At 63.7% G+C, this 55,936-nt stretch carries 61 protein-coding genes (1 of these 61 cut by a window edge); 42 read left to right on the forward strand and 19 right to left on the reverse strand.

The window, feature by feature from the left end; translation table 11 throughout:
• Positions 1–162: 162 nt before the first annotated feature.
• The 16 genes from AC58EF_RS22650 to AC58EF_RS22725 all read left to right on the forward strand — a co-directional run bounded on the left by AC58EF_RS22650 (position 163) and on the right by AC58EF_RS22725 (position 10,371).
• Positions 163–507, forward strand: a complete 345-nt coding sequence (locus AC58EF_RS22650) for a sunset domain-containing protein (RefSeq protein WP_497278801.1) — start codon at positions 163–165, stop codon at positions 505–507.
• 677 nt (positions 508–1,184) lie between these two features.
• Entirely contained in the window at positions 1,185–1,601 is a 417-nt protein-coding gene (locus AC58EF_RS22655) for a single-stranded DNA-binding protein (protein ID WP_317152332.1), read from the forward strand.
• Between the two features lie 441 nt (positions 1,602–2,042).
• The gene (locus AC58EF_RS22660) at positions 2,043–2,216 is read left to right on the forward strand and encodes a hypothetical protein (protein ID WP_015460458.1); all 174 of its coding nucleotides are present in this window, start codon (positions 2,043–2,045) and stop codon (positions 2,214–2,216) included.
• A 138-nt stretch (positions 2,217–2,354) separates the two neighbouring features.
• A complete protein-coding gene (locus tag AC58EF_RS22665) occupies positions 2,355–2,567 on the forward strand; it encodes a helix-turn-helix domain-containing protein (RefSeq protein WP_015460457.1) in 213 nt (70 codons plus the stop codon).
• A 180-nt stretch (positions 2,568–2,747) separates the two neighbouring features.
• Positions 2,748–3,011 carry a DNA -binding domain-containing protein gene (locus tag AC58EF_RS22670; protein WP_317152331.1) on the forward strand — a complete coding sequence of 88 codons (264 nt, stop codon included), beginning with the start codon at positions 2,748–2,750 and terminating at the stop codon, positions 3,009–3,011.
• A gap of 132 nt (positions 3,012–3,143) precedes the next feature.
• The gene (locus tag AC58EF_RS22675) at positions 3,144–3,398 is read left to right on the forward strand and encodes a transcriptional regulator domain-containing protein (RefSeq protein ID WP_015460455.1); all 255 of its coding nucleotides are present in this window, start codon (positions 3,144–3,146) and stop codon (positions 3,396–3,398) included.
• Positions 3,373–3,927, forward strand: a complete 555-nt coding sequence (locus AC58EF_RS22680) for a DNA -binding domain-containing protein (RefSeq protein ID WP_497278804.1) — start codon at positions 3,373–3,375, stop codon at positions 3,925–3,927. The genes AC58EF_RS22675 and AC58EF_RS22680 overlap by 26 nt, the downstream gene beginning before the upstream one ends.
• Positions 3,928–4,059: 132 nt before the next feature.
• On the forward strand, positions 4,060–4,323 hold the full coding sequence (locus AC58EF_RS22685) for a helix-turn-helix transcriptional regulator (RefSeq protein WP_015460453.1): 264 nt from the start codon (positions 4,060–4,062) through the stop codon (positions 4,321–4,323).
• A 90-nt stretch (positions 4,324–4,413) separates the two neighbouring features.
• Entirely contained in the window at positions 4,414–5,199 is a 786-nt protein-coding gene (locus AC58EF_RS22690) for a replication initiator protein A (protein WP_236626927.1), read from the forward strand.
• 178 nt (positions 5,200–5,377) lie between these two features.
• On the forward strand, positions 5,378–6,016 hold the full coding sequence (parA, locus tag AC58EF_RS22695; protein ID WP_317152329.1) for a ParA family partition ATPase: 639 nt from the start codon (positions 5,378–5,380) through the stop codon (positions 6,014–6,016).
• Positions 6,013–6,273 carry a ribbon-helix-helix protein gene (locus AC58EF_RS22700; protein ID WP_015460450.1) on the forward strand — a complete coding sequence of 87 codons (261 nt, stop codon included), beginning with the start codon at positions 6,013–6,015 and terminating at the stop codon, positions 6,271–6,273. Before parA ends, AC58EF_RS22700 begins: the two co-directional genes overlap by 4 nt.
• A complete protein-coding gene (locus AC58EF_RS22705) occupies positions 6,270–6,746 on the forward strand; it encodes a DUF2840 domain-containing protein (protein WP_317152328.1) in 477 nt (158 codons plus the stop codon). The genes AC58EF_RS22700 and AC58EF_RS22705 overlap by 4 nt, the downstream gene beginning before the upstream one ends.
• Positions 6,743–7,240 (forward strand): S26 family signal peptidase, encoded by a 498-nt coding sequence (locus tag AC58EF_RS22710; protein ID WP_317152327.1) that lies wholly within the window; start codon positions 6,743–6,745, stop codon positions 7,238–7,240. Before AC58EF_RS22705 ends, AC58EF_RS22710 begins: the two co-directional genes overlap by 4 nt.
• A 54-nt stretch (positions 7,241–7,294) precedes the next feature.
• Complete coding sequence (locus AC58EF_RS22715) at positions 7,295–7,630, forward strand: DUF736 domain-containing protein (protein ID WP_317152326.1); 336 nt, start codon at positions 7,295–7,297, stop codon at positions 7,628–7,630.
• Positions 7,631–7,712: 82 nt separating this feature from the next.
• Positions 7,713–8,363 carry a lytic transglycosylase domain-containing protein gene (locus AC58EF_RS22720; protein ID WP_317152325.1) on the forward strand — a complete coding sequence of 217 codons (651 nt, stop codon included), beginning with the start codon at positions 7,713–7,715 and terminating at the stop codon, positions 8,361–8,363.
• A gap of 253 nt (positions 8,364–8,616) precedes the next feature.
• The gene (locus AC58EF_RS22725) at positions 8,617–10,371 is read left to right on the forward strand and encodes a relaxase/mobilization nuclease domain-containing protein (RefSeq protein ID WP_449464994.1); all 1,755 of its coding nucleotides are present in this window, start codon (positions 8,617–8,619) and stop codon (positions 10,369–10,371) included.
• Between the two features lie 181 nt (positions 10,372–10,552).
• Here AC58EF_RS22725 and AC58EF_RS22730 read toward each other — a convergent pair whose 3' ends face one another.
• From AC58EF_RS22730 to AC58EF_RS22755, 6 genes are all read right to left on the reverse strand, one after another.
• The gene (locus AC58EF_RS22730; protein WP_317152322.1) at positions 10,553–12,355 is read right to left on the reverse strand and encodes a hypothetical protein; all 1,803 of its coding nucleotides are present in this window, start codon (positions 12,353–12,355) and stop codon (positions 10,553–10,555) included.
• Positions 12,356–12,511: 156 nt separating this feature from the next.
• A complete protein-coding gene (locus AC58EF_RS22735) occupies positions 12,512–13,681 on the reverse strand; it encodes a T6SS phospholipase effector Tle1-like catalytic domain-containing protein (RefSeq protein ID WP_317152321.1) in 1,170 nt (389 codons plus the stop codon).
• 438 nt (positions 13,682–14,119) lie between these two features.
• Positions 14,120–15,658 (reverse strand): SAVED domain-containing protein, encoded by a 1,539-nt coding sequence (locus AC58EF_RS22740; protein WP_317152320.1) that lies wholly within the window; start codon positions 15,656–15,658, stop codon positions 14,120–14,122.
• Between the two features lie 25 nt (positions 15,659–15,683).
• Entirely contained in the window at positions 15,684–16,622 is a 939-nt protein-coding gene (locus AC58EF_RS22745; protein ID WP_317152319.1) for an AAA family ATPase, read from the reverse strand.
• Positions 16,622–17,140, reverse strand: a complete 519-nt coding sequence (locus tag AC58EF_RS22750) for an HORMA-1 domain-containing protein (RefSeq protein WP_317152318.1) — start codon at positions 17,138–17,140, stop codon at positions 16,622–16,624. Before AC58EF_RS22750 ends, AC58EF_RS22745 begins: the two co-directional genes overlap by 1 nt.
• A gap of 5 nt (positions 17,141–17,145) precedes the next feature.
• Positions 17,146–18,111 carry a CBASS oligonucleotide cyclase gene (locus tag AC58EF_RS22755; protein WP_317152317.1) on the reverse strand — a complete coding sequence of 322 codons (966 nt, stop codon included), beginning with the start codon at positions 18,109–18,111 and terminating at the stop codon, positions 17,146–17,148.
• 141 nt (positions 18,112–18,252) lie between these two features.
• Between AC58EF_RS22755 and AC58EF_RS22760 the strand changes: the two genes are divergently transcribed.
• From AC58EF_RS22760 to AC58EF_RS22785, 6 genes are all read left to right on the forward strand, one after another.
• Positions 18,253–18,477, forward strand: coding sequence for a transcriptional regulator (locus tag AC58EF_RS22760; protein ID WP_497278808.1), 225 nt, complete (start codon positions 18,253–18,255; stop codon positions 18,475–18,477).
• Positions 18,477–19,094, forward strand: a complete 618-nt coding sequence (locus AC58EF_RS22765) for a GNAT family N-acetyltransferase (protein WP_317152316.1) — start codon at positions 18,477–18,479, stop codon at positions 19,092–19,094. Before AC58EF_RS22760 ends, AC58EF_RS22765 begins: the two co-directional genes overlap by 1 nt.
• Positions 19,095–19,099: 5 nt before the next feature.
• Positions 19,100–19,597, forward strand: coding sequence for a helix-turn-helix domain-containing protein (locus tag AC58EF_RS22770; protein ID WP_317153963.1), 498 nt, complete (start codon positions 19,100–19,102; stop codon positions 19,595–19,597).
• Complete coding sequence (locus AC58EF_RS22775) at positions 19,594–20,526, forward strand: ImmA/IrrE family metallo-endopeptidase (RefSeq protein WP_317152315.1); 933 nt, start codon at positions 19,594–19,596, stop codon at positions 20,524–20,526. Before AC58EF_RS22770 ends, AC58EF_RS22775 begins: the two co-directional genes overlap by 4 nt.
• 395 nt (positions 20,527–20,921) lie before the next feature.
• Complete coding sequence (locus AC58EF_RS22780) at positions 20,922–22,919, forward strand: conjugal transfer protein TraG (protein ID WP_317152314.1); 1,998 nt, start codon at positions 20,922–20,924, stop codon at positions 22,917–22,919.
• A gap of 18 nt (positions 22,920–22,937) precedes the next feature.
• Complete coding sequence (locus AC58EF_RS22785; protein WP_317152313.1) at positions 22,938–23,366, forward strand: CopG family transcriptional regulator; 429 nt, start codon at positions 22,938–22,940, stop codon at positions 23,364–23,366.
• Here the strand turns inward: AC58EF_RS22785 and AC58EF_RS22790 are convergent.
• Together AC58EF_RS22790 and AC58EF_RS22795 are read right to left on the reverse strand one after the other, a co-directional pair.
• Positions 23,363–23,761: a type II toxin-antitoxin system VapC family toxin gene (locus AC58EF_RS22790; RefSeq protein WP_317152312.1), complete on the reverse strand. Its 399-nt coding sequence runs from the start codon at positions 23,759–23,761 to the stop codon at positions 23,363–23,365. The genes AC58EF_RS22785 and AC58EF_RS22790 overlap by 4 nt on opposite strands.
• On the reverse strand, positions 23,758–24,024 hold the full coding sequence (locus tag AC58EF_RS22795; protein WP_317152311.1) for an AbrB/MazE/SpoVT family DNA-binding domain-containing protein: 267 nt from the start codon (positions 24,022–24,024) through the stop codon (positions 23,758–23,760). Before AC58EF_RS22795 ends, AC58EF_RS22790 begins: the two co-directional genes overlap by 4 nt.
• Positions 24,025–24,304: 280 nt before the next feature.
• Between AC58EF_RS22795 and trbB the strand changes: the two genes are divergently transcribed.
• From trbB to AC58EF_RS22850, 11 genes are read left to right on the forward strand one after another with little or no spacing between them, the layout of a single operon-like run.
• Positions 24,305–25,327: a P-type conjugative transfer ATPase TrbB gene (gene trbB, locus AC58EF_RS22800; protein WP_317152310.1), complete on the forward strand. Its 1,023-nt coding sequence runs from the start codon at positions 24,305–24,307 to the stop codon at positions 25,325–25,327.
• Positions 25,324–25,656: a TrbC/VirB2 family type IV secretion system protein gene (locus AC58EF_RS22805; RefSeq protein WP_317152309.1), complete on the forward strand. Its 333-nt coding sequence runs from the start codon at positions 25,324–25,326 to the stop codon at positions 25,654–25,656. Before trbB ends, AC58EF_RS22805 begins: the two co-directional genes overlap by 4 nt.
• Positions 25,656–25,928 (forward strand): VirB3 family type IV secretion system protein, encoded by a 273-nt coding sequence (locus AC58EF_RS22810; protein ID WP_317152308.1) that lies wholly within the window; start codon positions 25,656–25,658, stop codon positions 25,926–25,928. Before AC58EF_RS22805 ends, AC58EF_RS22810 begins: the two co-directional genes overlap by 1 nt.
• 15 nt (positions 25,929–25,943) lie before the next feature.
• On the forward strand, positions 25,944–28,394 hold the full coding sequence (gene trbE / locus AC58EF_RS22815; RefSeq protein ID WP_317152307.1) for a conjugal transfer protein TrbE: 2,451 nt from the start codon (positions 25,944–25,946) through the stop codon (positions 28,392–28,394).
• Complete coding sequence (gene trbJ, locus AC58EF_RS22820; RefSeq protein WP_317152306.1) at positions 28,391–29,113, forward strand: P-type conjugative transfer protein TrbJ; 723 nt, start codon at positions 28,391–28,393, stop codon at positions 29,111–29,113. The genes trbE and trbJ overlap by 4 nt, the downstream gene beginning before the upstream one ends.
• Before the next feature lie 30 nt (positions 29,114–29,143).
• Entirely contained in the window at positions 29,144–29,395 is a 252-nt protein-coding gene (trbK-alt, locus tag AC58EF_RS22825) for a putative entry exclusion protein TrbK-alt (protein ID WP_317152305.1), read from the forward strand.
• Complete coding sequence (trbL, locus tag AC58EF_RS22830) at positions 29,392–30,777, forward strand: P-type conjugative transfer protein TrbL (RefSeq protein WP_317152304.1); 1,386 nt, start codon at positions 29,392–29,394, stop codon at positions 30,775–30,777. Before trbK-alt ends, trbL begins: the two co-directional genes overlap by 4 nt.
• A 6-nt stretch (positions 30,778–30,783) precedes the next feature.
• Complete coding sequence (trbF, locus tag AC58EF_RS22835; RefSeq protein WP_317152303.1) at positions 30,784–31,467, forward strand: conjugal transfer protein TrbF; 684 nt, start codon at positions 30,784–30,786, stop codon at positions 31,465–31,467.
• A 2-nt stretch (positions 31,468–31,469) separates the two neighbouring features.
• Positions 31,470–32,504, forward strand: a complete 1,035-nt coding sequence (trbG, locus tag AC58EF_RS22840) for a P-type conjugative transfer protein TrbG (protein ID WP_317153962.1) — start codon at positions 31,470–31,472, stop codon at positions 32,502–32,504.
• Positions 32,501–33,838, forward strand: a complete 1,338-nt coding sequence (locus tag AC58EF_RS22845; RefSeq protein WP_317152302.1) for a TraB/TrbI/VirB10 family type IV secretion system protein — start codon at positions 32,501–32,503, stop codon at positions 33,836–33,838. Before trbG ends, AC58EF_RS22845 begins: the two co-directional genes overlap by 4 nt.
• Positions 33,835–34,068 (forward strand): DUF2274 domain-containing protein, encoded by a 234-nt coding sequence (locus AC58EF_RS22850; RefSeq protein ID WP_317152301.1) that lies wholly within the window; start codon positions 33,835–33,837, stop codon positions 34,066–34,068. The genes AC58EF_RS22845 and AC58EF_RS22850 overlap by 4 nt, the downstream gene beginning before the upstream one ends.
• 23 nt (positions 34,069–34,091) lie before the next feature.
• On the opposite strand, the gene AC58EF_RS22855 is transcribed toward AC58EF_RS22850, so the two are convergent.
• The 11 genes from AC58EF_RS22855 to AC58EF_RS22905 all read right to left on the reverse strand — a co-directional run bounded on the left by AC58EF_RS22855 (position 34,092) and on the right by AC58EF_RS22905 (position 41,410).
• Positions 34,092–34,502 (reverse strand): barstar family protein, encoded by a 411-nt coding sequence (locus tag AC58EF_RS22855; protein ID WP_324740938.1) that lies wholly within the window; start codon positions 34,500–34,502, stop codon positions 34,092–34,094.
• A gap of 78 nt (positions 34,503–34,580) precedes the next feature.
• Positions 34,581–34,967, reverse strand: coding sequence for a type II toxin-antitoxin system VapC family toxin (locus AC58EF_RS22860; protein ID WP_317152300.1), 387 nt, complete (start codon positions 34,965–34,967; stop codon positions 34,581–34,583).
• 17 nt (positions 34,968–34,984) lie between these two features.
• Entirely contained in the window at positions 34,985–35,197 is a 213-nt protein-coding gene (locus AC58EF_RS22865) for a type II toxin-antitoxin system Phd/YefM family antitoxin (protein ID WP_317152299.1), read from the reverse strand.
• Positions 35,198–35,303: 106 nt separating this feature from the next.
• On the reverse strand, positions 35,304–35,606 hold the full coding sequence (locus tag AC58EF_RS22870; RefSeq protein ID WP_317152298.1) for a hypothetical protein: 303 nt from the start codon (positions 35,604–35,606) through the stop codon (positions 35,304–35,306).
• Between the two features lie 43 nt (positions 35,607–35,649).
• The gene (locus tag AC58EF_RS22875; RefSeq protein WP_317152297.1) at positions 35,650–36,549 is read right to left on the reverse strand and encodes a LysR family transcriptional regulator; all 900 of its coding nucleotides are present in this window, start codon (positions 36,547–36,549) and stop codon (positions 35,650–35,652) included.
• A 176-nt stretch (positions 36,550–36,725) separates the two neighbouring features.
• The gene (locus AC58EF_RS22880) at positions 36,726–37,967 is read right to left on the reverse strand and encodes a type II toxin-antitoxin system HipA family toxin (protein WP_324740940.1); all 1,242 of its coding nucleotides are present in this window, start codon (positions 37,965–37,967) and stop codon (positions 36,726–36,728) included.
• On the reverse strand, positions 37,967–38,260 hold the full coding sequence (locus AC58EF_RS22885; protein WP_324740941.1) for a helix-turn-helix domain-containing protein: 294 nt from the start codon (positions 38,258–38,260) through the stop codon (positions 37,967–37,969). Before AC58EF_RS22885 ends, AC58EF_RS22880 begins: the two co-directional genes overlap by 1 nt.
• Positions 38,261–38,419: 159 nt before the next feature.
• Complete coding sequence (locus AC58EF_RS22890) at positions 38,420–39,370, reverse strand: FecR family protein (RefSeq protein WP_497278812.1); 951 nt, start codon at positions 39,368–39,370, stop codon at positions 38,420–38,422.
• 62 nt (positions 39,371–39,432) lie between these two features.
• Positions 39,433–39,975, reverse strand: coding sequence for an RNA polymerase sigma factor (locus AC58EF_RS22895; RefSeq protein ID WP_015460408.1), 543 nt, complete (start codon positions 39,973–39,975; stop codon positions 39,433–39,435).
• Entirely contained in the window at positions 39,972–40,757 is a 786-nt protein-coding gene (locus AC58EF_RS22900; protein WP_317152294.1) for a secretin and TonB N-terminal domain-containing protein, read from the reverse strand. The genes AC58EF_RS22895 and AC58EF_RS22900 overlap by 4 nt, the downstream gene beginning before the upstream one ends.
• Positions 40,754–41,410 carry an energy transducer TonB family protein gene (locus AC58EF_RS22905; RefSeq protein ID WP_070933761.1) on the reverse strand — a complete coding sequence of 219 codons (657 nt, stop codon included), beginning with the start codon at positions 41,408–41,410 and terminating at the stop codon, positions 40,754–40,756. Before AC58EF_RS22905 ends, AC58EF_RS22900 begins: the two co-directional genes overlap by 4 nt.
• 197 nt (positions 41,411–41,607) lie before the next feature.
• On the opposite strand from AC58EF_RS22905, the gene AC58EF_RS22910 reads away from it, so the two are divergent.
• From AC58EF_RS22910 to AC58EF_RS22950, 9 genes are all read left to right on the forward strand, one after another.
• Positions 41,608–42,543, forward strand: a complete 936-nt coding sequence (locus AC58EF_RS22910; protein ID WP_497278813.1) for a helix-turn-helix domain-containing protein — start codon at positions 41,608–41,610, stop codon at positions 42,541–42,543.
• 413 nt (positions 42,544–42,956) lie between these two features.
• The gene (locus tag AC58EF_RS22915) at positions 42,957–44,549 is read left to right on the forward strand and encodes a ShlB/FhaC/HecB family hemolysin secretion/activation protein (RefSeq protein WP_015460404.1); all 1,593 of its coding nucleotides are present in this window, start codon (positions 42,957–42,959) and stop codon (positions 44,547–44,549) included.
• Positions 44,550–44,551: 2 nt separating this feature from the next.
• Positions 44,552–46,303, forward strand: a complete 1,752-nt coding sequence (locus AC58EF_RS22920; RefSeq protein ID WP_015460403.1) for a DUF2341 domain-containing protein — start codon at positions 44,552–44,554, stop codon at positions 46,301–46,303.
• Between the two features lie 23 nt (positions 46,304–46,326).
• Positions 46,327–46,743, forward strand: coding sequence for an ExbD/TolR family protein (locus AC58EF_RS22925; protein ID WP_015460402.1), 417 nt, complete (start codon positions 46,327–46,329; stop codon positions 46,741–46,743).
• 150 nt (positions 46,744–46,893) lie between these two features.
• Positions 46,894–47,595 carry a TonB-dependent receptor gene (locus AC58EF_RS22930; RefSeq protein WP_497278814.1) on the forward strand — a complete coding sequence of 234 codons (702 nt, stop codon included), beginning with the start codon at positions 46,894–46,896 and terminating at the stop codon, positions 47,593–47,595.
• A gap of 52 nt (positions 47,596–47,647) precedes the next feature.
• Positions 47,648–49,426, forward strand: coding sequence for a putative porin (locus tag AC58EF_RS22935; protein WP_497278816.1), 1,779 nt, complete (start codon positions 47,648–47,650; stop codon positions 49,424–49,426).
• Between the two features lie 214 nt (positions 49,427–49,640).
• Positions 49,641–50,225, forward strand: coding sequence for a hypothetical protein (locus tag AC58EF_RS22940; protein WP_144062083.1), 585 nt, complete (start codon positions 49,641–49,643; stop codon positions 50,223–50,225).
• Complete coding sequence (locus tag AC58EF_RS22945; protein ID WP_070933758.1) at positions 50,225–50,404, forward strand: hypothetical protein; 180 nt, start codon at positions 50,225–50,227, stop codon at positions 50,402–50,404. Before AC58EF_RS22940 ends, AC58EF_RS22945 begins: the two co-directional genes overlap by 1 nt.
• Positions 50,405–50,613: 209 nt before the next feature.
• Positions 50,614–55,936: the beginning of a filamentous hemagglutinin family protein gene (locus AC58EF_RS22950; RefSeq protein ID WP_497278817.1), read on the forward strand. 7,139 nt of this gene lie beyond the right edge of the window; 5,323 of the gene's 12,462 nt are visible here — the first part of the coding sequence; the start codon lies at positions 50,614–50,616; its stop codon lies beyond the right edge, outside the window.

Below are 55,936 nucleotides of genomic sequence, written 5' to 3' on the forward strand. Positions count from 1 at the left end.
CACTCCCCCCGGCATGTAACACGATGGCCTGGTTTTACGCCGCCGAATGGCCGACTTTTGCTCCGCCGTTGACACGTTCGCTGCATTCCCGCCTATCGTGACCAGGGCGGTCGTCCTGTCGCTCGCTGCGCTGCTCGCGGGCGCGATATAGGGGGATGGCTGGTGGAGAATGGCTGGGCGCTTGACTATCCGCGCTACAGCAGCGGCGCCTACCACACCGCCGAACAGGGCGCCCATCGCCGCCGGGCCGGCGTCTGGGCCGGGACTGTCACGCCGCCATGGGAGTGGCGCGGCTCGCGCGAGGTTGCGCGGCGCGAGGCCCCATCACCGCCGCCCAATCCCCGTTGCGCGCTCAAGGGCAACATCAGTGCGGACGGGAGCCGGATCGTTCACGCGCCCGGCCAACGCGACTATGCCGCCGTCAGGATCGACACCGCGCGGGGCGAACGCTGGTTCTGTTCGCTTGCGGAGGCCCGTCGTGCCGGTTGGCGTCCAGCAGCGCGCTGATCGATCCACGGGCGCGGCCAGATAAGAAGGCCCGGCGGATCGCTCCGCCGAGCCTGCTGCGTTCCGACCAGAGCCATCACAGTGTCCCGTTACGTTGGACGCGCACCGCAACATCCCCGCCGTTCGTGAACGGGCAGTTCGGTCCCAGTGCTGGGTCTGGCATCCCGCGTCATAGCGTTTTCTCCCTGCTGCCAGGTCCAAGTTCGTGGAAAAGGCGTCCGCACCACCCTCACGCCCGTTGCGTTGTCTGCCCCGTCGCGGCTGCCGCTGCGTGATGGCGTATGGCGGCGATGAAGCAGCGGCCCCAGTTGCGAAGATATGTGCCGAAAGGTCTGGGCGGTCGGGTGCGCGAGGTCGGAGCGGGTTAGTCTCTTCGATTGAGGCGTCCTTTCGGCTTGGCGCCACTGTGCGAGAGCTGCCTTCGTTCGCGGTCATCACCGTCATGCGTCGATCGAGGGTTCGTTCCCTCCGACTGGCGAATCCCTAAGTCCGTTCCATTTCCGCCAGCAACCCCGGCGGCGCCGGACCGAGTTGCCGCTGCGCGGCTGCCCGCACCACTCCGGGCCTATGGGGTCAGGCCGCCGCCTGAGGGCGGCGATGCAGACGGCTCTGGACGGCCTTCACCCGGGCTTCGTCGGAGGGACGGTCCCTCGGACTCGAAGCAACGGAGATACATCATGCAGAACATCGTCATCCTCGCCGGCAACATCGGCGCTGAGCCGGAAAGCCGCAGCACCCAGGGCGGAACTAACATCACCAGCTTTCGCCTCGCGACCTCGCGTCCCCGCTACGCGGACGGCAAGGCGCTTCGCGACGACCAGGGCCGCCGCCTCCAGGACACCGAATGGCACCGCATCACCGCATTCAACGGCCTCGGCAAGACGGTTCAGGCCCATTGCACCACGGGCATGAAGGTTCTGGTTCGCGGCCGCATCCACTACACGGAATGGAACGATCAGCAGGGGGTGAAACGCTACGGCTGCGAGATCATTGCCGAGACGATCGACTTCCTCAGTCGGGGCAGGCCCGCCCAGGACAATGGCGGCGACGCCGGCAGCGGCAGCTATGACACGGACGATGACATCCCGTTCTGATCAGAACGCAGCAGGCCCGGCGGAGCGATCCGCCGGGCCTTTTTTCGTGCCGACGCCCGTGGGGTTTGGGCCGCGACGCTGACACCGCCATCACATGCTTCCAGAGGCTCCGGGGTCAGCGCGAGATCCGAGGTGATCGCGAATGGAGCGCTCTGTTCAACCTCGCGGCCGAGACCGTAGAAATGGACGGAAGATCCGAGGCAGAGCGACGATTATCGGGACGGACATCACGCTCGCTTCGCCGCCGGCGCCATCCCCGCTCTCATTTGGCTCTTTCCTTGGTCCGGCCCAAGGCCTGACGCCATCAACCCGTAAAGGGTCCGCTACGCTTCGCGTGCGGCCTTCAGGCTGCGCCTGCGCGGTGATTGCGGCCATGCGCCCGACACTTCGGGAGCCTGTCGAGCGGGGATGGCCCCCGCGACGAAAGACAGGAGCCCAAAAATGTCCACGTCGCTCAAAACCGTATCAGCCTATGCCTGGAGCCTCGCCCGCAGCCTCATGGTCAATATCATCGTGTTCCGCACCGAAGCCGGTCTTTTCAGCGCGATGCCGGCCAGCGAATGGGACGGCGACTCGGCTAGCATCGTTCGCGAGTTTGATCCCTTCGCCTGGTGAGGCGAATGCGGGGCCGCTGGTCGGCCCCGCTTTCCTGAAACCCTGAAGCGCGCTTTCGCGTAGATACGCAGATACGTATTTACGATTCCCTAGTATATTGGGTGGCCATGGGCTAGGCAGAGCGGCGACGTCCCCCGCATGAGCCTGCGGGAGATCGTCGCCACGAATTTGCGTCAAATGCGTCATGCCAAGAGCCTGTCGCAGGAGGAGCTTGCCGATCGTGCAGGTGTCAACCGCAACTATATCGGAATGCTGGAGCGTGAAGAACACGCCGCGACGGTCGATATGCTCGAACGCATCGCCGCGATACTCGAAGTCGATCCCATCGAATTCTTCCGCAAGGCAGATTGATCTTCCAGCGGTATTGTCGTCGGGCCAGGTGGGACGGGCACCATCTCGTTTCCGAGTTCGCGCCCCCGACGCGATGAGTGCGCTGAGACGCGGCGGCTTTCTCCATTATCCCCTGGACAGGATAATCTCACCCCGACGACCGAAGAACTGGCGCTCTGGGCGCCGAGCGGGCCGCTGAAAATGGCGATCCCCGATTTCGATGACCGCCCGCCGCAATCCTCGCGCGTGACCCGCTACGACGAACGCCATTTCGTCACCTATCTGCGAATGCTCGAAGCGGACGAGGAAGGCGCGCATTGGCTTGAAATCGTCCGCATAATCTTCGATCTCGACCCTGTTCGCGAGCCGCAGCGGGCATGGGGCGTCTATGAAAGCCATCTCGCCAGGGCCAGGTGGATGACCGAGATCGGCTACCTCGATCTCCTGCAGGGAAGGCCTCGATAAACCGAGCTGTTTGAAGGTTCGAAGTTATTCGAATCCCAGGTCAACTCCATCGCGCACCCGGCCCTTCCAGCGGACATCAGCGCGGGCAAGCTCTTCGACTGTCCTGAGATAGGGGCAACAGGGAGAGGTGCGATGCCAACTGCCAGCGATTGGCGGTCGCAAGCGATTGCCGCGGAAACCGCCGATCTCGATTATGCCGATTTCGCGCAGGAATTCCTGCGGCACAACAAGGAATACCGGCGGCAATACGCTCGATATGCCGCGCGCAGGAACGGCGCTTCATCAAAGGAGACCCTCAGCACGGGCTTTGCCCGGCGCTGGGGGTTGGTGTTTTCCGATCGATCCCGATGTTTCCGCCGCAGTGTCTCCTGCGCTCTGGCGGCCTGAGGTCGCCCCCGGGACCGTTGCCCTGGCGCCTCCGCCGCGTGGCCTGGAGATCAGGGGACGGTTTGCACCAGAACGATTGGGCCTGATCCTCGCCGATCATAGTGATGAGCGCGGTCGGCATCTCGTCATCGACGACCCTGGCGGTCGCTTGCGACTGTGGCTCGCTGAACCGAATCTGGAAGTCGAGCCGGCCATAGTTCTCACCCCCGACCGCGACTATACTTTGCGGCGTTCGGTCGCTGATCGTCTGGCCCTCCGACTGCAGGGCGTCGCAGGCGGGCGCGTACCCACAGCTTTCCGGCCGACAGACTTCCAGCGCATGAGACTGACATTTCTTCTGCATCTGCTGGGCCTCCTCGCGACGGGCCTCAGCACCCGCGAACTGGCCGATGCCGCCGTCTATCCTGAGCTTGGCCTACATGGTTCGGACTGGCGCGCGGCCAATGAACGCCGACAGGTTCAGCGCCTTCGCGACGAGGCGCTCCGGCTCAGCGAGAGCGGATATCTGGATCTCCTGCGCGGGCGCTGATCGACCAGGGCCAGTGCGACATTTTCCTTGGCCTGATTTTCCCCTCTCTCCCGGCGCAAGCAGATTACGCCAGCCTTGTCTCCGCCACTACGCGCTCGCCCCACGCGGCCTGCGCTTCGACGGAGACCGACAATGCAGCCCAATCCCCCAGATGATGCGCCACGCTTTCTGAGAACCCCCGATGCCGCGAAGCGTCTAGGCCTCTCGCCGCGCACGCTGGAGAAACATCGCTGCTTCGGCACCGGCCCCATCTACCACAAGCTCGGTGGCCGCATCGTCTACACGGTCGCCGACATCGACGACTGGGCAGCGGCCGGGATGCGCCGGTCAACGTCCGATCCGGGACCGGGCATCGCCACCACGAGACGGCCTGCGAATGCCGGGCGTGGACGGTAATCCGTGACAGCCAAAGGCTTCACTTCCCGGCAGCTTGACCTGTTCCGTCCGATCGCCGGAGATATCGCCCCGCGTGACGCCCAGGATCTGATGAGCTGGCCCTTCTTCTCGCTCGCCAAGAGCAAGCGGGTCGCACCGATCCTGTTCCGCATGGGCGATGTCTCGATCCATGTCGAAGCGACACCCGAACATGGGATGGCGACCATCTGGGACGCCGATATCCTGATCTGGGCGGCAAGCCAGATTGTCGAGGCGCATGATGCGGGGCTGCCGACCTCCCGCCTCATCGCCGCGACGCCCTATGACATCCTGACCTTCACCCGGCGCGGCACCGGCAAGGCGAGCTATGAGCGGCTGCGCGCCGGGCTCGACCGGCTTCAGTCGACCACGATCGCTACCAGCATCCGTCAAACCACCCAGCGCAGGCGCCATCGCTTCTCCTGGATCAATGAGTGGCGTGAGCGTCTCGATGGCCAGGGTCGCGCGCTCGGCATCGAGATGATCGTCCCCGACTGGTTCTATGCCGGGGTGCTGGATCACGCGCTCGTCCTCACCATCGACCGAGCCTATTTCAACCTGACCGGCGGCCTGGAACGCTGGCTCTATCGTATCTGCCGCAAGCATGGCGGGCGTCAGGAACATGGGTGGAGCTTCGACGTCGCCCACCTTCACCTGAAGTCGGGCGTCCTCTCGCCGCTCAAGCGCTTCAGCTTCGAGCTGCGAGATATCGTCCGCCGCCAGCCGCTGCCCGGATACCGGCTGACACTCACCTTCGAACTCGGCCGTCAGCGGCTGAACTTCGCTCCGCTCCCCATCGATCCGCTCGACGCCGCCATGCGGCGAATGGGCTACCCGCCTGTGGATAAGTTGCCATGAGACACGGACTATCAGGAACCGCGACTATCGGACGATCGGGAACCCGATCCTCGGACTATCAGGAACCGAAACCGGGCTTAACACCTTGGAATCGTTTTCCGATTCTGCCCCTTAACATTGCTAACTCTGAATCCTACGGATTCATACTAACGAACTGCGCGCCAGTGGACGAAACGCGATGATCGTCGCGCTGCTCAATCAGAAGGGCGGCGTCGGCAAGACGACGCTGGCGCTCCATCTGGCTGGCCAGTGGGCTGTGACAGGCAAGCGTGTCCTGCTGATCGATGCCGATCCGCAGGGCTCTGCGCTCGACTGGGCGCAGGAGCGTGCATCGCAAGGCTTGCCACGGCTGTTCAGCGTGGTCGGTCTCGCACGCGACACGCTGCATCACGAGGCGCCGGAACTGGCCCGTGGTGTCGACCATGTGGTGATCGACGGACCGCCGCGCGTCGCAGGGCTGCTTCGCTCGGCTCTGCTGGCCGCCGATCTCGTTCTCATGCCGGTACAGCCATCCCCCCTCGATGGCTGGGCGTCAGCCGAGATGCTGGCCTTGCTCGATCAGGCACGCATCTTCAAACCCGCGATCGCGGCGCGGTTCATTCTGAACCGCTATCCCGCGCGCACGCTGATCGGGCGGGCCACTGCCGACAGTCTCGAAGCCCATGATCCGCCTCTGCTGTCGGCCCATGTCGGCCAGCGGGTGATCTTCGCCGATGCGCTGCGAGCCGGGCGCCTCGCGTCCGAAATGGACGCGGACAGCATCGCTACGCGCGAAATCTCCGCATTGGCGCAGCAGGTCGAGAACCTGCTGTCATGAGCGGTCCGGTCAAACCGCCCAGGCGTTTCGTCGCCCGGCCACGCGGCGTCGAAGCCTGGGTGTCCGCCGGCGAAGGGGAACGGACAACGTCGCCGTCACGCAGCGCGAACACCGCGCGCCTCACCATCGACGTGACGCCGGAACTGCGGAAACGGCTCAAGCTTGCCGCGCTCCAGCGCGGGCTGACGCTGGCCGATCTGGTGCGGGCCATGCTGGCCGAAGCCTTCCCGGCGGAAGACCAGGAGCGCGCGCCATGATCGCTGTCCGCGATGATCGCACCCGCGTCGAGCTGCTGTGGATCGAAAAGAAGATCGAGCACTGGATACGCTTCGGCCGCCCTGTCGAGGATCAGATACTCGACCGGCGCCGGCGCCGCCTGGGCTTCGCTCCCGACAGCATATTCGCTTTCGTGCGCTGGGCGTCGAACGACTACGGCACCGTCGTTTCTCGCATCGACATCCTGCGCGCGGTCCTGCCGGGCGAGCCCTATCAGACCGTGCCTGGTGTCGATCCGGGCGGTGACATTCTGCTGCGGGCTTCCGGCTGGCCCAAGGTTCAGCGTGTGTTCGAAGCGATCGACGCGGTGGACGCCCTCGAAATCGATCCCGCCGACGTCGCCCCGGACCATTGGCGCCACGTCCACAATCGCCTCGCCGCCCGCGAAACGCCGCGTCCCTACACGCTGGAGCGCCATCGCGCCTGGCTCGCCCGCAAAGGCTCCTTGCAATGACCTATCCCTGGAAAACGCTCGCGGCGGCCGTCGCCGCGGTCAATCTCATCGCGATCTCCATGTGGATCGATCCGCCGCCGCGACTGATCTGGAACGCCAGTCCGAGCGTTCCGATCGGCTTCTACCGCGTGCGCGTCGGCGACCCCGTATCGCGCGGCGATCTTGCTGTCGTCGCGCCGCCACCGGCCATTGCCTTGTTCCTCGACAAGGGCGGATATCTGCCGCTCGGTCTGCCGCTCATCAAGCGCGTCGCGGCTCTTCCCAGACAGACGGTTTGCCGAACCGGCGACACGATCAGCATCGACGGTGATGCAGTTGCCGTGGCGCAAAGAACGGATCGATTGGGGCGTGAATTGCCGGTCTGGACGGGATGCCGGACGCTCGCAGCCGACCAGCTTTTTTTCCTCAATGCCGATCGCGAGGACAGCCTCGACGGCCGCTATTTCGGACCACTTCCCGCAGCAACCGTGATCGGGCGGGCGACGCCCATGTGAGCGTTCGCCGTGCCGCGAAATTCATTCCACCCCGCCAAGCAAAGGAGACTGGCAATGCAACCCAATATCTTCAAACCCACCGATGAGGGCTATAAGGGCCGCATCCGGTTGTTCGGCATCGACGAGATTGTCACGCTTGTTCCCGCCGAACCGAGCGATGCAGACAAGGCGCCGGATTTCCGCGTGCTGCTCGACGACGGACATGGCCCGAGAGTTGGCGCCGCGTGGAAGGATGTCGGCGAACGCGCTGGCGACTATGTCTCGCTGGAGATCGAAAGCCCGCTGTTCGCGGGCCAGACTCTGCGCGCGCATCTCTTCCGCACCGACGACGAGGGCTCGGCGTTCCGCCTGTCGGTAAGCCGTCACCGTGTCCGCGAAGACCGGAGCTGATCCGGTGCGCCCGAGCTGCTGCAAATCGCGCCGCCGGGCGCTGTCGCTGGCGCTGCTCGCATGTCTTGCGAGCGCGCCGGCGATGGCCATAGCGGGCGGCGAAACCACCGCGGCGCGGTCGCCATCCGCGGTAACGCCGATCGCCACCCATGTGGCCGAGGCAGCCCGCCGCTTCGGCATCCCGGAGCGCTGGATACGGGCGGTCATGCGCGTCGAAAGCGCCGGCGATGTGACCGCGATCTCGCACGCTGGAGCCATGGGTCTGATGCAAATCATGCCCGGGACCTGGGCGGAGCTTCGCACGCGCTATCGCCTCGGCCGCGATCCCTACGAGCCCCGCGACAACATCATCGCGGGCACGGCTTATCTTCGTGAGTTGTATGATCGTTACGGCAATTCGACGGCAATGCTGGCAGCCTATAACGCCGGCCCAGGACGCTATGATGAGCATCTGGCGACGGGCCGGGCGCTACCGCGGGAGACGCGCGCCTATCTCGCCATGCTCGCGCCGATGGTCGGCGGACCGCCCGCTCGCGCGCTCGCGAGCGCGCCCGCCGATGCGCTGGCCTGGACCCACGCGCCGCTCTTTTCGCGTCCGGTCCGCGTCCAGTCCACTACCGTGTCGACGTCATCCGGTTCGCCACCGGACGATGGTGAAGACGCACCAGATCCCGCGCCTCGCCAGCTCGAGGACAGCCTCTTCGTCCCTCTTTCCGGTCTGCACCCGTCATGACGGGCCCGCTCGCAGGCAGGCGTACTCAGGGGAGCAATGACGTCCTCTATCGAATAAGCGGCTGGGAACGCAGGAAGAACAGGGAGGCACGGCAAGATAAAAGGACCGCCAGCAGGCTCGGTCCATGTGGTTGGTTGGGCGGGCTTTTCTCGTATGGCTCCCGTTTCGGCCTGCCAGCTCGCTTTCCCGAAATCATCGACATTTCAGTAATTCCGCGTCTGGCACGCTATCGCGGCACCGGATTCCTCGCCCGATGAGCGGAGGCGACGATGAGTTTGAGGTCAGGCCGGGAAGTCCACGCGACGGCGGGGTAAAGGGGCGGCAGGCAAAGTCCTTTGTCGGACAGGTCATTCGCGCCGCCAACAAGGGCGGGCGTGGTGTTCGCACTCATGGCAATAACCGCAGAGGCGCCGTCGCGTCGCGCTTTGGGCGAGGCAGGGTAACGGTCGCACGACGTACCCGTCAGGCGACCGATCGGCGCGTCGTCGTCAAGATGCGCATCGTCCGGCACCAGGGCGTCAAATATCGGGCAGCGCCCATTGCCCGGCACGCCAGCTATCTCGAACGGGAAGGTGTTACCCGTGACGGGACAGCTGGTCGGCTTTTCGACGCTGTTGGGGATCAGGCAGATGGGAACGCCTTCGCAGAACGCTGCGAGGACGATCGCCACCATTTTCGTATCATAATCTCGCCGGAGGATGCGAGAGAGATGGAGGACCTGCGCGCCTTTACCCGCGAGATGATGGCGGACGCGCAACGCGATCTCGGCACCTCGCTCGATTGGGTGGGGGTCGATCATTGGAACACCGATGATCCCCATATTCATGTGCTGGTTCGCGGCCGCGTAGATGATGGGCGCGACCTTGTGCTGAGCCGAGATTATATCCGCGAGGGCTTCCGAAGTCGCGCCGAGGATCGCGTGACCCTCGAATTGGGACCGCGCACCCAGCGTGAGATTCAGGCCGGACTCGCCCGCGAGGTACAGGCTGATCGCTGGACCAGCCTTGATCGCACGTTGAGGGATATCGCCGATCGCCATGGCGGCATTGTCGATCTGCGCCCGGACCCCACCGGGCATTCATCTGAGAATCGACATCTCCTTGTTGGCCGCGCGCAGAAGCTGGAGGCCATGGGTCTGGTCGATCCGCTCGGTCCCGCAGCCTGGACCATAAAGCCCGGATTGGAAGATACGCTCCGCTATCTCGGCGTTCGCGGCGATATCATCAAGACGATGCACAAGGCGATGGCCAGAGAAACGCCGAATCCGGACGTGTCGCGCTTTGCAATTCATCATGGCCCGCCGGTCGATGCCGTCGTGGGGCGTCTCGTCGATCGCGGGTTGTACGACGAACTCAAAGGCAGCGCCTATGCCGTTGTCGATGGCGTTGACGGTCGCACCCATCATCTTCGGTTCGAAGATATTGATATGACTGGAGACGGGAAGTCCGGCGCCATTGTCGAGCTACGCTCGTGGGAAGATGGCAGGGGGCAGCAACGCCACTCGCTCGCGACCCGATCGGACCTTTCGCTTGGCGAACAGATCACGTCCGATGGCGCGACCTGGCTCGATCGCAATCTCATCGCAAGCGAGCAGCCTGTTTTGGGTGGCGGGTTCGGCGCGGAAGTCGCCGCTGCCATGGAGTCGCGCACCGACCATCTGGTCAATGAGGGGTTGGCGCAGCGGCGGGGTAGCCGCGTCATATTCGCTCGCGCGCTAATCCAGACGCTCAAGGACCGGGAGATGTTGCACGTCAAAACCGACCTCGTGGACCGCACCGGGCTCGCGCCGCTGCCATCGAAACCCGGAGACCATGTCGCGGGCGTCTATCGGCAGCGAGTGACGCTTGCCTCAGGCCGGTTCGCGATGATCGACAATGGGCTGGGATTCCAACTCGTCCCTTGGCGGCCGGCACTCGAACAGCATCTTGGGCAGCATGTCTCTGGCACGATGACCCCAGGTGGCGGAGTGGACTGGTCGTTTGGGCGGCAGCGCGGATTGGGCTTGTGACCACACGACCAGTTTCGCCGACATAGCCGCCATTCCGAGGTTAAAACCCGATCCTTGAAGACGGCCGTACTTTCACCTCTCGTGGGCGACCTAAATGGCCGTTTGCGGACAGACCTCCTTCGTATGCGCACTTCACCAACGGTGCGAGCAAAGTCCGCTTCGAGGACGATGGCGCGAGCCGCTACTGGGCCCAAATTACCTTGAACTCGGCGCCAAGCCCATTGCAGCTACGCCAGGCGCTGGCGAGCAGCGTGTTCAGCTGATCGAGGCGCAGCCGGTTTACGCCAGTCTTGGCGGTATCGGCATTCGCCCGTGCGGCTTCCGTAACATGCGGCTGCACCACGACGACGCGCCGGACATAGTCGTCGCCGAGATTTTCGATCGCTTCCACGAGCGCATCTTTCGCGATAGGTTCGCCGTCCTTCCACCAATAGTTCGTTGCGCGCACCGCTTGCGAGAGGCCTTTGGCAAGCGCCTGTTTGTCGAGCCACTGGAGGTTCTTTATCGCCTGACCAGTAACGACCTCGTAGGCCGCGACAGAGAGTTTACGGCCGGTCGTGTCGCTCTTTGCCCCCTTCACATGGATGAGCGACAGAATTGGTTTTGCGCCGCTGACATCGAGATGGATGAAATCCGCCTTTTCATTCGCGCCATCGTCGCAGGCGAGCCATCCCTTGTGCGTATTCTGGACCCAGCAGAATAGGCTCTTTCCCTCGCCGATCTTGGTGAGATCATGCGGTTTTTCTTGTTTTACGGCATAGCCGCTGAAGTCCACTGCTTCGAAATGCGAGAAGGTAATCCGGGGCATTCTTAGGGCATAGACCTGCCGGTCGGACACACTGTGCCCGCTGTCATAGCGGATGTTTACGCCGACGCCGCGCCCGAGCAGCGTTTTGATGCGGTTGAAGGCGTCATCGTCGACACCGGCCGGCTTCGGATCGGAAACCTTGAACTTCACCTTGCCGTCGCGCGTGACGCTGACCTCGAGGCTCAGCGTCCCAATGACGCTGCCGTTGATCTCGACGCTTACGGACAGATTCGAACCATCAGCGGCTTCGACGACAAGGCTGGAGGCGATCACCAGCGCGGCATCGGCATTGACCGTATCCGCATCCTCGTCGCCATCGTCGAGCATGTCGGGCGGCAGGATCGACAGATCATATCCGCCTTTGACCTGTGCAGGGTCGAGCGCCTGCACCGGGGTTGCGAGAAAGCGGAATGGCTCGGCGGTTCCTTGCTTCGCGGCCGCGACAGCATTGATGAGCAGCGCCGCCGAAGCGGCAAACCCTTCGATCGAATTTGCCTTGCCGAGCCAGACCCGCGAGGCCTTGGGCGACACGCCCACGGTGACCTCCAGCGCGGCATTGCGCGAACGCGCGGCCGACCAGTAGAAGCTCTGGTCATCAAAGGGGTCGAGCGAATAGTCCAGATCCTGTCCGGCAAGGATCTTGGCATCGGCCTTCGTGGCACTTCTCCGGTGAACGCCCGACAGCCACAGGGTCCGCGCCTGGCCATTCTCCAGAAATGCCGCGGCCATGGTTGAACGGGATATCGGCGAGAGCCAGGTCAGGGGTGCGTCCGCATCGACGTCCCCGATCAGTGCTGCGCGCAGCGGCCCTTTGATCTTGGAGTCGCTGATATGGAGCGCCAGATGGCCCTTGCGCACAAGTGCGATGACGAGATGGTGCTGGACATCGACGAACTCCGCGGAGCCAGTCCAGGCAGGCTTGAGCGTGCGCTTGTACCACATCGCCTGCAAGCGGACACTCGCGTGCTGAAGCTCGGGCAATCGCGTGAAATCCGACGTGGCCGGTTGCTCCTCGGCCGCGCAGATCGCCTCGATATCGGCGAGACAGCGTTCGAGCTGGTCGGCGACAGGAACTCCCGCTGCCTTGGCGAGCGTAAGGGAAATGAATGGAGTGAGGGCAGCGTGAAAGCCGGCGGCACCGCCGTCTCCCTGCCCTCCATCGATTGCGTCAGCCATTTCCTACTCTCCTGCCAGGCGTGAATGCGTATCCAACCAAGACTGCTTCCACCGCGCGAGCGGAGATGATCTGCTGCACGCCCTCGGACCCCGTCATGCCTGGCGGCGAAACCCTGACGCCGTGCAGACCCCGGCCGATCGAGGCGTAGGCGCGGATCATGGTTCCACCTCATAGTCGGCCGGAATATTGGGTGCCCATTGGCCGAGCTGCTCCTTTCGCTCGGCAACCGAGCCATGGAGTCGAGCACCGTTCGGAAGACGCCGTCGCTCGAAGAGGGGGAGACTGATGCCGAACAGCGACGGGCGCGACGAGCCTGCGGGCTTTCGGCGCGGCACGAATTCGAGGATCGACCAGGCAAAGGTCATGGTCTCGTGAGCGCTGCCGAGCGCGTTCGGTGCGACATATTTGGCTCCCTCTTTGTTGCCCATCACGATCGCGTTGACGCTCTGCTGGCGGATGCGCAGGTCGCAGAGTTTCGCGCGTCCGATCATCCACAGAAGCGGCACCTTGCACAGGGCGCTGTCGGCCTCCGGATAACCGCCGCCGACGTCGCCATGGCCGCCGGCGAACCAGACCTCGCTCACGTCCTGAGGCTGGGCCGCGGCATTGTTGAAGGGGTTGCCCCAATATTCCTGATCGCCTGGCCAGAGCTGTGGGCGGAACATCGTTCGCTTTTCATCGATCGCGACAGCATGGGATACCGATTGAACGCTGGTATTGCGGCTAGAGAACGCGTGCGACTTGAGGCGCAGGCCCTTTCGTCCGCTCTCGATCACCGATCCGACGGTGTCGAACAAGCCGAGCATTCGGATCGGCGGCCGGTCGGGATCGAGAATGCGTTCGTAGAGGCGGACCTCGGCAAAAGCCTCCTGCTTCTCATCCTCCCCGATCGACTTGTAAGCTCGATACACATAGTCAAGCAGATTGAGATTGCGCGGCTCGATCAAGCCGACAGCATGGATGAACCCGGCCAGCACGCGCGCGGAATACGCGCCGCGGCTGAACCCGAAGATGAAGATCTGATCGCGTTCGACCGGATCTTCGCCCTTGCGCTTGCCGTTGTCGTAATTCTCGACGAGGAAGCGATAGGCCTCTTTCACGTTCTGATCGAGCCCCCAGCCCGTCGCGAGACCCCAGACCTCATGCGCCTTGCGCCAGAAGCGCGACCAGGCCCCTTCCGCGCCGAACGTTCCAACGCCCGGATCATAATAGACAAGCTGCTCGGCGTCCTTCGCCAGAACGCCATACAGGCGCAGAATGTTGGTACGGTCGCGCTTGATCTCGTTCGATGTGCCGTCCAGCAGGATGACGATGTTCTTCGGCATGCCCGTGCCCCCCTATTGCCGCACTAGTCAGGGACGACTGCGCTGGCGAGCGCACACCGCGTTCCCTGGATCCCAAAATCTGGTCTGGACCGGCCACACGTCCGTTGCGCGCGCCTCGATCAGACGCGGCCCTCCGTCCCCTCGCCAGTTGTCCACCGCATTGCAGGCGCGACCGAAATCCCGACCCCGCGATACTAATGTAAAGACGGTACGCGACATAGGCCACTTGGCGGAAGCATTGCAGGGCCGGGTATCATCCGTCTGGTTCGACCGCCCGCGCCTCACCTCGTCGTCGTTGTCCCATCCGTTGATCCAGACCACGAAATCCGTTCGCAGGCTGGGTACGGGATCGCCTGTCGCAGGCGGTTCCTCGCCACTTGCGAATTCGGCAGTCCGGATTCGCCACCGTCGATCATCATCTACATTCCTCGGTAGGACTCATGCTACGTCGGCGGCAGCGCGGATGGGAGGCAGCGAGATCGACGGGCGATAGGAACCGCTGCGCTGGCCCTCGAAATCAAACTCGTAGAGCCGGACGACACCCATCGCTGGCTGGCGCTGGCCGAGAAAGAAGGTGAAGGCATTGGGAGCCGCCACGAACAGATGGATCACACGCGGTCCATTGCCGCGCGCTCGGCGAATCTCGGCGGCCGCAGCTTCGGCGAGCATGAACGCATGGCGCCCGCAGGTGACAGAACGCGCGCCGGGGCCGCCGCGGGGCCGACAGACGAGGATGCGGCCGACTTCGGGCAGCGCATCCTTCGTATAGGTTTCAACTGCCCCGGCGATATCATGCGTCAGCCCGACCGCAACCGCCAGGTCGGGTTTGTCCGGATCGACCTCGACAAGCTGCATCTCAAGCGTCGGCCACGCGTCGTCGGCGTCGGTGTCGTCGGGCGACCAAATGCGCCGATCGGTCGTTCGCTGCTCCAGCTCGATAGCGCGACCTGACTTGATGTTGAGCACCGACCCAGCGGCAAAGGCGAGCGTAACATGCGCGTCGAGCGCAAGGCGTAGCCGGTCGGACTTAGCGGCGGCGGCCAGGAGGAAGGCCGACAACGCCGGATAGAGCTTGTCCGCCCAATCCTCATCATTGCGGATATGCCGTTCGTCGAATTCGGGTGTGAGGTCGAGCACCTCTACACATCGATCCTCGAGCCGGTCGATCGGATGCTCGAACGATTTGACCCCATGAACCGCCACGACCGGCTTAGCCGCGTCCAGCAGGCCTTCCCGGTCGCAGGCTGCGCGGAAGGAGCTTCGGTCGAATTCCAATCTTCCTTGGCCCATCCATTGGAAGACCAGATCGTCATAGGGAAAGGCGCTCTGATGGACAGGAATGCGGCGCAACCCGACATAGGAGAAGAGGAGGTCGAGGGTTTCGCGCAGATCATCGAGCGAATCGGTGGCTTCGCCGAACGCAAGCGTGCCGGCCAACAGGCGGAGCCCGTTTTCGTCCAGCCCGAGATGCTCGCGCCAGGCCTTGCGAATCGCGCCGGTCTTGCTGTTGTCCGTTGCTGTTCCGAACAGCCGCTCGAGGCGGAGGGCACCGGACCGGGTGCCGATAATTTCGCGCAGCGGATCGGCGCGATCGATGCGCCAGTTGGTAAGCAGCTTGAAGCGGATACCGACGCCGGCCGGCGCATGGGCACACTGCGCGACATGGGCGCGCTGGAGCAGCGATTTGGCGTTCGCGTTGATAAACTCGGGATCGATCAGTTGGCCGTAACCATAACTGTCGGGCGTCACATGCCATTTGCACTGGATATGTTCGCGCAGCAGCGGCGCGCCATTCTGATCGACGGGGCTGCGACGTGGATCGTAGTCGACCCATATATCGTCGAAGCTCTTGGGGCCGAGTTCGAACCCGACCTTGACCACGGGACTCTCGGCGTCGAGCAGGCGCGCGGCGCGAAGCCAGAACAGGCGCGCCTGAAATGTGTCGCCATCGCGCCGGACAGTCACCGCCTGCGTCACCGGATATCTCCCGCAGGGGTTCCCATCACGACGCGGAGTCCCGAAACGGCGGCGTCGGCAGTATCGACCGCGCTACCGCCAGGGCACTCGCCCCGTCGACCGCCCGCGACGGATAGGCATCGAGCACGATCGAAGGCAGGAGGCGCTGGGTAAGGTCGGAAAAGGTGAAACCAAAATCGCGTCCGCGTTGTGGTCCGGTAGCCGTCACGAGCGCGTCGATATGCCCGTTCTGCAGCCCGAGCGGCGCAAGCCGCGAAGAGAGGACATAACGACGCTGTTCCTCGTTCGGCCGCGTGAATTCGAGCACGTCTGCGGCGCGGCGCCGAACTGCCGGATCGAGCGCACTCAGCCGATTGGTGCACATGATGACGGCGGCGGGAAGCTTTTCGTTGGCGAGACGGTCGATGCCGCGGATGAAGGCGTTGACGCCCGCGCGGTCCTCGTGATGCATTTGTGCGGCCTCGCGCGACTGGGCAAGCGCATCGGCTTCGTCGACGAGCAGGATGACACCGCCCCTTGCGCGTCCAGAGCTTGACTTGAGCTTCCTTGCTTCGGCGACCGCATGGTCGAACGCCGCCGAGAGCAGTTGGGTCATTTCGCCGACACGCCCCTGGCCCCGTGTCGAAAGGCTGAGGGGCAGCAGCGTGATGTCGATATCTTCCTGACGGGCTACGGCGTCGCCGATCGTCTCGGCGAGTTCGGTCTTGCCCGAGCCGACGTCGCCAGCGAGAATTACGAGCGGCGGCCGCCGCAGCACTGTGTCGAGCAGGAGCTGCGCGCCGGGGTGATGCTTGTTTGCCCAGCGCTCGAGTCCGGCCGGGTTGACCAGCAGGCCGAGGATCTTGGTCAGCCGCAGCTTCTGGTCGTCGAGCCCGACGAGCCGTGCAAGCCGCGTCTGCGGATCGACATCGGGATAGGTGATGCGGCGTTCGAACAGCTCGTCGAGACCTGGCTTGGTCTGCATCAATAGCTCCTTACGCTTGCGCGGCCCAGCGCCTGGCCGCCGGCTGAATAAGTTCGATCCTGTTCGAGATAGCCGGTGATGCCGGGCTCGCTGCCACCGGAGCGGTAGAAGGGTAGCGTCTTCTTGAACGCATCCCGCTGTGCGCTGTCGAGCCGGTTCCAGGCCGCGGAATAGGTCAGATAGCTGTGGAACGAGGCGCCCGAGATATCAGCCCAAGGGCGAACCTTCCCGGGATCGTCGTCGTCATCGGCCGTACCCCCAGCGAGATCACGCGCGGTGTAGCGCAGCGTCGGTTCGATCCAGTTCTCATTGCGGCGGAAGCCATAGCTGACGGTGCCGAGATAGCCGGCCTTGAGCAGGGCGACGACTTCCGCCTCATAGTCGGCGATGTCGCTGTCGCTGGGCTTGCCATAGTGGCGCTGCATGCGTTTAAGATCGGCCGCGACCTTGGCGGCAATATGGCGGGCGTGGGTGATGGTGAACGCGGTGGATTCGGTGATCGCGTAGCTGCTTGCCATGATCGTTACACCTGAAAGGAGGGGCCAAAGACCATCTGCCAATAGCGGACGGTCTCCTGCTTGGTGGGGGCGTAGAGTGCGGCGTCGATCGCATCGCCCGCATCGAGCGCTGCCTCGACGATCGCGTCGGCGTTGGCGGAGGTATACAGCCGGCTGACGTTGTTCAGCTCGTTCACCGGGTCGATGATCTGGACCGTCTCGCTGAAGCTGCCGACCCGCGACGCCGGGTAATAGTCGGTGAACAGGATTTTCTCGCGCAAGCGGCTCCTGGCGACATAGCCGAAGAAATGCTGGAGCGCGTCGGGGTAGTCCGAGAGGTCCAGCCCCTGATCGCAGAGCTTGGCCATGATCATCTCGATCATGAAGGACTTGAAGCGGAACCCGTCCTGCTCGTTCTTCATGCGCCGTGCCCAGAATTTGACCAGGCGAACCACCTGCGCGAAGTGCTTCTCCTGCGCCTTCTTGCGCTTCGAGCAGAAATCGAGGTGGAGCGGGATGCTGGTCTTGAGGAATGACCCGTCATCCTGGCTGACGAGATTGCCATACCAGTTCGGATCGCCATCATAGAGGATCGGCACCACGTCCACATCGAGACCTGAGCCGCGAAACGAGACCGTGACGCTATAGGTTTGCGGCTGGACCTGATCCGCGCTGAAATTGGGGAATGCCTTGCGGAGCCGTTCTGCGAGATATTCGAGCAACTCGGAAATCTGATGCGGCGCCTCGGCGCCGCTCACATAGCAGGCGACGTCGATATCGTTCAGCGAGCGCAGCGCCGTGCCCTTTGCGAGGCTGCCCGACAGCTGCATCCGCTTCAATGTGAAACTGGGGTGCTCATCAAGGTAGGTTTCGAGCCGTTCGCGCAACCGCCGTGCCTGCGCGCGATATTCGTCGGCCTTGTCCTTGGGCAGGTTGACCTTGTCTTGGGCGAACGCCGCGATCTCGCGGTGATCGACATGCTGGCGTGACACACTCGCCTCCTTTCGCCGCGGGAATCGCGGACTTCAACGTCCAGCACATATATAGTAGCTAGAAAATAGCTATTCAAGGGGTGGTAATTGGCTATTTCCAATTGACATCCTATGGAAGATTCCCTATCTGAACCAAGGACGATGGAGGTGAAGATGATGGCGAAGCGAACCATGACGCTGAACCTCACCGACGCCGAGATGCGCGCGCTGGACGACTTGTCCGCACGCAAGGATCTGACAAAGACGGCGGTGCTTCGGCAGGCTCTACGCCTGTACCAAGCGGTGGAGGCGCGCGTCGAAAAGGGCGAGAAGCTCGTTTTCGAGAATGAAAGCACGCGCGAGAAGGCCGAGCTGATGTTGCTCTGATGGTTGAGATTTCGACCATCTACCTTCTGGATTCGGCAAGCGGCGATGCTGTCGAGGCCGAGTTGCGGGATGCCATCGAAGAAGCTCAGTTGATCGACTGGCAGACGCGATGGCAGCCCGCGCTCATCGACATATTGCGCGATCTCGCCAAACGCGGCGTGCCCATGAGCGATTGGCCGCAGAACTGGCACTGGGATTGGCGCAGGAAGACCGCGGGCGTTCAGGGATTGCTCGCCTTCAAGGGCTTCAGCGTCATTGCCGGCGGGGAAACCCAAGGCCTTGCTCAGGTCAATCTGACCGGCACCGGACGTGAGCCCTCGCATGCGGGTAAGCCACTCGTCTACGTAGACTATCTCGAGGTCGCCCCGTGGAATCGGCCGGATCTCGGGTTCGCGCCGAGGCTGCGCGGCGTTGGATCGACACTGCTGACCGCGGCCGTAGCGCTCAGCGAGGACGAGGGCTTCAAGGGCCGGATCGGCTTGCATTCGCTTCCGCAGGCGGATGACTTTTATCGCAAGTGCGGGATGACCGAGATCGGACCCGATCCCGCCTATCAGGATTTGATATACTTCGAGATGACCGCTGAGCGGGCCAGGGCGTTCCTCGAAGAGGAGTGACGACGATGAGGATAGAACGGAGCAAGGAATGGTGGCTGGGACGGGCGCGGCGCGAAGGCGACGCGTTCATTGGCGCCGGCTTGCTGGCGGCAGACCCGATGCCGGATGATCGCGCCGCGCCAGCCGTTGCCGCGCCCGAGGAAAGTCGCATCGCGTTCGGCAAGTTCGTCAACATGATGCGCCGTCGGCGGGGCTATTCGATCGAGCAGCTCGCCGATGCAGCCAGAGTGGATGCAAGCGAGCTTCTCATCATCGAAGATGACGTTCATTATGTGCCTGGACCACGAACGGTCTTTCAGTTGGCGCAGCTGTTCGAAGTGCCGCAACCGCGCCTGATGCAGCTTGCCGGCCTGGCTGCGGCCAACGATGACAGCTTGCGCGAGGAAGCCGTTCGGTTTGCCGCGCGGTCAGAGGCGGTGCATAAGCTGACGCGCGAGGAGAGTGCGGCGCTCGAAGCTTTCGTAGCGGTGCTGAGCAAAAAGGGGCCATTGCATCCGACGTGAAGAACATACGGCTCGATCACCGCACGGTTCAGGATATCGACGATCAGGTCGCCAAGGTGCTCAGGGGCCTTGGCAATCCCCAACCACCCATAGACCTTCGTTTGGTGCGCGAGCTGCTCAAGCTCGATCGCGGCTACTATAGCACGACCGACGACAGCCTTCTTCGCGAGACATTCTCGCGCATGATGGTTGCCGGAATCCAGGTGCTCAAGCGCCCCACGATCCTGAAGGATGCCGTGCGCACACTGAGTCTCAAGGCGCTGTATCTGCCGGACCAGAAGCGCATCCTGATCGATCAGGATTTGCCCAAGCTCAAGCATCGCTGGAACGAGGCGCACGAGATCGGCCACGACATCATTCCCTGGCACGTCGGCATGATGCTTGGCGACACTGAACAGACGCTCACCCCAAGTTGCCACGAGATCATGGAAGCCGAAGCCAATTATGCGGCCGGCCAAATGCTTTTCCTCGCGTCACGCTTCGAGGCAGAAGCGCGATCGGAATCGCCGACGCTGGACCTCGTGCGTCGGCTAAGCGGAAATTTTGGAAACACCATGACCTCCACATTGTGGAGGCTTGCCGAGCAGGCGCACGGCAATATTCCCATGGTGGCGCTGGTCACAGGTCATCCACATCCGGCCAGACGCAAGGCCACCTTCGATCCGGCTAACCCCTGCCGCTACTGCATCCAATCTCCACCTTTCAGCGACCGCTTCGGGGCCATCACCGAGGCTCAGCTATTCGCTGCCACGGTCGGCTACGCCGGCGCGCAAAAGGGCGGGCCGCTGGGCGATGACGAAGTCGTGCTGATCGACCGAAATGGCGATCGCCATGCCTTTCGCTTCGAGACCTTCTTCAACGGGCATGAGGCATTGACCCTCGGTATTTGGCTTCGAGCCATTCCGAGCGCGGTTTCTGTCACAAGATAACTTGCCTGCTAGAGGCAGGCATCACCCCCGTTTGCAGAACCTTGATTGGAGTGAACCGTTGGCTGCTTTCCGGCTTGTGACTCAAAGCCCGGTCGGTCGCCAACGTACATTGCCGACATGATGCCATTGCAGCAACAATGCCCGGTTTCAGGTGAATTGATTGCTAAGCCTAACGACCAAGATTGGGGTGCGTGCTGACCCGCCGGATCGCTGGCGATAATGTCCGCTATCCCGAATTGCGATCCTGAAAGGAGCCTTTCCGGAGTGTCCGACATTTACGCCATCGCTTCTATTCCTACGCCGCCATTTCTATTACGTCGACATTCTTCCCCACCCCCTTTTAATCGTGAGATTATAATCCCGACTTTCTGACTTTTGGCCGGAAAGGAGAGGATGTGTCTGCGACCAAGATCCTGTGGGGACAGATATTCGCTGTCTTTACAATCGTGTTGGTGTCCGTCTGGTCTGCGACGCAGTGGACCGCCGCAGCCCTTGCTCATCAGCCCCAACTCGGGCCGCCCTGGTTCAGCCTTGGCAACTGGCCTGTCTATCCGCCGCCCGCCTTCTTCTGGTGGTGGTTTTCCTTCGACGCTTATGCGCCCGACATCTTCCAGACTGGTGCGTACATCGCGGTATCAGGCGGATTCATCTCGATCGTAGTGGCCATCGGCATGTCGGTGTGGCGCGCCCGTGAGCTGAAGAATGCCGAGACCTACGGGTCAGCGCGCTGGGCGACCGAGAAGGAGGCGCGCGCTGCCGGACTGCTCGGCGATGATGGTGTTATCCTCGGCAAACTGGACAATGACTATCTGCGCCACGATGGGCCGGAGCATATTCTCTGCTTCGCACCGACCCGTTCGGGCAAAGGCGTCGGGTTGGTCGTGCCGAGCCTGCTGACCTGGCCGGGTAGCTGCATCGTTCATGACATCAAGGGCGAGAATTGGGGGCTGACAGCAGGCTTCCGCAGCCGGTTCGGCAAGGTGCTGCTGTTCGACCCGACCAATGCGGCGAGTGCAGCCTACAACCCCTTACTCGAAGTGCGCCGGGGCGAATGGGAAGTCCGCGACGTTCAGAACATCGCCGACATATTGGTCGACCCGGAAGGCTCGCTGGAAAAACGCAACCACTGGGAAAAGACCAGCCACGCGCTTCTGGTAGGCGCCATCCTCCATGTCCTCTATGCCGAGCCGGACAAAACTCTGGCCGGCGTGGCTAACTTCCTTAGCGATCCGGGCCGCCCGATCGAGACCACGCTGCGCGCGATGATGCTAACCCCGCATCTGGGTGAAGCGGGCGTGCATCCTGTCGTCGCCTCGGCGGCACGCGAACTGCTCAACAAGAGCGAGAATGAGCGGTCGGGGGTGCTCTCGACCGCGATGTCGTTCCTGGGTTTGTATCGAGATCCGGTCGTGGCGGCCGTCACGCGGCAATGCGACTGGAGGATAGCCGACCTGGTGATCGGACCGCATCCTGTCTCGCTCTATCTCGTGGTCCCGCCGTCCGATATCAACCGAACGAAGCCTTTGGTGCGGCTGATTCTCAATCAGATCGGCCGCAGACTGACCGAGGACCTGGCTTCGACCGCCAAACGCCAGCGATTGCTGCTGATGCTCGATGAATTTCCAGCACTCGGGAGGCTGGATTTCTTCGAGTCCGCTCTCGCCTTCATGGCGGGCTACGGCATGAAATCCTTCTTGATCGCACAGTCGCTCAACCAGATCGAGAAGGCCTATGGCGTCAATCACTCGATCCTCGACAATTGCCATGTCCGCGTGTCGTTCGCCACGAATGATGAGCGGACCGCCAAACGTGTCTCCGATGCACTTGGCACGGCGACTGAGATGCGGGCGATGAAGAACTATGCCGGCCATCGGCTTTCGCCCTGGCTCGGCCATTTGATGGTCTCGCGATCCGAGACCGCGCGCCAGCTTCTCACGCCGGGCGAGATCATGCAGCTTCCCCCTGACGATGAGATCGTCATGGTGGCAGGCACGCCGCCGGTGCGGGCGAAGAAAGCGCGATATTTCACCGATCCTCGCCTCACACGCCGCCTGCTGCCAGCGCCAAAGCCCCGGCGCAGCCCACGGCCGCCACGTCCAGACGACTGGACCGGTATCGAACCGCCGCCGCAGCCGGACAATCCGCCGCCCGGTCAATCCGGCGGTACGGCGGTCAAACCTGAGACGCCTGAAAGCGATGACGCCAATGCCAATATCCGCCGTGAGCCAGGCCTTCCCGACCATGAGGAAGTGGTGCGTGAGGCGCCGCCGCCAGCAAATGAATTCGACTTCGATGAGCCGGATACCGCCAGCGAGGAGGCAACCACCCAGCGCCGGATGCACCGCGTTGCCCGCATCGCAAGTCTCGATCCCGGCGATGGCATCGAACTTTGACAGGGAGATAATCAGACCATGCGCGTCAAGCGAACCTATCGTCTGCCGCCTGATCTCGTCGATCAAATCGAGGATTATGCCGCTCGCAAGCGTGTGCCCCAGACCCAGATACTCGAAGCGGCGCTTCTCTCATTTCTGTCTCCAGACGGGCCTGAGCGCCTGGAGGCCGCACTGGCAAGGCGCCTCGATCGCCTGTCGCGGCAACTGGAGCGGGCTGAGCAGAATATCACCATCTCCAATGAGGCGATCGCCCTGTTCGTTCGCTTCTGGCTCACCACGACTCCGCCCCTGCCCGACACCGGACAGGCTGCTGCCAAGGCCAGCGGCAGTGAACGCTATAAGGGTTTCATTGAGGCTCTGGGCCGCCGCGTCGAAATGGGATCGAGCCTGGCGCGTGAGCTGAGTGAGGACCGGCCAGCGACAGAGGACCGAACCTTTGCCGATTAACGTAGCAGGCGGCTGGAATGCCCCTGATCCGTCAGCAGTTTGACGGCTTTCTTGTCGAACGAGACGAAGGTTTCTCCGCCAAGCCAGTTGCCTTCATAGGCGATCACGCCGTCCGCAAAGTCTCCGCCGGCGTCGAGGAGCGTGAGGCCAGCTTCCACCGCAGGACGATTCACGACGACATTCCGTGTGTCGAGTAGGCGGCGTATGGCCGATGCGATATCCTCTCGCGAAACATCATAGGCGCGGGCCAGCACCCAGGAGAATTCGCAGAGCGATTGCAGGCTTATCGCAACGATGTCGGCCCGATCCATAACATCGACAGCGCGGCTGGCCTGCTCGGCATCATCCCCGACGAAGGCACGCAGCAGTACATTGGTATCAGCCGTGATCTTCACGGTTGACCAAGTCCGGCATCAGCTCCGCCGGCAGCGATCGCGTCTTCAATCTCTTTGATCGAAAGCTTCCGCCCATTGGTTTTGGATTTCAGAAAGCCGTGCAGATCCCGGAACGAGCCAGCGGGCTTATCCGCCTTGAGTTCCGCTCGTCCGTCGGGGAGCAGATCGAGATGAATCCGCTCGCCGGGTCGAATGCCCAGATGCTGAAGAATTTCCTTTCGGAATGTCACCTGGCCCCGAGCCGTCACAGTGAGCGTGATCACCACCTGTCTCCTTCTAGATAAGAAAATAATGCAAAATTGCATTATTTTCAAGACGCGGTGTGGTCAGGCTCCGCGATTCGGGTGGCGCAGTGGTCTTGGAATATGATCCGAGACGGGAGCTCGCCACTTGGATGATCCTCCCGGCATACGCCCGGCTTTCTATTGCTTCGACGCTCTACGCTAAACGCAAATTGTTGTTGCGATAGCCTTTTTTCTGTCTCTTCTAACTGTCCCCATGGCCTCGTGCGGCGTGTGCGCACAGGCAATCAGGGGACAGGCATTGGCGATCTACAGCCTAAAATCGGAGAGTTCGCTGCGCGGCGCGCGGATGCTACGGACCGCGCTCGGCCCCGCGATCGCAGGCTGGCTCGCCGATCCCAAAACGGTCGAAGTGATGCTGAACCCGGATGGCCGCCTCTGGCTGGACCGGCTGGGAGAAGGACTTTCCGACACCGGCGAAACACTCGCACCGACGGACGGAGAACGGATTATCCGTCTCGTCGCCCATCATGTCGGCGCCGAGGTCCATGCCGGCGCCCCGCGCGTTTCGGCCGAGCTGCCGGAAAGCGGGGAACGGTTTGAAGGCTTGCTGCCGCCAGTTGTCGCCGGACCAGCCTTCGCGATCCGCAAGCCCGCCGTCGCTGTTTTCACCCTTGATGATTATGTCGCTGACGGCATCCTGACCCGCTTGCAGGCCTCCGCGCTTCGCATCGCAATCGCCGACAAGGCGAACATCCTGGTGGCCGGAGGCACCGGCACAGGCAAGACCACACTCACCAATGCGCTCCTTGCCGAAATCGCCGGGACCGGCGACCGGGTGGTGCTGATCGAGGATACGCGCGAACTCCAGTGCAGCGCGCCCAATCTGGTGGCGATGCGGACGAAGGATGGCGTCGCCAGCCTGTCGGATCTCGTACGCTCCTCCTTGCGTCTGCGCCCCGATCGGATTCCGATCGGCGAAGTGCGCGGCGCCGAGGCGCTCGATCTTCTGAAAGCCTGGGGCACGGGTCATCCGGGCGGCGTCGGCACGATCCACGCCGGCAGCGCGATCGGCGCGTTGCGCCGGATGGAACAGCTCATCCAAGAAGCGGTGGTGACGGTGCCGCGCGCCCTGATCGCCGAGACCATCGATTTTGTCGCGGTGCTGGTGCGCGATGGCCATGGACGCCGCCTCTCCGAACTGGCCCGCGTCGATGGTCTCAATGCCGCCGGCGAATATGCGCTGCGCCAGCTTCCGGGGCCCCTCGACCCCATCCGCACGACGGAAAAATCCCCAATTCCCACAACAGGAGACCGCACATGAAGCGCTCGCTTTCCCAAATTCGCAGTACCGCAAACACGGCCATCATCGGCGTGTTCGTCGCGCTCGCCATGTCGAGCGCCGCCAAGGCTTCCGGTTCTTCCATGCCATGGGAAGCGCCGCTGCAATCGATCCTCCAGTCGATCGAAGGGCCGGTGGCGAAGATCGTCGCAGTGATCATAATTATCGTGACCGGCCTGACGCTGGCGTTCGGCGATACCAATGGCGGGTTCCGCCGTCTGATCCAGATCGTCTTCGGTCTCTCGATCGCTTTTGCCGCCAGCTCCTTCTTCCTCTCCTTCTTCAGCTTCGGTGGCGGGGCCGTCATCTGATGCAGGGCGGCGGCTATGAGGTCGCGGGCTTCTATGCCCCCGTCCACCGGGCGCTGACCGAGCCGATCCTGCTCGGCAGCGCTCCGCGTACGCTCGCCATCGCGAATGGCACGCTCGCGGCCGCGATCGGCCTCGGCCTCCAGCTCTGGACCGCCGGCGGCGTCTTCTGGCTCGTCGGTCATCTCGCCGCCGTCTGGGCTGCCCGGCGCGACGCGCAGTTCGCCGACGTTGCCCGCCGCCACCTTCGATATCCCGCCTTTTTGCGCGTCTGACGAGGAGCCGCGACCATGATGAACCTCGCCGAATATCGCCATCGCGCCGCCTGGCTCAGCGACTTCCTGCCCTGGGCGGCGCTGGTCGCGAACGGGGTCGTGCTGAACAAGGATGGCTCGTTTCAGCGCACCGCACGCTTCCGTGGCCCCGATCTCGATTCCGCCACACCCTCCGAGCTGGTCGGCGTCACCTATCGGCTCAACAATGCGCTTCGCCGTCTGGGATCGGGGTGGTCGATCTTCGTTGAAGCCCAGCGCGTGCCATCCGATGACTATCCCGTATCTGAGTTCCCAGACCCGGTCTCGGCGCTGGTGGATGAGGAACGCCGGGCGCAATTCGTTGATGCGGGCGCGCATTTCGAGAGCCGTTATTATCTGACGCTGGTCTGGTTGCCGCCAGCGGAAGACGCCGCGCGCGCCGAAAGCTGGCTCTATGAGGGCAAAGCCAAAGACGGCGTCGATCCGTGGGAGATGGTAAAAAGCTTCACCGACCGCGCCGCCCAGCTTCTCAATCTCATCGAAGGCTTCGTGCCGGAATCGGCCTGGCTCGATGACGCCGCGACCCTGACCTATCTTCATTCGACGATTTCAACGCGGCGCCAGCGTGTCCGCGTTCCCGATACGCCGATGCATCTTGATGCGTTGCTGGCCGATGAACCCCTGACCGGCGGTCTCGAACCGCGTCTCGGCCAGCATCATCTGCGCGTCCTCACCGTCGTCGGCTTTCCGACCACGACCTGGCCGGGGATTCTCGATGAACTGAACCGGCTCGCCTTTCCCTATCGCTGGTCGACCCGCGCGATCATGCTCGACAAGAGCGACGCTACCAAACTCCTCAGTAAGATTCGGCGCCAATGGTTCGCCAAGCGCAAGTCGATCGCCGCCATCGTCAAGGAGGTGATGACCAACGAGGCGTCCGTCCTGATGGACAGCGATGCGTCAAACAAGGCGGCCGACGCCGATGCCGCGCTTCAGGAACTTGGCTCTGATGATGTCGGCCAGGCCTATGTGACCGCGACCGTCACCGTGTGGGACGAAGATCCCGGTGTTGCGGCCGAGAAGCTGCGCCTGGTCGAGAAGATCATCCAAAGCCGGGATTTCACCTGCATCCCCGAGGGTATGAACGCAATCGAGGCCTGGCTCGGATCGCTGCCCGGCCATGTCTATGCCAATGTCCGGCAGCCGCCGCTCTCGACGATGAATCTTGCCCATATGATCCCGCTCTCGGCGATCTGGGCGGGTCAGCCGCGCGATGAGCATTTCAAGGCGCCGCCGCTGCTCTTCGCCAAAACCGAGGGCAGCACACCGTTCCGCCTGTCGCTCCATGTTGGCGATGTCGGACACACCCTTATCGTTGGTCCCACCGGCGCGGGTAAATCCGTGCTGCTCGCCACCATGGCGCTTCAGTTCCGGCGCTATTCCGGCAGTCAGATCTTCGCGTTCGACTTCGGTGGCAGTATCCGCGCCGCCGCGCTCGGCATGGGCGGCGACTGGCAGGATCTTGGTGGGAGCCTGTTTGCAAGCGATGCCGATAGGCAAGAGGACAGCAGTGTCCTGTTGCAGCCGCTGGCCCGGATCGATGATGCGGCCGAGCGCGCCTGGGCCGCCGAATGGCTCGCCGGGATTTTCGAATCCGAAGGCGCCGCTGTCGATCCGCAGGCCAAAGATCATATCTGGTCGGCGCTGACCTCACTCGCCAGCGCGCCGGTCGGTGAACGCACCCTCACAGGTCTTGCCGTGCTACTCCAGTCGCAGGAACTCAAACAAGCTCTCGCGCCCTGGTGCGTCGGCGGCGCCTGGGGGCGGCTCCTCGATGCCGAACTGGAACGGCTCGGCACAGCCTCGGTGCAGGCGTTTGAAACCGAAGGGCTGATGGACAGCGGCGCGGCGCCCGCCGTCTTGTCCTATCTCTTCCATCGCATCGCCGGACGGCTCGACGGGTCGCCCACGCTCATCATCATCGACGAAGGCTGGCTGGCGTTGAACTCGCCGGCCTTCGCGCGCCAGCTCTCCACCTGGCTGGTAACGCTGCGCAAGAAGAACGCCAGCGTCATCTTCGCGACCCAGTCGCTCGCTCAGATCGAGAACAGCAGCGTCGCCCCCGCGATCATCGAGAGCTGCAAGACCCGCATCCTGCTCCCCAACGAGCGCGCGCTGGAACCGCAGATTGCCCGCATCTATCGCGCCTTCGGCCTCAATGATCGTCAGATCGAGATCCTGGCCCGTTCGACGCCCAAGCGCGATTACTACTGCCAGAGCCCACGCGGCAACCGGCTGTTCGAGCTGGGCCTGGGCGATGTCGCGCTCGCCTTCGCGGCCGCCTCTTCCAAGACCGACCAGATCACCATCGGCGAACTGATGGACGCCCATGGGCAGCAGGGCTTCGCCGACGCCTGGCTACGCCACCGCGGGCTGGTCTGGGCCGCCGACCTCTTGCCAACCTTTACCGAGGAGAACCCGCTATGACCCGTCCTGTCCTTCGTCGCAGCCTGATCGCCGGCATCGCCGTGCTCAGCCTCACCGCCGTCTCAGCCCCCGCCAGCGCTCAGTTCGGCTTCGGCGGCATCGTCTATGATCCCACAAATTACGCCCAGAATGTGCTGACGGCGGCGCGTACGCTCCAGCAGATCAACAATCAGATTCAGCAGATCCAGCAGCAGGCGACCTCGCTGGTCAACGAAGCCCGCAATCTCGCCTCGCTGCCGTTCAGCAGCCTGAATGAGCTTCAGGCGCAGATTCAACAGACCCGCCAGTTGCTGAGCGAAGCCCAGCGCATCGCCTATGATGTGAAGACGATCGAGGATGCGTTCACGGCCCGCTATCGCGGCGTCGACATGAATGCCTCCGATGCGACGCTGATCGCCAACGCCCGCGACCGCTGGAAGGATAGCGTCAGCAGCTTCGAGGATGCGCTGCGCGTCCAGGCCGGCGTCGTCGGCAATATCGAAGGCTCGCAGACGGCGATGGCCAACATTGTCGGCGCCAGCCAGTCGGCGACGGGCGCGCTTCAGGCGGCCCAGGCCGGTAATCAGCTTCTCGCCCTGCAATCGCGCCAGATCGCGGACCTGACGGCGCTGATCGCCGCGCAAGGTCGCGCCCAGGCGCTCGAATCCGCTCGCGACGCCGCGACCGAAGAACAGGGCCGCGAGCATTTCCGGCGCTTCATGAAACGCAGCGGTCAGTGACCCGGCGATAATAAACAGGGGGAAACGCAGATGAGCCGCAGCGCCAAAATCGCCGGGGTCGCACTTGCCGGAGGCCTGTTGATGGCGACTGCGATCGCCATAGCGGTGGACGAGCGCGACTCTGCCGCGCCGTTGCCGTCGCCCGCGGACCTCACGCCATACGATCCCTTGCGCGAGGAACTGGCGCGTTGTCGGACCCTCACCATGCCCGACAGTGGCTGCGATGCGGCCTGGGATGAACATCGGCGGCGGTTCATCGGCGGCAAGGGCGACCGGCCATGAACGACACCGGCGTCATCAACACCTTCCTCAACACGTTCAACAGCTACATCGATAGCGGCTTCGGCCTGCTCGGCGGCGAGGTGGCGTTTCTCACCACGACGCTGATCGTCATCGACATTACCCTTGCCGGTCTCTTCTGGGCCTGGGGAGCCGATGAGGATGTGATGCACCGGCTCGTGAAGAAGGTGCTTTATGTCGGCTTCTTCGCCTTCGTCATCGGTAATTTCTCCGCGCTTGCCGGCATCGTCTTCGACAGTTTCGCCGGGCTTGGCCTCAAAGCCAGCGGCTCTGCGATCAGCCTTGCCGATTTCATGAAGCCGGGAAGCGTCGCGGCCGCTGGGTTCAACGCCGGCGAGCCATTGCTCGAAGCGGCGGGAGAACTGACTGGCCCGGTCGGGCTCTTCACCAATTTCGTCCAGATCGCGATCCTGCTGATCGCCTGGGTTATCATCCTCATCGCGTTTTTCATCATCAGCGTGCAGCTCTTCGTCACGCTGATCGAGTTCAAGCTGACCACTCTGGCGGGCTTCGTGCTGCTGCCGTTCGCCCTGTTCAACAAGACGGCGTTCCTCGCTGAAAAGGTGCTCGGCAATGTCGTTGCCTCCGGCATCAAGGTGCTGGTCCTCGCCGTCATCGTCGGAATCGGGACGGGCCTTTTCGCCCAGTTCGAGAGCGCCTTCGGGGAGATGCCGACCGCCGAACAGGCCATGTCGGTCGCGCTTGCGGCGCTGGCGCTGCTCGGTCTTTCCATCTTCGGTCCGGGCATCGCGACCGGCCTTGTCTCAGGCGCACCCCAGCTGGGCGCTGGCGCTGCCGTCGGAACGGCGCTGGCCGCAGGCGGCATGGCGGTGGGCGGCGCCATGGGCGCCCGAATGGCGGCCTCCGGCGCGGCGTCCGCGATCGGCGGCGGGATGAAGGCGGGAGCAGCCGCCGCGCGCGGCGGTTCCTTCGCGGCTGGCGCGGCCGCCAGCAGCTATAGCGTCGGCTCGATTGGCAAAACCGGGGCAAGCGCGGTTGCAGGCGGTCTCTCCGCCGTAGGGCAAGCTGCCGCAAGCGGAGCGGCGAAGGCGGCGATGGCCCCGATCAAGAGCGCGGCTTCCAAAGCCGGGGACAGCGTCAAATCCAGCTTCCGTTCCGGCGCGCGTGCCGGCTTCGGCGCAACAGGCGGCACGATCTCGGGCGGCGCTGGAGCTTCGAGCGGCGCGTCCGCCACTGCGGCGCCCGCCGCTTCTTCCTCTGGCGGAGGATCACCGCCCGCCTGGGCGCAGTCAATGAAGCGCCAGCAGGCGCTGCAACGCGGCGTCACCTCCGTCACCCATGCGGTGCGCTCCGGGGATCGCGGCGGCGGCGGCATGTCGCCCGACATCAAGCAAAAGGATTGACCGCTCATGTTCAAGCGACCCTCCATTCGATACGGCAAAGCTGCGGAGCCGGAAACGCCGTACCAGCGCGCGGCGCAGGTCTGGGATGAGCGGATCGGCTCCGCCCGTGTCCAGGCCCGCAACTGGCGGCTCGCCGCCTTCGGCTGCCTGGCGTTGTCCGCCGGTCTCGCCGGCGGCCTTGTCTGGCAGGGCGCACGCGGCACGATCACGCCCTGGATCGTCGAGGTCGACAAGCTGGGGCAAGCCCAGACCGTCGCGCCCGCCAACGCCGACTATCGGCCGAGCGATCCCCAGATCGCCTTCCATCTGGCGCGTTTCATCGAGCAGGTTCGCGGCGTGCCCGCCGATCCGGTGATCGTGCGCGAGAACTGGCTGCGCGCCTATGACTTCACGACCGATCGCGGCGCCATGGCGCTCAATGATTATGCGCGCACGAATGATCCGTTCGCCAATATCGGCCGGGTTCAGGTCGCTACCGAAATCTCCAGCGTCATCCGGGCATCGCCCGACAGCTTCCGGGTCGCCTGGATCGAGCGCCGCTATTCTGACGGCAGCCTCGCCGCGACCGAGCGGTGGTCCGCCATTCTCACCATCACCGTGCAGCCGCCGCGCGATCCCGAGCGCCTGCGGAAGAATCCGCTCGGTGTCTACGTCAACGCCATCAACTGGTCGAAGGAGCTAGGCCAATGACCATGTCCGCATTCCCTCCGCGTCAGCGGTCATCGCGTATCACCGTGCTTTCGGCCTTGCTGATTTCCGTATCCACGCTGTCCGCCTGCGCCAGCACGTCGGCAAAGATCCCCGCGATACGCTATGACGACGCGCCCGCCATTGCCGCCGTTGAAATGGCCGCACCGCTCATGCCGGTTGAGATCGTCACCGTCCCCGAACCGCTCCCCTTACCGGGTCAGTTGAAGCCTGCGGAAGAGGGCGTAGTTCGGCCGGAGCCGTCCGACCCTTCGGCGCGCGTCAATCAGGCCAATGCCGCCGCACGGATGCAACCGGTGCGCGATGGTTTCATCAACGCCATTCAGGTCTACCCCTGGTCCGACGGCGCGCTTTATCAGGTCTATGCCGCGCCCGGACAGGTGACCGACATCGCCTTGCAGGAAGGCGAGCAGCTCGTCGGGCCCGGTCCCGTCGCAGCGGGCGACACGGTCCGATGGATCATCGGCGACACAGTGAGCGGGTCCGGCGCGTCGGCACGCGTCCACATTCTCGTAAAACCGACACGGTCCGATCTTTCCACCAATCTCGTCATCAATACGAACCGGCGGACCTATCATCTTGAACTGCGCGCCACGCCATCGACCTATATGGCGTCGGTCTCCTGGACCTATCCGCAGGACCGTCTGATCGCGCTGCGCACACAGAATAGCGTCGCGGCGGCATCGGCGCCGATTGCATCGGGTGTCGATATTGCCCGGCTGAACTTCCGTTACCGGATCGACGGCGACAACGCGCCCTGGCGCCCCGTTCGCGCCTTCGATGACGGACGACAGGTCTTTATCGAATTCCCCGCCGGCGTCGCCCAGGGGGAAATGCCGCCTCTGTTCGTCATCGGTCCCGAAGGCGGCGGCGAACTGGTCAACTATCGGGTCGCGGATCGCCATATCGTCGTCGATCGTCTGTTCGCCGCGGCCGAACTGCGGCTGGGCGGCGAGCGCCAGCAGGTCGTCCGCATTATGCGCGATGACGTTCCTCGCCAGCGCAGGAGCCGGCGATGACCGGCGAGCATGATCCCCGCGCCAAGGGTGAAGGGCCGGAAAGCGAAGATGAGGCTGGCGTCGCGGCGCCGGTCGATGGCGCATCGGATGACGCACCGCAGCAGGCGACCGAGGAGGACCGCCCCCTGCAAGGGCCGCCTCTGGCTGATCCCGCGGGGTTCAGGCTGCGCGGTGAACCGCCTCGCGTCATGCGCCTTTCGCGCAAGGCCATGGCGATCTTGGGCGGCGCCGGGGCGCTTGCCGTCGGCGGCGCGCTCACCTTCGCGTTGCAGAGCCGTGATCGCAGCGGCCCGGAAGAGCTTTACAATACCGATAGCCGCGCCGTGACCGAGCAGGTCGCGACCGGACCGCGCGATTACAGCCAATTGCCGCCTGGCGTGCCGCAGCTTGGTGATCCGCTTCCGGGCGATCTCGGCGGCCCCATACTCGCCGCCCAGCAGGGCGATCCGACTGGCATTCCGGGCGATCCCTCCGCCGCCGGCCCGCAGGGACTGACGCCAGAGGAACTGGCGGCCCAGCGCGCCGCGCAGGAGCAGGAAGCCGCCATCGCAAGCCGGCTGTTTCTGGGTGGCCAGGCCGGCGCCTCAGCTCAGGCGGCCGGAGCGCCTGCATCGATGCCTGGCCTCGATCTGGCCGACCTCGGAGCGGCGACGCCTACCGTTCCCGAACCCGCAGACGGCCCGAATATGCAGCGCGCGAAACGTGACTTCGTAGAGCGCGGCCCGGAAGGCAGAACGCTCAATAGCGGCCGTCTTGTCGACCCGGTCTCTCCCCATATCGTCCAGGCTGGCAGCGTCATCGCCGCGGCGCTTATCACCGGCATCCGTTCCGATCTTCCGGGGCAAGTCACCGCCCAGGTGACGCAAAGTGTCTATGACAGTCCGACAGGTCGTACCTTACTCATTCCGCAGGGATCACGGTTGATCGGCGATTATGATGCCGAGGTCGCCTTCGGCCAGCGCCGTGTCCTGCTAGTCTGGAATCGTCTCATCCTGCCCGATGGGCGCTCGATCATCCTTGATCGCCAGCCCACCGGCGATCCTTCCGGCTATGCCGGCCTTGAGGATAAGGTCAACGAGCATTGGGGCGGCATATTGCGTGCGGCAGGCCTCTCCACACTTCTCAGCATCGGCGCTGAACTGGGAACGGACTCCGATGATGATATCGCCCGCGCCATCCGTGACGGCGGGCAGAACACGATCAATCAGGCGGGTCAGGACATTGTCCGCCGTCAGCTCAACATCCAGCCCACACTCACAGTGCGGCCCGGCTATCCGGTCCGGGTCCTTGTGAGCCGTGACCTCGTGCTGGCGCCGTGGAGACAGACACGATGACCAAACTCAAGCTCGGAGATCTGGCGGAGGACAAGCCGGTCCGGCTCACCATTGAGTTGCCGGCCTCCGTCCACCGTGATCTTGTGGATTACGGGCGGGTGCTGGCGAAATCGACGGGTGCAGCGCAGCCGGTCAGCCCGGTGCGGCTGGTCGCACCCATGCTCGAACGGTTCATGGCGACGGATCGCGGGTTTTCGAAAGCGCGTCGTGAGATAACTAGGCCATCGTGACCGCTGACCCGATCTGATCGCGTCTAACTTTCTGCTCGAACCTCGATGCGGGGATGACCGGCCAGGATCTCGCAGATGATCTCGAAATATGTTGCGCCTTCGCCCCGTTCCAAGGCAGCGAGATCGTCATTGATGCGGGCGACGTTGTACCGATCAGGGGCGTCCATTTTTGCGCGGTAATAAGCGCGCGTCGCTTCCACCCCAAGATCGGTCCGGTTTCTCTCCATGCCCCGCCAGATCAGGACGACCGGGCCGCTCCCCTGCAAGGCGCCGTAACCGCCATAGAGCATGTCATCGAGCGCATCGAGGCTCGGCCCCAGCTTCCAATCCTCACCGCCCATGAACACGCGGTTGATCTCGTCATAGAAGGACGGGATGTCGTGGATATTGCTTCCGTCGATGACGAAGGTTCGAGGCGTGGACCTACCGCTCAAGAACACCCCCCATATAGTCACCCGCGACAGCGCCAGTGAGCACAGACAAGGCGCTCCGGCGCCGCACTACGCGCAATTCTACCAGAGTCGCTTTGCAGCGAAGCTGTCGAACAACGCTTCGTTCGACGCGAGGATCATGTCCTCCGATTGAGCCTGGGCGATCAGAAACCGATCAAAAAGATCTTTGTGGGCAATCTTCATCTCACCCGCAAGCCTGGCATGGTGAACGGAAATCGGCAGTTCGGTAAATCCCTGCGATGCGATGATCGTCTCGAACTCTTGCGCCAGAAGCGCCGCGTCGGGCAACTTCCCGATCCGAAACTTCGTTGCGACTTCCATTGCCGAAGCCGCGCTCACGGCAACGCTGTTCACATCATCGGCAATGGCCTCCCGCGCCGCCGGGCTGAGAGCTTCGTCCCCCGCAAGCCACCAGATTAGAGCATGGGTATAGAGGAGACGTTTCACCCCAGACCCCACCCCTTCTACTCGTCGTCAGGCAAAGGGTCGTTGAAACGGTGATCCAATGCGATCTTGCCCTTTAGCGCTCCAAATCGACGTTTGCCTATTGGAGCAACGGGAACGAGGCGCACGACAGGCCGGCCCCCGCGTGCGATCACGACGTCACGGCCATCGAGCGCGGCGGCGATGAGTTTGGATAGGTTGGTCTTTGCATCGTGGACAGAGAACGGAGCCATCAGAATCTCCCTTAGCCAAGAATATAGCTAATTTGGTTACTCTCGACAGGAGGATCTCTGCATTGGCCGAGGCGCTTCGGTGGATGCGGCGGATCACCGCTTCGCGTTATCGCCCCATGAAGGCGTCGAAATTGGCCTTGCCGTCCGCCTGAGCCACCGCGATGTCGGCATTCGCACATTCTGTCCCGCGCACCATGCCGTCGCGGCATTGCGCGATGATCTGGCGGGCCTCGTCCAGATTGACCTCGAAATATTGCGTTCCCCTCGGTTCTGATGAACTGACCGCGAAGGGTGCGGTTGCTGCCGGTGGCGTGTCGGCGCCCGGCACCAGCACCGGGCGCAGGACGAACCCCGAACCGAAACCGATCACGAGCGCGACGAGCGCGATCACCCATGGCTTTGCGTGCATCTGGTAACTCCTTTGCATGGTCTGTGGGACGAAGGGCGCCGGATCAGGCATCCGGGTAGCGCTCACGGATGAGTCCGAGAAACCGACGCAGCGCAGGGCTCGTGTCGTCGGTGCGCCAATAACAGCCATAGTCGATCCGGGCCTGGCCAGTCGGCTCATGAACCTCGCGGAAGATGATGCCCGGATGATTGACGCCCAGCGCCGATTCCGAAACCAATGTCAGAAACCAGCCTGCGGACACCATCGCCAGAACATTCTCACGGCTGACATCCTGGATCTCCACGTCGGGCTGATAGCCCGGTTCCGCGAGACGGGCCTGAAGCAACCGCATCAGGTCAGGGCCAGGATCCTGCGTGCCGAGGACGAAGGTCTGGCGACGCAGATCATGCCAGTAGATTCTCTCGGCATCGATTAGCGGATGTTCGTCAGGCAGGGCGACGAGCACCCGCTCGGACCAGAGTGGACGGCGTTTGACGCCAGGATCGCCAAGGTCGCCGGTGACGACGGCAAGATCGATCATCCCGGCGTGAAGCGCATGGTGCAGAAAACCGCGATCCCGTTCGACGCCATTTAGCCGCACATCGGGAAACCGGCGTTGAAACTCGACGATTGCGAAACGCAGATCGCCTGCGGTCAGTGAACTGCAAAAGCCGATGGTCAGTTCACCCGCATCGCCATTCCGCATGGCGCGCGCTCGCGTTTGGAGACACTCGACGTCGGTCAATATACGCCTAGCGGTGGCGATGATCGGCAAGCCCTCTGGTGTCACGATCGCGCCGCGCGTCCGGCGCTCGAACAATTTTACGCCCAGGCGGTGTTCGAGAAGCAGGACGTTGCGGCTGAGCGTCGCCTGTTTGATCCGCAGCAGCGCCGCCGCCCGTGAAAAGCTCCTGGTTTCCGCAGCGAGCACTGCGTAGCGCAATTGTTTCGTTTCCAGTGGCACGACCGACCTCCCCGACGGAGGAAGGGAGGGATGTCCGGCGCGGTCTGTCAGTCCGGCCCTGAAATCCGTTGCTCACATCACTTCCTCCTGACTGAAAGACCAGCGGAGGCGGCTGCAAACGAAACGGATTCTGTCATCGAAACGAAATAATTAACCTTGTCAGCTCGCAAGGGCGCTCAATCCGTGAGGATCGGCAGCATGGTTTTTACATGCGCATCAATCCGCTCCAGCACCGCTGCGGGAACGGCGTCGCGTTCTGGCAAGGTCCACCAATGCGCGTCGATGCGCTGTACTGTCTCTGCAACGGCTTTGAGCACGGCAGGCTCTGGAAGCCTCGCCCGATTGGCGAAGGCCTTCCATCGGGCCGGTCCCAGTGCCTTGAACGATCGTTCACTGCCAAGCGACAGCGCCAGACTATCTGAGGGAATATAGGGAACCGTTGAAAGCATGTCGTAGATCGGCGCCAGTGCCGGGGTGTCCCCCGCACCTGGATAGATTAACGACCAGTTCTTGAGATGCATGTCGCCGTTGCCCATCACAACCGAGAGAGTCAGTCTCCGGACGAATTCCAGCGCGGGGAAGGGTGAGATCGCGACGTTCAGCACCGATGCGATGTCGTGGAAGGCTGCACCGTCATATTTACGTGCAGGATAGAGACCGAAAACCTGCGCAAAATCCTCGATATGGACACGCTGCCCACCGGCTTCGCGATCGAAACGCCGAACGAGGAGAACTTGTCCCTCGGCCAGCGTATCAAACTCTTCGGGTATCCCCTCGAACTGGTCGCGGCTAAGGAGGTCTCGCTCCGGTACGTCCATCCCGATTGCTTCGGCAAGCGCGAGATTGGCAAATTCGTTTTCCGATACGCCAGGAAAGGCGGTGGACGGGAACTTGGCGATATATTGTCCTTCGCCATCACCAAGCGGCAGCGTCAGACCGCCGCCCTTGCCGGCGTTTTTCATCACCGAGAGCTTCATTTGCACGCCCGCCAATGAGAAACGAGCCTTGCGTGGTCCATGTGAGGCTGTTGTGGTGACGCTGGCTTGTCCGTCAGAGGGCAATACACGCACAGCGCCGGGCAAGTCAGCGCCGAGCGCCGCCAGGAGATCAAAATCATTGCCCGCCCGCACAGTGCCGGCGTGGTGCTTCTCCATCGCTGCGCGCAAACGGTCTTCGGGCAGGAGATTGGCGAAAAAGGCCGGCAAGGCGCCAGAGACAGGACGCGGGTCTTTACGCAAATCCCCTGATGCCGAGCGAAGGGACAGGCTCAGAACCGGAACGCCGCCCGTCGCGCGATAGGCCGGATCAAGGCTGAAGGCGCTGAAATCACCGGGCGTTCTGACGATCGTGCCGACCTTCACGTCCTTCAGCAACACATCCAGGGAGGTTATCGCCTCAGCGGTTGGCAAGGCTGTCATCACCGCTCTTCCGGTTGCGGGCTGAAGGCTGGGCGATCATCGTCTGTCTCCGGATGCAAGAGCGCCGCCACGGCCGGCGCCACCGCCTGGGGCACCAGCATCATCTCAAGGCCGACCGCCCGGGCGATGTTGATCAATGTCGTGGCGCGCGCCGCCGCTGCCCCTGTCTCAATGTCGCGATAGCGCGGGCGTGATATGCCGGCGAGATCAGCGACTTGTTCCTGGGTCAGCCGCGCGGCCTGCCGCGCCCGCCGAAGCTGATCGCCGATCTCTTTTAACAGGTCGTCTTCCATTTGATGCCTTTGCGGATCGATCGACTCATAATTGATCCGAATAGGTATCATATAGACGAATGACAATCAACCAAAGATACTAAAACATATCATTGCTGTGTCGAATGGTTCGTTTTCAGATCATCATGTCCAGTCGAGGCGTGGATGGCCGGTAATGTGTCAGCTCATCACCACCACGCCGCCGGCAAGGTGGCGTGCGCGCAAGTTCAGCAGTTGCTCGATCTGCGGGACGGCTTCCTCGATCCGGTTGGTGTGGAAGATCGCATTGACCTCAAGCCTGCCCAGCGCCGTATTGGCGAGCACGATCTTGCCCGAGCGGTAGAGATTGATCTGGTCGACCACTTCGGCCAGCGAAGCGCCTTCGAAGATCAGCAGGCCGCGCCGCCAGGCCGTCGCCTTGGCGCCGTCGATCTCGCTGCGACGTGTTCCGCCATCGGCTGCGACGAACACCTGTTGATTGGCGCGCAGCATGATGGGCTGATCGCCTCCACGGCATGTTACCTCTCCATCGACACAGGCGATGCGAACGCCGCCATCGAGGCGCTGGACGTTGAAGCTGGCGCGCCGTGTCGAGGCCTCCACTGCGCCTGCCTTCACCCGGAACGGCGCACTGCGTTCCCCGGCGGTGATGAAGGCCTCGCCCACCACGAGACTGATGCCGTTTGCACCGTCGCGGGTCGTGTCGAGCAGGGATATGGCGGTGCGGGAATTCATCTCCACCTTGACGCCGTTTACGGGCGCAAAGGCGTATCGCTGCCCGATTGCGGTCCGGTGGTCCGCGGTGAGCTCGGCAAAGGAAGGCCAGAGGCCGAGCGGCGGTCGGGCGACGCCCAGCGTCAGTGCGGCGAGCGCTGCCGTGCCGCCGCCGGCCAGAACAGCGCGGCGGCTCACCATGGCGGGCTTCTTGTTGTGCTTCGCCGCGACGGCGTAATTGCGCACGCCGGCAATCTCACGAAAGGCGGCCTCGTGCGCCGGGCTGGTGGCGCGCCATGCCGCAAGCCGGGCGGCATCGTCGTCCGTCGCTGCGCCGGAGGTCAGGCAGACGAGCCAATCGGCCGCTTCGACGAGCAGGTCGTCGGCGTCATCTTCACGGATCTCCCGATCCGTCATCGGCAATCCGAATCCAACGGGCGCGGCCATTGCGCGGTCTGCATCCTCAATTCTTTCTCCTCCTATCGGGTAGACACGCGAGCGGCCCGCTCAGCGAAAGGGTTTTTTCGCCGGGTACGACGCGCGCAGTGCAAAATGGCGCCGCGCAGGTCCATCTGGATCAGCCGCACCGTCACGCCATAGTGCTCGGCGAGTTGCTCATGGCTCATCGTGCCGGTGAAACTCTCAATGAAGACGTGGCGCTGGCGGGGCGTCAGTTCACCCAGCACTTTCCAGACATGGGCGAGTTCGCTGCGCGCCAGGGCGATCCGTTCCGGGCCGGGCGCGTCATCGGGGATCGACAATATGTCTTCGATATCCTGGCTGCCCAATACGCGGCGCTGTTTCGCCGACAGGGTCGCGGCCATGTTGATCGCCGCGCGATAGATATAGGCGTCGGGGTCGTTGACGGGCGCGTCATCTTTGAGATCGCTGAACTTGATCCAGGTCTCGTGCAGCGCTTCGCCGGCCAGGTCCTGCGAGCCAAGACGCGCGGCCAGGCGATCGCGAATTTGGGTGTAGCGGAGCGCCAGCGTTGTTTTGAGACTGGCCCGCGTCGCGCTCATTGACGCCGCCTCCCGCCAGGCCGCGCTTCACGTCCCGCAAAACGGTCGGTTTCCACTTCGAAGCGCATCGACCGGCTTAGCCCCTCGGGCGGCGGGCTGCTGATAAGCGTGCCGAACAGGATCTGGCGGACGCGGGCGTCCCAATCAGGTTCGGAACTGCCGCGCATCAGGCGCACCTCATCGATGCGGCCGGTCGGATCGACGGAGACGGCGATCTCGATGCGAAAACTACGCCCCTCATAGGCGCCGTCGCGCTTCAGGCGCTCGAAGATTTCCGTCTGAACGCGCTGGGCATAATGGTTGTAGGCGCTCGGATCGCGGCGACCGACCAGGCGCGGCGCGCGAACTTCCGCCATGTCGAGATGGAGCGCGGACGGGCTGGCCGTCACCGCATTTCCGGCCCGGTCGGTCGGTGGCGGCTGGCCCTCGACGAAAATCACCGCGGAGTTGGGGCCGGTGAAGCGCGCCGAGAGGCCGGTGCCTTGCAGCAGATGCCGGAGCGCGGCAGGCGCGGCATAGACGCCGCTGAGCGGTGTGGACTGCCGCGCACCGGCGAGGCTTTGGCGATAGATGATGTTGACGCCGCTCACGGTCGCAAACTCGGCAATCGCCTGCGCCACGGGTTGGGCGGGAATATCGTAGCGCCGCTCTTGCATCGCCGGCGCTGTCTGGGCTGCCGCCGCCCCGGCCATGCAGATCGTGAAGACGATGGCGGCAACGAGCAGAAGCCCTCGTCCGCTTCGCCTGACTGCAATGAAAGGGATGCGCGCAACCCTTGTCATCCGAGCCTGAAGGTCACCGGGAGGACGACGCTGAGCTGGCCGGGCCAGCCTTCCGGGAAAGCCGGGAGGGGCTGCGCGCGCATGACCGCGGCCACCGCTTCCCGGTCGATGTCGGTGGCGCCGGAGCTTTCTCCAACCCAGGCCTCGATCACTCGCCCCTCACGCGACATGGTGAAGTGCAGCATGACCACGCCCTCGCGGCCTGCATCGCGCGCACCGGCGGGATAGAGGCGGTAACGCGCCAGATGAGCCTCTAGTCGCCGGCGATAAGCGAGGACATCGGCGGTCGGGAGATTGGCCAGATCCTGTGCGTCGCCCTGCGCCTCGGCACTGGCGCGCATCCCATCTGACTCAGGCCCGGCAGCGCGCGGCAACGGGTCAGGATCTCCGGTCAGGCCGGACGCCTCCGGGGGGCGTGGTTGCGACAGAGCCTCCGCCATCTCGCCGCGCTGGGGCCTGTCGTCGCGAGCGCGTCCGTCCGCGGGATCAAGGGGGATGAGTTCGACGATCAGTACCGAACCGCGATCGCCGCCGGCGACGTCGCGAACAGGCGTGCCCTTATCCCAGGCCCATAAGAGAGCAGCCCCCATGGCAGCGTGCATGGAGAGCGAGGCGAGCCAGCCTATCAGTCGTGTCGAGACCTCCCGACTCATCGTGCGTCTGTCATCCCACTGTCATTCAAATGCTCAGCCCGTAGGCAGAAATTATCGCGTCTTCGTGACAGCTGGCCGGGCGGCAGAATTCTTTCGCGATGCCGGGCTGAAGAAAAATGCCTCGAAGCGAAAAAAGTCTTTCGTTCGATGTCGCGAGATTGGTCTTCCAGTCGAGGACCATGACCATGAACCCGAATATGGCCATCAGATTGGAGACGCATGACGCGGATAACAGGGCGATCGCCTTGCCATCCGTGCGTGCAGTCGCGCCCCATCGTCACGCGGTTGCCGTCCGTGAAGCGGCACGCCCGGCGGTCTTGCGGCAACGCTTCAAGCTCGGTCCGCTCGACTTCGATTATCGGGCTTTTCCGCGCCAGCGCGTTGTTGCGCTCTCCTCCACCGACGCGACCGTCCACATCGTCATGCCGATCACCGGGACGGCCGTGGTGGTGACGGAGGGGAAAGCGCAGACGCTCAGCGCTGGTTCGGCGCTGCTCCTTGGCGCCATTACACGGACGGCCGTTGTCTGCGCCGCCGGTTCGAGCGCGCTCTTCCTGCATATTCCGCGCGCCGCCATCCAGTCGGCCGCCTCGCGCGTGCTTGGCAGTCCGCGCCGTCTCGCGGCGATCGATCATCTGTTCGGCTGGTCTCTCGACGATCTGGGCGCCCAACTGCCGCGCGCTTCGGTTGCGGCGGAGCCCGGCCAGGACGATCGCGTGCTCGAGCAGCGCACGCTTGATGGACTGGTGAAGCGGTTGCGCGAGGATGCGGTTGCTGACACGCTCTTTCCCGTCGCGCGCTCGGTGCAGCGGGCCGTCGAGCATATCCGCGCCAACCCGCAGCACAGTTGGACGATCAACGATTTGGCGCCGATGGTGGGCGTGACGCCTGGCACCTTGCGCCGGAACTTCCGAACCTGCCTTGGAAACACCGTTACCCAGCTCGTTCAGCAAATCCGCATCGAGTGGGTGAGAGCCCGCCTCGAAAGCGTGACCGAAAGCCGATCTATCAGCGACATCGCGCTCGCCGCCGGCTTCGGCGCGCCAGGCGTGATGAGCCGGACCTATCAACGTCACTTTGGAGAAACGCCGAGCAAGACCCGCGCGCGGGCCTTTCGCGCCATGCGCGACTGAACCTTCCTCCCGCCCCTGGGAGACAATATTCTCTTCAGCGTCCCGACGAATAGTCAGGGCGCAATTTCTGCTGCAATGAAGTAAAAATACAATATTATTCGACATAAATTACTATTAAGTGATTCGCCTGTGGCATTACGATAATACGTATACCAGCGATCCCTGTAACACAACTTACATACTAAACGACCTAGGCGAGACGAAACGCATTTGTTCATGCGTTATGTCTTGAGACTCTCCCGCATCCCTTCTTAAGAGCGCATCGACAACTGGCGCTGCAATGCAGCACGAATCTTTGCGTGCGCCAGCCATGGGACGACAGCGACCGATCGCCGTCCGGCTCCAAGCCGTGGCGGCGCTTCCGGCAGGGGGTACAGGTTTTGAGGTTTGAAAAAGATCACCGGCGTCGCGCTGTGAGCCATGTCGCGCTTGCCGTCGCCATAGGCCTGATCGCAGCCCCGGCATTCGCCCAGGACGGTGTGGCCGGCGACGCCACGGGCGCGCCCGCCGATGCAGGCGCTCAGTTCGACATCATGGCGTTTCAGGTGAAGGGCAACACCGTCCTTGCGCCTGACGATGTCGAGCGGGCGATCCTGCCCTTCATGGGGCCGGGACGAAGTGAGGCCGATGTGGAGGCCGCACGGGCGGCTTTGCAGAAAGCCTATGAGGATGCCGGCTATGTGGCGGTCTCTGTCTATGTGCCTGAACAATCCGTCGACGGCGGGGTTCTGCAACTGGCTGTTCAGCAACAGGCCATCGGCCAGCTGCTCGTCGAAGGCGACACGGGACGCGCCGATGCTCTGCGCGCGATGGCGCCCTCGGTCGCGCCGGGCCAGACGCCCAACCTGACCGCCTTCCAGCGCGATGTCGTCGCGCTCAACAGCAATCCCAATCGCCGCGTCACGCCGGAACTACGTGCCGGCGAAGCGCCCGGAACGCTCGATGTCGTCCTCAAGGTCGAGGAAAGCTCGCCGTTCCATGCCTCTGCGGAGCTCAACAATTTCAGTTCATCGGCCACGACCGATCTGCGGGCGTCCGCGACAATCCGCTACGACAATATGTGGGGACGCGGGGATTCCCTAAGTCTGTCCGCTCAGACCGCCCCCGAGCGCACCGACGACGGCACCGTCTTGTCCGGCAATTATCTGATGCGGTTGGGGCAAGGCACGCAGCTCCTGCTCTATGGGGTCCATTCCGACAGCGACATCGCGGTGGTCGGCGGGACCAATGTCGTCGGCAAGGGCAACATGATCGGCGCCCGGCTGATCCAGTCGCTCGGGTCCAGCGAGGGCTTTTATCATTCGCTGACGCTCGGTTTCGACTGGAAGGACTTTAAGGAGGATGTGATCCTCGGTTCCGACCGTGCGTCCGCCCCGATCGAATATTTCCCGGTCATGGCGAGCTGGCGCGGCGACTGGGCGGGCGATCGCTCGAACAGCAATATCACCGTTTCGGGCACCTTCGGCATCCGCGGTCTCGGCGATCCCTGGGAGCGCTTCGACGCCAAGCGTTACATGGCCCGCCAGAGCTTCATCGCCTTGAAGCTCGACGCGGAGACCACGCGGACGTTCGGACCCGATCTTCAGCTCAACGCGCGGTTCTCCGGCCAATGGTCGCCCGATCCGCTGATCTCGAACGAAGGCTTCTCGCTCGGCGGCATGTCGAGCGTGCGCGGCTATTATGAGTCCGAGGCGATCGGTGATTATGGCTTTGCCTATCAGACCGAACTGCGCTCGCCGGATTTAGGCCGGATGCTCGGCAGCGAGCTCATCAATGAGCTGCGGTTCCACGCCTTTATCGACAGTGGCTATGTCGGCATCCACCAGCCGCTCGAAAGCCAGCTTGCGACCCGCAACACCTGGCTTTCCAGCGCCGGCCTCGGCGCACGGCTCAAGCTCTTCAACCATCTGACCGGCGCGATCAACGCCGGTGTTCCGCTCAGGTCGGGTTCGGAATCCGAGTCCGGCGACATCTTCGTTCGCTTCCGCATCCAGGGGGAATTCTAATCATGTCCGTTATTGCACGTCTCAAAAAGGGTGCGGTTGCCGGTGGCGTCGCGCTGGCCGCGACTGTCGCATTCGCCGCTCCGGCTCATGCCTGGTGGGAGGCCGATTACAGCTATCGCACCAGGATCAATCTCAACGTCGACGCCGCCGGCATCACCGGCGAAGTCACGCGCGCGCCGGTGCTGGTTCGCCTGCACTCGGGCAATTTCAGCTTCAAGGATGTGAAGGCGGACGGTTCCGACCTGCGCTTTGTCGCTGGCGACGATCGCACGCCGCTCAAGTTCCACATCGAGCGCTGGTCGCCGCAGGACGAGCAGGCGCTGGTCTGGGTTGATGTCCAGGGACTTCAGCCGGGTCAGGCGTCCGCGATCTATGCCTATTATGGCAATGAAAGCGCGGCGGCTGCGCAGGATGCAGCCGGCACCTTCAGCGCCGACTATCGCCTTGTCTATCACTTCGACAACGAGGGAGCTCCTCGGGACGCCACCGCCAATGGCGCCCACGCCACTGGCGGAGAAGCGCGGAACGCGGGCGGCCTGATCGGATCGAGCCTCATTCTCGATGGCGCGAACCCGGTGACGCTGCCCGCGTCCGCCTTCGCTTCCGGCCCGCTTTCCATCAGCTTCTGGGTAAAACCCTCGGGCGATGGCGCGATCTTCAGCCTGCCGGGTGCGGTGAGCCTCGTCGCGGAAGGCGGCCAGCTGTTCATCGACGCCAATGGGACGCGCAGCAATGGCGGCGCTCTGGCGGCCGATAGCTGGGCCAATGTCGCGCTGGTGAACGACGGCGCCAAATCGACCCTCTACATCAATGGCCAGCCTGCGGGCGAAGTGGCGGGCGCGCTCGCGGCTGCGACCGGCGCCGCCGTCATCGGTCAGGGCTTCACCGGCGAGATCGACGAATTCCGCGTGGCCGGCGCGGCTCTGCCGCAGAGCCTGTTCCAGCTCGCCGCCGCCAGTGAAGGCCAGGCCTCGCGTCTGGTGACGACCGATACGCCCCAGCAGGTCGAGACCGGCGGCGGCCACAACCATTTCGGCATTCTCTTCTCGGCGCTGACGCTCGACGCCTGGATCGTCATCATCATCTGCGCCTTCATGCTCGCGATCGCCATTGCGATCATGATCACCAAGGGCTTGCTGATCAGCCGCGTCCGCAGCGCGAACGAGGCCTTTATCGACGCCTATAGCCAGCTTTCGCGGCGCGCAGGCGATCATGATGGCCTCCCGGCGTTCGATCCGGGCAATGCCGCCGCGGAGTCCACGCTCGGTCGTCTCTACAATATCGGGCGCCGCGAGCTCACCGAGCGCCTGCGTGAAGGCAAGGCCACCGGCTCTCGCTTTGCGATCCGCGCCCAGTCGATCGCGGCGATCCGCTCGGCCCTCGACGCCGGACGCGTCCGCGAAAGCCAAAAGCTCAACTCGAAGCTGGTGCTGCTGACCATCGCCATCTCGGGCGGCCCCTTCATCGGCCTGCTCGGCACGGTGCTGGGCGTCATGATCACCTTCGCGAGCGTTGCCGCTGCCGGTGAGGTCAACATCAACGCCATCGCGCCGGGTATCGCCGCCGCGCTGCTCGCCACCGTGGCGGGCCTTGCCGTCGCGATCCCGGCGCTGTTCGGCTACAACTATCTGCTCAGCCGGATCGAAGAACTCACCGCCGACCACGACATCTTCGTGGACGAGCTGGAGAAGCGCATCGCCGAGACCTGGCAGGACACGCCGGCTCCCGCACCCGTCCCCGCCAAAGCGGCCTGACCCCAACTTAAGGAGATCAGGCCATGGGTATGCAGGTCGGTGGCGGCAAGAAGCCGTATAATGAAATCAACATCACCCCGTTCGTCGACGTGGTGCTGGTGCTGCTGATCATCTTCATCCTGATGACGACGGCGGCAGTCCAGGGGATCAAGGTGGACCTCCCATCCGCCTCCTCGGCCAAGACGCTCGAGGCGCAGAAGAGCCGGGTCATCGCGGTATCGAACGACGGGACCGTGTCGATCGACGCCATCCCCGTCTCGATGGCCGAACTGGAGAGCCAGTTGCGCTCCTCGATCGCCACGACGCCGGACTTGGCGGTGATCCTGCGCGGTGACCGCGCCGTCCAGTACGACAAGGTCATGCAGGTCCTCGACCTTTGCTCGAAGGTCGGCGTCCCCAGCCTTGGCATGGCGTCCACGCGCCCGCCGAGCGCGAACTGAGGCGGAGGGAATGATGGACCATGCGTGTCAAACGCTCCCGAAGCCACTTTCGTCGTCGCAATCGGCGGCCCTGGTTTCTGCTGGCGCTGGCGATCCTCTTGACGCTTGCGGCGATCTCGATCGTCCGGCTGACGACCTAGGGAGGCGATCATGGCCGCAGGCGCATTGATCGCCCCCGGAAGCCCCAATGGGCCCCGGGGCCGCCGCAAGACATCGCCCATCACCTTCGGACGCGTGCTGGTGGTGGTCGGCGTCGGTCTGGCGCTTGTGATCGGCTATAATTTCCTGGGCAAGCAGACCGTCTCCGATCGTCCCAATGAAATGCGGACGACGCAGGTGATCCTGCCGCCGCCACCGCCCCCTCCGCCGCCGCCCGAACCGCAGCAGGTCGAGCAGCCGCCGGAGCCGACCATCGCGCCGCCGATCGAGCAGCCGCTCGATACGCCGCCGCCGCCCGACGCCAGCAATGATCCAGCGCCCGGCGACAATGCGCTGACGGCGCGCGAAGGCGCGGGCCCGAGCAATTACGGGCTGGCGCGCGGAGACGGATCAGGCACCCGCATCGGTGGCCGCCCCGGCGGCGGCAATCCGTTCGGGGCCTATGCCTCGCAGGCGCAGAGCTGCATCCAGCGGGCCGCCCAGGCTGACCGTGAACTGACACGCGGCCGCTATAGGGCCGAGCTTGCCGTCACCATGGCCGCCAATGGGCGGATCGCCGACGCCCGCGTCAGCGGGGTTGATGACCGCCGCGCCGCGCGCATCCGTGAGGTGCTTTCGGGAACGACCTGCCCGCCGCCGCCGGCAGGGCTCCCGGTCATGCGCCTCGAAATCAACAGCCGCTCGGGAGGCTGATCGCATGTCCGCGCAGCACCCAGTGACCACTCTCTCGAAGGGGATAGACATAATGACGAAGGTTCCCGGCCAGACAGGCCGCCTTAAATCTCTGCTTTTGGCGGCGTCCGCTGGCGCTGCGCTTCTCGGCTCGCCGGCGTTCGCGCAGGACGATGCGGGCATCGATCCGCGTCAGCTCATCGAGCAGATGGTGGCCGAGAATATCATCACCCGCGAACAGGCCGATCGGATGATCAGCAATGCGCGGGCCGCAACCGTCCAGGCGCGGGCCCAGGCGCCGGCGCCGCTCCCGCAGCCCGGTGTCGCCGCTGACGGCACCCAGACCGTGACCTATGTCTCGCCGGTGGTGCGCGAGCAGATCGCCCAGCAGGTCCGCGCCGAGCTTGGCACCCAGGCGCAGGCCGAAGGCTGGGCACGTCCCGGTGAGACGCCGGAATGGACGCGCCGCATCCAGCTTTATGGCGATGTGCGGGTGCGCGGCGAAGCGCGCCGCTATGACGACGCCAATGGCGACATCTTCTGGGACTATGGCGCGATCAACGGCGGACAGCCGCAGAACGTCAACGCCAGCTCGACCGGCTATATCGATGCGCCGTTCCTGAACACGCTGGAGGATCGCCAGCGCTTCCGCCTGCGCGCGCGTCTCGGCGTCAAGGCCCAGATCACCGACTGGATCACCGCCGATATCCGCCTCGCGACGGGGGCGAGCAGCTCGCCAGTCTCGACCAACCAGACGATGGGCGCCGACGGCAGCGGCAAATATCATCTCTGGCTCGACCGTGCCTCGATCCGCCTCGCGCCGACCGAGAATGTCGCGCTCGAGTTCGGCCGCTTCGCCAATCCGCTGTGGACGTCGGATCTCGTCTTCGACAACGACATGAACTTCGACGGCGTCGCGATCTCCGGCCAGGGCGCTGTTGCGAATGGCGTGCGTCTGTTCGGCACGCTCGGCGCCTTCCCCGTGTTCAACACCGATCTTAACTTCGGGACCCGCAATGCGCCCACGATCATCGATCCGGAAACGGGCGGCGAGATCGGCACCGGGCGGCCGTTCAAGAGCGAGGATCGCTATCTGTTCGCGGCGCAGGCCGGGGTCGAGTTCAACCCGACCGAACAGCTCAATGTGAAGCTCGCCGGCGGCTATTATCATTTCGACAATATCGCCGGGCGTCTGTCCGAGCCCTGCTACTGGACCGAGCTGGTCTGTTCGACCGACGCCCTGCGTCCGGCCTTCCAGCAGCATGGCAATACGATGATGGCGCTGCGCGATCCGCTTTATACCGGCTCGCCCAATCCCGAACTGGAACCGGATAATCAGTATTTCGGGCTCGCGTCCAAGTTCGAGCTGCTCCACATCCGCGCCCAGGCCGAATACCGCGCCAATGAACGCTTCGGCGTCCGGCTCGAAGGCGATTTCGTCAAGAATCTCGGCTGGGACCGTGATGTGATCTCCGCCGTCGCCTGGAACAATCTCGGCCCCAATGGTGACACCTATAACGGTGGCTACGACGGCGGCGATACCGGCTGGCAGGCCCGCCTGACCGTGGGTTCGGTGATGAACCTCAATCTCGCCGGCGACTGGCAGGCGAAGCGCGGCGACTGGAACGCCTGGGTCGCCTATCGCCGCCTCGAAAGCGACGCGGTGGTCGACGCGTTTGCCGACAGCGACTTCCACATCGGCGGCACCAACAATCGCGGCTGGCAGATCGGCGGCAATTACGCGATCGCCAGGAACACCATCCTCGGCTTCCGCTGGCTGTCGGCTGAAGAAATCGCGTCTGCGCCGTTCAGCGTCGATCGCGGCTTCATCGACCTCATGACGCGGTTCTGAGGCCGACATGTCCACGTCAACGCTCCTGATTGTCTCGACTGCGCTCCGCTCCCACGGCGCCGGCCATCGCAATCGTCCGGTTCCGTCCGGCCCCCTCAACGGGCGGGACCGGGCGTTGACGCACCTTTTCCAGATCTCCGGCGCCGCTACTCGCCTGATCCGGTCCGGTTCCCCCAAAGACGGACAGGACCAGGTTGCGGTGCAGGAGGCCGTCATGGACCGGCTATGCCAACGGCCGGCCCGTGCGGCGGGAGCGGCGCTGGCCATCGGTCAGCGCCCGCTCACCCTTTTCCCGAACCCGCGCACTGGTTCACGCCAGTTCCTGCGCCGCGCAGTGACGGCGGGCTCGCCCGACACGCTCTTCATCGGGCGAGCCTCGCTTGCGCTGGCGTCTTTCGCCACCCTGTTTCTCGCCGGCAGCGCGCTTGCCCAGACGGCCGAGACGAGCGCCGAGGCGCCCCCGCTGGCGATCGAACTCGATCCGGCCGAAGTGCGCGCGCCCGCGCCGCAGCGTATCAGCGGCTCCGGCCCGCAGCCCTGTGTGATCGTCGATATCGCCGGCACACGCGCCGGGCATCTCGATTGCGCGACGGGCCGTCTTCAGGAGGCGGCGCGCGCCGCCCAGGCTGAAAGCCGCGCCGGGCTTGAAGCGCCGACGCCGGGCGCCGGCTCGCCCGATGTTCAGGTCGGCGTCGCCCATCAGGCCGCAACCCGGCTGCGCATGGGTGATGCGCTGGGCCGGTCGGTCCATCCGGAGCGGCCGAACAGCCGTCCGCCCACGACACGGGGACCGCGCTGATGACCCGCGCAATTCTTGCTGAGGAGCTTGGCCGCACCGTCCCATGGGTGCTGGCCTTCTTTCTCGCCGCCTTCCTGCTCGGTGACGGCCCGCCCGGCGCGGCCATCCCGACCTCTCGCGACATTCAAGAACATGCGGCCGCCACGCCTGCCGCAACGATGCTGGAGCCAAAACAATGACGAACACCAACCACTCGCTTCGCACGCGTCTGCTCATCGGCGCTTCGATCGGCTCCCTTCTGCTCGCCGGCGCCGCCGAGGCGCAATCGAACCGCATCGGCCAGGGCCGTGGCGGCGGCAATCCGGCGGCAGCGGCCGCCCGCGTCGCGCAGGCCGAAGCGCAGCGCGTGACCGAGCGCAACAGCGCCACCCAGCGGGCAGTCGAGGCGATGCGCCGCGCGGCGCAGACCCGCGCCCAGATGAACGACGCGCAGGTGCAGGCACGTATCGCCGCGCAGAACGCCATCAACACTATCCCCAACGGCATCGGCCAGGGCGGGCTTCGGCAGGCGCCCGGCATCGAGATCGATCCCAATCTGTGGCAAGGCGCCAATGATCCGGTTGAGAGCGCTGGCCAGGACGGGCGCACCACGGTCACGGTCGATCAGGACCAGCAGCGCGCCATCCTCACCTGGGACAGCTTCAATATCGGCCGTGAAACCGATCTGGTGTTCAACCAGGCCTATGGCGCCGACGCCGTCGTGCTCAACCGCGTGCGCGACGCCAGCCCCTCGCAGATCCACGGCACGCTCACCGCGCCCGGCACGGTGCTGATCCTCAACCAGAACGGCGTGCTGTTCGGCGGCACGTCCGTGGTCAATGTTCGCAATCTGATCGCCTCATCGGCCAATATTCTCGACAGCGATTTCCTCGACACCAATCGCGGCATCTATTCGCAGCTCTCCGGCGCCAACTATCTGCCCTCCTTCCGCGATGCGGGCGGCGCGATCACGATCGAGGCCGGAGCGCAGATCACCACCCATGCGCCTGCCAGCGCCACCCAGGGCGGCGGCTATGTCATGCTCATGGGAACCGAGGTCACCAACGAAGGCAGCATCGTCACGGCAAAGGGCCAGACCCTGCTGTCGGCCGGCGATGATTTCATCATCCGTCGGGGCTACGGCACCGAGGAGAACCAATATTCGACGACACGCGGCAATGAGGTGCGCGGGCTGATCGATGCCGAGTCCACCAGCGGGACAGTCATCAACCGCGGCCTGATCGAAGCTGCCCAGGGCGACATCACGCTGGCTGGCCGCACGATCCGGCAGGAAGGCGTTCTCGTTGCGACCACCGGCGTCAACCAGCGCGGCACGATCCATCTGCTGAACAGCGTGAGCGACGCCGAGGGCTCGGTGACGCTCGCCAGCGGCTGGGAACTGAGCGATGTCGACGGCAAGGTGGTGGGGTCCGGCGAAGGTCTCACGATCATCCTGCCGGAGCTGGATAGTGAGGATACCGCGCTCAACGGCCAGCGGGACTCGCTGATCGAACAGAGCGAGACCGCCAATACCAATCGCTATACAACCACCAATGGCGGGTTTGACGATCGCTCGCTGCTCGCCGATCGCCTGGACCAGTCGCGCATCGAAATTGTCACCGGCGGTGACGTCGTGTTCGAAGGCCGATCGCAGACCAGCGCCCAGGGTGGTCAGGTCGCGGTGCAGGCGGCTGGACGCATCACCGCCGAGGACGGGGCGCTGATCGACGTCTCGGGCGTTCAGGGCATCGCCCTCGACATGGAGTCCAACTCCATCCTTGTGAACATTCAGGGTAATGAGCTGCGGGATTCGCCGGAGAACCGCGAGAACGCCAATCTGCGTAGCACCGACGTCTGGATCGATGTGCGCGACCTGGCTCTGCTTCCGGACGGCACCGGCGGCTATGAAGGCGATCGCTGGTACACTAAGGGCGGCCTGCTCGAGGTGGGTGGTCATCTGAACAATATGGCCCATGGCATCGGTGAATGGGCGGCGATCGGCGGCACGATCACGCTCGCTGCCAATGAGGTGGTGGCGCAGCGCGGCGCGACCTTCGACATATCCGGCGGCAGCCTCGACTACCAGGCCGGTTGGGTGCTTTCGAGCCGTGTGCTGGGCGCAGACGGCAAGCTCTATGATCTCGCCAATGCGCCGGCCGGCATGAAGATGGTCGCCTGGGGCGATGCCTTCGTGCGCGAGCATTCGCGCTGGGGCGAACAATACACCCAGGTCTGGTCCCACCCGATATCGGGCGCGCGCAGCGTGCGGCGCTGGAGTGATGGCTATACGGTCGGGCGCGACGCGGGCCAGCTCATTCTCTCGACGCCGACCGCCATCATGGAAGGCGATATCATCGCCGAGGTGATCGAGGGCGAGCGGCAGGTCAATGCGCGCGCCGATGGCATCACCGATGGCTATGATGTGGCGCAGCATACCCGCGCGCAGCCGGGGTCGCTGGCTTTAGGGCGCTATGACCTGTTGGTGAGTAACACCAACCCCTATTCAGTGGAGGTGAAGATCGCGGATGTTGCGAGCATCGCTAAGCATCTCGCGACGGGGGACGCACTGCCTGAAGAGCGGAACGGCACCGCCTGGCTCGACGCAGGCCTGCTCAATCAGGCTGGTCTCGGCGGTCTCAACATCGAAACAACCGGCGTGATCGCCATCGACAATCCCCTGACACTGGCCGATGGCGGGGCGCTAAAGCTGGTTGCGCCAACGATTGACTTCAATGCGGACGTCACCGCCCATAGTGGCTCGATCAATGCGACCAACCGGGCAAGCAATCACTATGGAAGCAGCGCACAGGTTCTCCTGGATGGGAATGGGGGCTCGCTTATCGCGGTCGGTGAAGGCGTAACGCTCGATCTCACCGGCCTGTGGGTCAATACCGCCCTCAATGCTTCCGACACTGGAAAGCTGGGTTATCTCGATGGCGGCAAAGTCACCCTGGCCTCTACCCATGATCTGGCTCTGGCGGAAGGCAGCCTGATAGATGTTTCATCTGGTGGAGCGATCCTCGCCCAGAATGATACAAGGGGCGGAGCCGGCGGTGACGTTTCGCTCGTTGCGGATGGCTATAATGCTATTGTTGCGCCGGATGGCACGCTCCTGCTCGACGGGGAAATACGTGGCGTCGGCGTGCTGGGCGGCGGCACGCTACATCTCGAAACCGGCAAGACGTTCACTGTTGGCGCGGCCGATGAACAGGGCGGCACACAAGTCGATACTGCGATCTTTCAGACCGGTTTCGCTAGTTACGAGTTAGTCGGACGCAAGGGCGTGACAGTGGCCGATGGCACGGATCTGTCCGTAGTCATGCCGGTGTTGCTTTTTGGCGAATTCGCGCCGGATGCGGCTACCGGCGCGCCGCTGTCCGAAGCGCTCGACCTTTGGACGCCACCCACCTATTTGGAAAATCCGGTAGATGGCGTTTTGACCCGGCGGGGGGGAGCAAGCCTGACTATCTCCGCCACGCTGGGAGCGCCGGCTGGAAGCGATGAGGCTATTGGCGGAATTCTCATTGGACGCCAAGCTGCGATAAATGTCGATCCTGGCCAATCCATCACGTTGCTAGGCAAAAATATTGCGGTCGATGGCGGCCTTTACGCTTGGGGAGGCAATGTTACGCTGGATGTTCCTCGCCTGGCGACAGCCGTTTCTGATGGCTACGGTTCTCCCGAACCGGGCCTGATTCGTATCGGCAGCGAAGCTGTGATCGATGTCGCCGCCCGCTCTGCTACCGCCGTGGACAGGCTGGGGCGCCGTTACGGCATTGTTGCGGATGGGGGAACGATCGCCCTCGGTGGCGGCCTTGATTGGGAGGACACCGGCTCGGCCAAGGCTGCGGATGCGTTCATCGTCATCGAAACTGGTGCGCTACTCGATGCCTCCGGTACGCAGGCGACACTCGACCTTCCTTCTACGATGGGTATGCCCTCTATTACGACGCAGGTTGTCAGTGACGGCGGTACGATTGTCGCCAAATCCAATGTCGGGCTCTATCTGGACGGCACTGTGAAGGCCGAGGCCGGCGGTAAAGGCGCTGCGGGCGGAACGCTTGGCCTTGCGCTGGAATCGGCGGCCTATCGTGTGGGGGAAGCGTATGCGGACCTGCTCCGACCGCGTGAATTCATACTGTCGCAGGAGCAGGGCGAAAGCCTGCTTCCTGAAGGTTTCGGCGTCAATGGAGTTCATGGTGACCTTGTCGCGGGGACCGGATATTTCGGAGCCGACAGGATCGAGGCTGGCGGTTTCGACAACGTCTCGCTGTTGGTGAACGGCGCGCTGTCGTTTGACGGTAGCGTCACACTCTCGTTGGGCCAGAGCGCTCGTTTTTATGCGGGCACATATGCGCTGACGGTCGCCGCCGCAGAGGATAGCCGGGTATCCATTGCGACTCCTTACCTGCGCCTGGCCGGCACGACGCGCATAGGTCCTGAGCATTATGAGATGCCTTCGCTTCACTGGGGCGACGGCATATCGCAGGCGCCAACGAACGCGCTGTTCTCGGTCGTAGCCGATTTGATCGATGTGCGCGATCGGGTAGGCTTCGGCGCCCGCACTGCCGATCAATCGACCGGTGAGATATTGGATCGGCGCGGCTTCGCGCAGATCGATCTCACCAGCCGCGGCGACCTGCGGATGCTTGCAGGCACGCCGGGGCGCGGATTGCCGACCAATGCCACTACGGAACTGTCTTCCTCGGGCGACATTACCCTCACAGCAGCGCAAATATATCCGGCAACGGGTGTCGGCGGCAGAATCATGAGTGGCTATCAGGGAGAGGGTGAGGCTTTTCGGGCAGGTAGCAGTTTAACGATCCTCCGCTACGACGACAGTATTGCCGAAATACCCTATTCCGCTTTTGGCATGCTAGCCTTGGGTGCCGAAACCATCAATCAGGGCGGCGTGGTGCGCGCGCCCTTCGGATTGATTACGATCGGTTCGACCTTCAACAGACAAGTCACGTCCTTGGTCAACCTGCTTCCAGGCAGTGAGACCTCGATCAGTGCCGCCGGACTGACGATGCCTTATGGCGGAACTGTCGACGGCATCGAATATGACTACAATGGTTCGCCCGTTGCACTCACCGCCATCAGCGGTACGGACTGGGGTCATGGCCTCGAAGTGAAGTCCGCTCGTCTCGATGTGCAAAGCGGAGCGCTGCTCGATCTTTCGGGCGGTGGGGATCTTGCCGGCGCCGGCTTCATGAGCGGACGGGGCGGATCGGTGGATATCCTCAAGACCGCGCTGATCAATGCCAACCCAGGCTATGGCGCGAGCGCGAGTGGCAATGCCGTTTACGCGATAGTTCCTTCAAGCAGGTCTTCCTACGCTCCCGTCGCGCCCGATGCTGGGTATGGGAATCCGGTGGTTGGGCAACAGATCACAATCCTTGAGAGCGTACCCGGTCTCGCTGCCGGCACATACACGCTGATGCCATCCAGTTACGCGCTGCTGCCAGGCGCCTTCCGTGTTGAGATCGGTGCGGGAATGACCAGCGGCTATTCGGGTGTCAATGCGATCGGCAACGGCTCTTATCTGACGCAGGGTACACTCGGCATCGCCAATACCGCGATACGGGATACCCTGCCTAGACGGGTGACATTGACTTCCGCGGACGCTGTACGCGCGCATTCCGGCTACAACGAGATGGGCTACAACGCCTTCGTCGCGGCCGATGCCGCCCGACTGGGCATGCCGCGCGCGATGATGACTTCCGATGGCG

Source organism: Sphingobium sp. WR1, assembly GCF_059693745.1.

Coding starts and splice junctions, on each gene's coding strand:
- AC58EF_RS22710 (WP_317152327.1), top strand. CDS start 6,743: ATGACCTATCCCTGGAAAACGCTCGCGGCGGCCGTCGCCGCGGTCAAT.
- AC58EF_RS22685 (WP_015460453.1), top strand. CDS start 4,060: ATGCAGCCCAATCCCCCAGATGATGCGCCACGCTTTCTGAGAACCCCC.
- parA (WP_317152329.1), top strand. CDS start 5,378: ATGATCGTCGCGCTGCTCAATCAGAAGGGCGGCGTCGGCAAGACGACG.
- AC58EF_RS22745 (WP_317152319.1), bottom strand. CDS start 16,622: ATGCAGACCAAGCCAGGTCTCGACGAGCTGTTCGAACGCCGCATCACC.
- AC58EF_RS22785 (WP_317152313.1), top strand. CDS start 22,938: ATGCGCGTCAAGCGAACCTATCGTCTGCCGCCTGATCTCGTCGATCAA.
- AC58EF_RS22760 (WP_497278808.1), top strand. CDS start 18,253: ATGGAGGTGAAGATGATGGCGAAGCGAACCATGACGCTGAACCTCACC.
- AC58EF_RS22895 (WP_015460408.1), bottom strand. CDS start 39,975: ATGAGCGCGACGCGGGCCAGTCTCAAAACAACGCTGGCGCTCCGCTAC.
- AC58EF_RS22905 (WP_070933761.1), bottom strand. CDS start 41,410: ATGAGTCGGGAGGTCTCGACACGACTGATAGGCTGGCTCGCCTCGCTC.
- trbG (WP_317153962.1), top strand. CDS start 31,470: ATGTCCGCATTCCCTCCGCGTCAGCGGTCATCGCGTATCACCGTGCTT.
- AC58EF_RS22665 (WP_015460457.1), top strand. CDS start 2,355: ATGAGCCTGCGGGAGATCGTCGCCACGAATTTGCGTCAAATGCGTCAT.
- AC58EF_RS22670 (WP_317152331.1), top strand. CDS start 2,748: ATGGCGATCCCCGATTTCGATGACCGCCCGCCGCAATCCTCGCGCGTG.
- AC58EF_RS22935 (WP_497278816.1), top strand. CDS start 47,648: ATGACGAAGGTTCCCGGCCAGACAGGCCGCCTTAAATCTCTGCTTTTG.
- AC58EF_RS22845 (WP_317152302.1), top strand. CDS start 32,501: ATGACCGGCGAGCATGATCCCCGCGCCAAGGGTGAAGGGCCGGAAAGC.
- AC58EF_RS22885 (WP_324740941.1), bottom strand. CDS start 38,260: ATGGAAGACGACCTGTTAAAAGAGATCGGCGATCAGCTTCGGCGGGCG.
- trbL (WP_317152304.1), top strand. CDS start 29,392: ATGAACGACACCGGCGTCATCAACACCTTCCTCAACACGTTCAACAGC.
- AC58EF_RS22675 (WP_015460455.1), top strand. CDS start 3,144: ATGCCAACTGCCAGCGATTGGCGGTCGCAAGCGATTGCCGCGGAAACC.
- AC58EF_RS22725 (WP_449464994.1), top strand. CDS start 8,617: ATGAGCGGAGGCGACGATGAGTTTGAGGTCAGGCCGGGAAGTCCACGC.
- AC58EF_RS22750 (WP_317152318.1), bottom strand. CDS start 17,140: ATGGCAAGCAGCTACGCGATCACCGAATCCACCGCGTTCACCATCACC.
- AC58EF_RS22945 (WP_070933758.1), top strand. CDS start 50,225: ATGACCCGCGCAATTCTTGCTGAGGAGCTTGGCCGCACCGTCCCATGG.
- trbK-alt (WP_317152305.1), top strand. CDS start 29,144: ATGAGCCGCAGCGCCAAAATCGCCGGGGTCGCACTTGCCGGAGGCCTG.
- AC58EF_RS22700 (WP_015460450.1), top strand. CDS start 6,013: ATGAGCGGTCCGGTCAAACCGCCCAGGCGTTTCGTCGCCCGGCCACGC.
- AC58EF_RS22865 (WP_317152299.1), bottom strand. CDS start 35,197: ATGGCTCCGTTCTCTGTCCACGATGCAAAGACCAACCTATCCAAACTC.
- trbE (WP_317152307.1), top strand. CDS start 25,944: ATGATGAACCTCGCCGAATATCGCCATCGCGCCGCCTGGCTCAGCGAC.
- AC58EF_RS22890 (WP_497278812.1), bottom strand. CDS start 39,370: ATGACGGATCGGGAGATCCGTGAAGATGACGCCGACGACCTGCTCGTC.
- AC58EF_RS22930 (WP_497278814.1), top strand. CDS start 46,894: ATGGCCGCAGGCGCATTGATCGCCCCCGGAAGCCCCAATGGGCCCCGG.
- AC58EF_RS22925 (WP_015460402.1), top strand. CDS start 46,327: ATGGGTATGCAGGTCGGTGGCGGCAAGAAGCCGTATAATGAAATCAAC.
- AC58EF_RS22810 (WP_317152308.1), top strand. CDS start 25,656: ATGCAGGGCGGCGGCTATGAGGTCGCGGGCTTCTATGCCCCCGTCCAC.
- trbJ (WP_317152306.1), top strand. CDS start 28,391: ATGACCCGTCCTGTCCTTCGTCGCAGCCTGATCGCCGGCATCGCCGTG.
- AC58EF_RS22690 (WP_236626927.1), top strand. CDS start 4,414: ATGAGCTGGCCCTTCTTCTCGCTCGCCAAGAGCAAGCGGGTCGCACCG.
- AC58EF_RS22900 (WP_317152294.1), bottom strand. CDS start 40,757: ATGACAAGGGTTGCGCGCATCCCTTTCATTGCAGTCAGGCGAAGCGGA.
- AC58EF_RS22705 (WP_317152328.1), top strand. CDS start 6,270: ATGATCGCTGTCCGCGATGATCGCACCCGCGTCGAGCTGCTGTGGATC.
- AC58EF_RS22880 (WP_324740940.1), bottom strand. CDS start 37,967: ATGACAGCCTTGCCAACCGCTGAGGCGATAACCTCCCTGGATGTGTTG.
- AC58EF_RS22735 (WP_317152321.1), bottom strand. CDS start 13,681: ATGCCGAAGAACATCGTCATCCTGCTGGACGGCACATCGAACGAGATC.
- AC58EF_RS22805 (WP_317152309.1), top strand. CDS start 25,324: ATGAAGCGCTCGCTTTCCCAAATTCGCAGTACCGCAAACACGGCCATC.
- AC58EF_RS22920 (WP_015460403.1), top strand. CDS start 44,552: ATGTCCGTTATTGCACGTCTCAAAAAGGGTGCGGTTGCCGGTGGCGTC.
- AC58EF_RS22715 (WP_317152326.1), top strand. CDS start 7,295: ATGCAACCCAATATCTTCAAACCCACCGATGAGGGCTATAAGGGCCGC.
- AC58EF_RS22765 (WP_317152316.1), top strand. CDS start 18,477: ATGGTTGAGATTTCGACCATCTACCTTCTGGATTCGGCAAGCGGCGAT.
- AC58EF_RS22870 (WP_317152298.1), bottom strand. CDS start 35,606: ATGCACGCAAAGCCATGGGTGATCGCGCTCGTCGCGCTCGTGATCGGT.
- AC58EF_RS22940 (WP_144062083.1), top strand. CDS start 49,641: ATGGACCGGCTATGCCAACGGCCGGCCCGTGCGGCGGGAGCGGCGCTG.
- trbF (WP_317152303.1), top strand. CDS start 30,784: ATGTTCAAGCGACCCTCCATTCGATACGGCAAAGCTGCGGAGCCGGAA.
- AC58EF_RS22660 (WP_015460458.1), top strand. CDS start 2,043: ATGTCCACGTCGCTCAAAACCGTATCAGCCTATGCCTGGAGCCTCGCC.
- AC58EF_RS22770 (WP_317153963.1), top strand. CDS start 19,100: ATGAGGATAGAACGGAGCAAGGAATGGTGGCTGGGACGGGCGCGGCGC.
- AC58EF_RS22910 (WP_497278813.1), top strand. CDS start 41,608: ATGGCCATCAGATTGGAGACGCATGACGCGGATAACAGGGCGATCGCC.
- AC58EF_RS22720 (WP_317152325.1), top strand. CDS start 7,713: ATGGCCATAGCGGGCGGCGAAACCACCGCGGCGCGGTCGCCATCCGCG.
- AC58EF_RS22730 (WP_317152322.1), bottom strand. CDS start 12,355: ATGGCTGACGCAATCGATGGAGGGCAGGGAGACGGCGGTGCCGCCGGC.
- AC58EF_RS22850 (WP_317152301.1), top strand. CDS start 33,835: ATGACCAAACTCAAGCTCGGAGATCTGGCGGAGGACAAGCCGGTCCGG.
- AC58EF_RS22655 (WP_317152332.1), top strand. CDS start 1,185: ATGCAGAACATCGTCATCCTCGCCGGCAACATCGGCGCTGAGCCGGAA.